The organism is Allobosea sp. R86505 (genome assembly GCF_042466375.1).
Classification (GTDB): domain Bacteria; phylum Pseudomonadota; class Alphaproteobacteria; order Rhizobiales; family Beijerinckiaceae; genus Allobosea.
This window is the reverse complement of sequence record NZ_JAXHPY010000001.1, coordinates 4,250,621-4,304,501: the sequence shown is the minus strand read 5'-3', so window position 1 is coordinate 4,304,501 and position 53,881 is coordinate 4,250,621. Positions and strand designations below refer to the sequence as shown.

The 53,881-nt window shown below is 68.4% G+C and carries 58 protein-coding genes, 2 pseudogenes and 2 riboswitches (2 of these 62 cut by a window edge); of the genes and pseudogenes, 21 read left to right on the top strand and 39 right to left on the bottom strand.

Going from position 1 to position 53,881, the window contains the following annotated elements; all coding sequences use genetic code 11:
• The 3 genes in view from SJY11_RS20815 to SJY11_RS20805 are tightly spaced (at most 18 nt apart) and all read right to left on the bottom strand, a layout consistent with a single transcriptional unit that may run on beyond the window.
• Positions 1-737, bottom strand: partial view of a hypothetical protein gene (locus SJY11_RS20815; RefSeq protein ID WP_376988644.1) — the 5' portion only. Its footprint begins 286 nt before the window's first position; the window shows 737 of its 1,023 coding nt (coding positions 1-737); it begins with the start codon at positions 735-737; its stop codon lies beyond the left edge, outside the window.
• A complete protein-coding gene (gene ubiA / locus SJY11_RS20810) occupies positions 688-1,656 on the bottom strand; it encodes a 4-hydroxybenzoate octaprenyltransferase (RefSeq protein ID WP_376988642.1) in 969 nt (322 codons plus the stop codon). Before ubiA ends, SJY11_RS20815 begins: the two co-directional genes overlap by 50 nt.
• 18 nt (positions 1,657-1,674) lie before the next feature.
• Positions 1,675-2,136, bottom strand: coding sequence for a hypothetical protein (locus SJY11_RS20805; protein WP_376988641.1), 462 nt, complete (start codon positions 2,134-2,136; stop codon positions 1,675-1,677).
• A gap of 233 nt (positions 2,137-2,369) precedes the next feature.
• Here SJY11_RS20805 and SJY11_RS20800 point away from each other — a divergent pair, with 233 nt between their 5' ends.
• The 4 genes from SJY11_RS20800 to SJY11_RS20785 all read left to right on the top strand — a co-directional run bounded on the left by SJY11_RS20800 (position 2,370) and on the right by SJY11_RS20785 (position 6,280).
• Positions 2,370-3,113 carry a 16S rRNA (uracil(1498)-N(3))-methyltransferase gene (locus tag SJY11_RS20800; RefSeq protein ID WP_376988640.1) on the top strand — a complete coding sequence of 248 codons (744 nt, stop codon included), beginning with the start codon at positions 2,370-2,372 and terminating at the stop codon, positions 3,111-3,113.
• 163 nt (positions 3,114-3,276) lie between these two features.
• Positions 3,277-4,425, top strand: coding sequence for a carboxylate-amine ligase (locus SJY11_RS20795; RefSeq protein WP_376988639.1), 1,149 nt, complete (start codon positions 3,277-3,279; stop codon positions 4,423-4,425).
• 191 nt (positions 4,426-4,616) lie between these two features.
• Entirely contained in the window at positions 4,617-6,014 is a 1,398-nt protein-coding gene (locus SJY11_RS20790; RefSeq protein WP_376988638.1) for a glutamate--cysteine ligase, read from the top strand.
• 92 nt (positions 6,015-6,106) lie between these two features.
• Complete coding sequence (locus SJY11_RS20785; RefSeq protein ID WP_376988636.1) at positions 6,107-6,280, top strand: Flp family type IVb pilin; 174 nt, start codon at positions 6,107-6,109, stop codon at positions 6,278-6,280.
• Between the two features lie 14 nt (positions 6,281-6,294).
• Here the strand turns inward: SJY11_RS20785 and SJY11_RS20780 are convergent, their stop codons facing one another.
• On the bottom strand, positions 6,295-7,176 hold the full coding sequence (locus SJY11_RS20780; protein ID WP_069054225.1) for a LysR substrate-binding domain-containing protein: 882 nt from the start codon (positions 7,174-7,176) through the stop codon (positions 6,295-6,297).
• A 169-nt stretch (positions 7,177-7,345) separates the two neighbouring features.
• Between SJY11_RS20780 and SJY11_RS20775 the strand changes: the two genes are divergently transcribed.
• Positions 7,346-7,747: a DUF1127 domain-containing protein gene (locus SJY11_RS20775; protein ID WP_376988635.1), complete on the top strand. Its 402-nt coding sequence runs from the start codon at positions 7,346-7,348 to the stop codon at positions 7,745-7,747.
• A 65-nt stretch (positions 7,748-7,812) separates the two neighbouring features.
• Here the strand turns inward: SJY11_RS20775 and SJY11_RS20770 are convergent, their stop codons facing one another.
• Positions 7,813-8,718, bottom strand: a complete 906-nt coding sequence (locus tag SJY11_RS20770) for a DUF937 domain-containing protein (RefSeq protein WP_376988634.1) — start codon at positions 8,716-8,718, stop codon at positions 7,813-7,815.
• A 91-nt stretch (positions 8,719-8,809) separates the two neighbouring features.
• Complete coding sequence (locus SJY11_RS20765) at positions 8,810-10,171, bottom strand: MATE family efflux transporter (RefSeq protein WP_376988633.1); 1,362 nt, start codon at positions 10,169-10,171, stop codon at positions 8,810-8,812.
• Between the two features lie 179 nt (positions 10,172-10,350).
• Here SJY11_RS20765 and ispH point away from each other — a divergent pair, with 179 nt between their 5' ends.
• The 4 genes from ispH to SJY11_RS20745 all read left to right on the top strand — a co-directional run bounded on the left by ispH (position 10,351) and on the right by SJY11_RS20745 (position 13,454).
• Entirely contained in the window at positions 10,351-11,370 is a 1,020-nt protein-coding gene (gene ispH, locus SJY11_RS20760; protein ID WP_376988632.1) for a 4-hydroxy-3-methylbut-2-enyl diphosphate reductase, read from the top strand.
• A 12-nt stretch (positions 11,371-11,382) separates the two neighbouring features.
• The gene (locus SJY11_RS20755) at positions 11,383-12,348 is read left to right on the top strand and encodes a homoserine kinase (RefSeq protein WP_376988631.1); all 966 of its coding nucleotides are present in this window, start codon (positions 11,383-11,385) and stop codon (positions 12,346-12,348) included.
• A 181-nt stretch (positions 12,349-12,529) separates the two neighbouring features.
• Positions 12,530-12,976, top strand: coding sequence for a ribonuclease HI (rnhA, locus tag SJY11_RS20750; RefSeq protein WP_376988630.1), 447 nt, complete (start codon positions 12,530-12,532; stop codon positions 12,974-12,976).
• Between the two features lie 124 nt (positions 12,977-13,100).
• Positions 13,101-13,454 carry a hypothetical protein gene (locus tag SJY11_RS20745; RefSeq protein WP_376988629.1) on the top strand — a complete coding sequence of 118 codons (354 nt, stop codon included), beginning with the start codon at positions 13,101-13,103 and terminating at the stop codon, positions 13,452-13,454.
• A gap of 50 nt (positions 13,455-13,504) precedes the next feature.
• Here the strand turns inward: SJY11_RS20745 and SJY11_RS20740 are convergent, their stop codons facing one another.
• Positions 13,505-14,521: a sensor histidine kinase gene (locus SJY11_RS20740; protein WP_376988628.1), complete on the bottom strand. Its 1,017-nt coding sequence runs from the start codon at positions 14,519-14,521 to the stop codon at positions 13,505-13,507.
• A gap of 127 nt (positions 14,522-14,648) precedes the next feature.
• Between SJY11_RS20740 and SJY11_RS20735 the strand changes: the two genes are divergently transcribed.
• Positions 14,649-15,011 carry a response regulator gene (locus tag SJY11_RS20735; protein WP_376988627.1) on the top strand — a complete coding sequence of 121 codons (363 nt, stop codon included), beginning with the start codon at positions 14,649-14,651 and terminating at the stop codon, positions 15,009-15,011.
• A gap of 63 nt (positions 15,012-15,074) precedes the next feature.
• On the opposite strand, the gene SJY11_RS20730 is transcribed toward SJY11_RS20735, so the two are convergent.
• Both SJY11_RS20730 and SJY11_RS20725 read right to left on the bottom strand, forming a co-directional pair.
• Positions 15,075-15,569 (bottom strand): YqhA family protein, encoded by a 495-nt coding sequence (locus tag SJY11_RS20730; RefSeq protein WP_376988626.1) that lies wholly within the window; start codon positions 15,567-15,569, stop codon positions 15,075-15,077.
• A gap of 92 nt (positions 15,570-15,661) precedes the next feature.
• A complete protein-coding gene (locus tag SJY11_RS20725; RefSeq protein WP_376988625.1) occupies positions 15,662-16,111 on the bottom strand; it encodes a GNAT family N-acetyltransferase in 450 nt (149 codons plus the stop codon).
• A 167-nt stretch (positions 16,112-16,278) separates the two neighbouring features.
• Between SJY11_RS20725 and SJY11_RS20720 the strand changes: the two genes are divergently transcribed.
• Positions 16,279-16,812 (top strand): GNAT family N-acetyltransferase, encoded by a 534-nt coding sequence (locus SJY11_RS20720; protein ID WP_376988624.1) that lies wholly within the window; start codon positions 16,279-16,281, stop codon positions 16,810-16,812.
• A 135-nt stretch (positions 16,813-16,947) separates the two neighbouring features.
• Here SJY11_RS20720 and SJY11_RS20715 read toward each other — a convergent pair whose 3' ends face one another.
• Together SJY11_RS20715 and SJY11_RS20710 are read right to left on the bottom strand one after the other, a co-directional pair.
• Positions 16,948-17,433 carry a peroxiredoxin gene (locus tag SJY11_RS20715; protein WP_376988623.1) on the bottom strand — a complete coding sequence of 162 codons (486 nt, stop codon included), beginning with the start codon at positions 17,431-17,433 and terminating at the stop codon, positions 16,948-16,950.
• 50 nt (positions 17,434-17,483) lie between these two features.
• Positions 17,484-18,344: a protein-disulfide reductase DsbD domain-containing protein gene (locus SJY11_RS20710; RefSeq protein WP_376988622.1), complete on the bottom strand. Its 861-nt coding sequence runs from the start codon at positions 18,342-18,344 to the stop codon at positions 17,484-17,486.
• A gap of 171 nt (positions 18,345-18,515) precedes the next feature.
• Here SJY11_RS20710 and SJY11_RS20705 point away from each other — a divergent pair, with 171 nt between their 5' ends.
• Entirely contained in the window at positions 18,516-19,127 is a 612-nt protein-coding gene (locus tag SJY11_RS20705) for a YqgE/AlgH family protein (RefSeq protein WP_376988621.1), read from the top strand.
• 13 nt (positions 19,128-19,140) lie between these two features.
• On the opposite strand, the gene SJY11_RS20700 is transcribed toward SJY11_RS20705, so the two are convergent.
• The 14 genes and pseudogenes from SJY11_RS20700 to coxB all read right to left on the bottom strand — a co-directional run bounded on the left by SJY11_RS20700 (position 19,141) and on the right by coxB (position 33,263).
• A complete protein-coding gene (locus tag SJY11_RS20700) occupies positions 19,141-19,731 on the bottom strand; it encodes a Fic/DOC family protein (RefSeq protein ID WP_376988620.1) in 591 nt (196 codons plus the stop codon).
• On the bottom strand, positions 19,728-19,949 hold the full coding sequence (locus SJY11_RS20695; RefSeq protein ID WP_376988619.1) for a hypothetical protein: 222 nt from the start codon (positions 19,947-19,949) through the stop codon (positions 19,728-19,730). Before SJY11_RS20695 ends, SJY11_RS20700 begins: the two co-directional genes overlap by 4 nt.
• Positions 19,950-20,009: 60 nt before the next feature.
• A complete protein-coding gene (locus SJY11_RS20690; protein WP_376988618.1) occupies positions 20,010-22,952 on the bottom strand; it encodes an EAL domain-containing protein in 2,943 nt (980 codons plus the stop codon).
• Positions 22,953-23,038: 86 nt separating this feature from the next.
• Entirely contained in the window at positions 23,039-23,638 is a 600-nt protein-coding gene (locus tag SJY11_RS20685) for a GNAT family N-acetyltransferase (RefSeq protein ID WP_326907854.1), read from the bottom strand.
• Positions 23,639-23,642: 4 nt separating this feature from the next.
• Complete coding sequence (locus tag SJY11_RS20680; RefSeq protein WP_376988617.1) at positions 23,643-24,992, bottom strand: M16 family metallopeptidase; 1,350 nt, start codon at positions 24,990-24,992, stop codon at positions 23,643-23,645.
• A pseudogene (thrC, locus tag SJY11_RS20675) lies at positions 24,989-26,405 on the bottom strand (threonine synthase). The gene SJY11_RS20680 and the pseudogene thrC overlap by 4 nt, the downstream one beginning before the upstream one ends.
• Positions 26,406-26,666: 261 nt before the next feature.
• Complete coding sequence (locus SJY11_RS20670) at positions 26,667-27,443, bottom strand: SURF1 family protein (RefSeq protein ID WP_376988616.1); 777 nt, start codon at positions 27,441-27,443, stop codon at positions 26,667-26,669.
• Complete coding sequence (locus SJY11_RS20665) at positions 27,440-27,814, bottom strand: DUF983 domain-containing protein (protein WP_376988615.1); 375 nt, start codon at positions 27,812-27,814, stop codon at positions 27,440-27,442. The genes SJY11_RS20670 and SJY11_RS20665 overlap by 4 nt, the downstream gene beginning before the upstream one ends.
• A 64-nt stretch (positions 27,815-27,878) precedes the next feature.
• The gene (locus SJY11_RS20660) at positions 27,879-28,736 is read right to left on the bottom strand and encodes a cytochrome c oxidase subunit 3 (RefSeq protein WP_376988614.1); all 858 of its coding nucleotides are present in this window, start codon (positions 28,734-28,736) and stop codon (positions 27,879-27,881) included.
• A gap of 49 nt (positions 28,737-28,785) precedes the next feature.
• The gene (locus tag SJY11_RS20655; RefSeq protein ID WP_376988613.1) at positions 28,786-29,400 is read right to left on the bottom strand and encodes a cytochrome c oxidase assembly protein; all 615 of its coding nucleotides are present in this window, start codon (positions 29,398-29,400) and stop codon (positions 28,786-28,788) included.
• Positions 29,400-29,573 (bottom strand): hypothetical protein, encoded by a 174-nt coding sequence (locus SJY11_RS20650; RefSeq protein ID WP_376988612.1) that lies wholly within the window; start codon positions 29,571-29,573, stop codon positions 29,400-29,402. Before SJY11_RS20650 ends, SJY11_RS20655 begins: the two co-directional genes overlap by 1 nt.
• The gene (locus tag SJY11_RS20645) at positions 29,570-30,517 is read right to left on the bottom strand and encodes a heme o synthase (RefSeq protein WP_376988611.1); all 948 of its coding nucleotides are present in this window, start codon (positions 30,515-30,517) and stop codon (positions 29,570-29,572) included. The genes SJY11_RS20650 and SJY11_RS20645 overlap by 4 nt, the downstream gene beginning before the upstream one ends.
• 142 nt (positions 30,518-30,659) lie before the next feature.
• Positions 30,660-32,291 (bottom strand): cytochrome c oxidase subunit I, encoded by a 1,632-nt coding sequence (gene ctaD, locus SJY11_RS20640; protein ID WP_376988610.1) that lies wholly within the window; start codon positions 32,289-32,291, stop codon positions 30,660-30,662.
• Positions 32,292-32,381: 90 nt separating this feature from the next.
• Positions 32,382-33,263 carry a cytochrome c oxidase subunit II gene (gene coxB, locus SJY11_RS20635; protein WP_376988609.1) on the bottom strand — a complete coding sequence of 294 codons (882 nt, stop codon included), beginning with the start codon at positions 33,261-33,263 and terminating at the stop codon, positions 32,382-32,384.
• 411 nt (positions 33,264-33,674) lie between these two features.
• Between coxB and SJY11_RS20630 the strand changes: the two genes are divergently transcribed.
• From SJY11_RS20630 to gcvPB, 6 genes are all read left to right on the top strand, one after another.
• On the top strand, positions 33,675-34,184 hold the full coding sequence (locus SJY11_RS20630; protein ID WP_305691195.1) for an invasion associated locus B family protein: 510 nt from the start codon (positions 33,675-33,677) through the stop codon (positions 34,182-34,184).
• Positions 34,181-34,792 (top strand): hypothetical protein, encoded by a 612-nt coding sequence (locus SJY11_RS20625; protein WP_376988608.1) that lies wholly within the window; start codon positions 34,181-34,183, stop codon positions 34,790-34,792. The genes SJY11_RS20630 and SJY11_RS20625 overlap by 4 nt, the downstream gene beginning before the upstream one ends.
• Positions 34,793-34,904: 112 nt before the next feature.
• Positions 34,905-35,011: riboswitch (glycine riboswitch) on the top strand.
• A riboswitch (glycine riboswitch) is annotated at positions 35,012-35,122 on the top strand.
• Between the two features lie 51 nt (positions 35,123-35,173).
• On the top strand, positions 35,174-36,331 hold the full coding sequence (gene gcvT / locus SJY11_RS20620) for a glycine cleavage system aminomethyltransferase GcvT (RefSeq protein WP_376988607.1): 1,158 nt from the start codon (positions 35,174-35,176) through the stop codon (positions 36,329-36,331).
• A gap of 36 nt (positions 36,332-36,367) precedes the next feature.
• Positions 36,368-36,742, top strand: coding sequence for a glycine cleavage system protein GcvH (gene gcvH, locus SJY11_RS20615; protein ID WP_192642509.1), 375 nt, complete (start codon positions 36,368-36,370; stop codon positions 36,740-36,742).
• Positions 36,743-36,915: 173 nt separating this feature from the next.
• On the top strand, positions 36,916-38,256 hold the full coding sequence (gene gcvPA / locus SJY11_RS20610; RefSeq protein WP_376988606.1) for an aminomethyl-transferring glycine dehydrogenase subunit GcvPA: 1,341 nt from the start codon (positions 36,916-36,918) through the stop codon (positions 38,254-38,256).
• On the top strand, positions 38,256-39,830 hold the full coding sequence (gene gcvPB, locus SJY11_RS20605) for an aminomethyl-transferring glycine dehydrogenase subunit GcvPB (RefSeq protein WP_376988605.1): 1,575 nt from the start codon (positions 38,256-38,258) through the stop codon (positions 39,828-39,830). The genes gcvPA and gcvPB overlap by 1 nt, the downstream gene beginning before the upstream one ends.
• A gap of 6 nt (positions 39,831-39,836) precedes the next feature.
• Here gcvPB and SJY11_RS20600 read toward each other — a convergent pair whose 3' ends face one another.
• A complete protein-coding gene (locus SJY11_RS20600; RefSeq protein ID WP_376988604.1) occupies positions 39,837-40,262 on the bottom strand; it encodes a type II toxin-antitoxin system VapC family toxin in 426 nt (141 codons plus the stop codon).
• The gene (locus tag SJY11_RS20595) at positions 40,259-40,522 is read right to left on the bottom strand and encodes a type II toxin-antitoxin system Phd/YefM family antitoxin (RefSeq protein WP_376988603.1); all 264 of its coding nucleotides are present in this window, start codon (positions 40,520-40,522) and stop codon (positions 40,259-40,261) included. The genes SJY11_RS20600 and SJY11_RS20595 overlap by 4 nt, the downstream gene beginning before the upstream one ends.
• Positions 40,523-40,697: 175 nt before the next feature.
• On the opposite strand from SJY11_RS20595, the gene SJY11_RS20590 reads away from it, so the two are divergent.
• A complete protein-coding gene (locus SJY11_RS20590) occupies positions 40,698-41,975 on the top strand; it encodes a L,D-transpeptidase family protein (RefSeq protein ID WP_376988602.1) in 1,278 nt (425 codons plus the stop codon).
• A 203-nt stretch (positions 41,976-42,178) separates the two neighbouring features.
• Here SJY11_RS20590 and SJY11_RS20585 read toward each other — a convergent pair whose 3' ends face one another.
• The 9 genes from SJY11_RS20585 to SJY11_RS20545 all read right to left on the bottom strand — a co-directional run bounded on the left by SJY11_RS20585 (position 42,179) and on the right by SJY11_RS20545 (position 50,430).
• Positions 42,179-42,655 (bottom strand): F0F1 ATP synthase subunit B family protein, encoded by a 477-nt coding sequence (locus SJY11_RS20585; protein WP_376988601.1) that lies wholly within the window; start codon positions 42,653-42,655, stop codon positions 42,179-42,181.
• A gap of 12 nt (positions 42,656-42,667) precedes the next feature.
• Positions 42,668-43,210, bottom strand: coding sequence for a F0F1 ATP synthase subunit B family protein (locus SJY11_RS20580; RefSeq protein ID WP_376988600.1), 543 nt, complete (start codon positions 43,208-43,210; stop codon positions 42,668-42,670).
• Between the two features lie 167 nt (positions 43,211-43,377).
• Entirely contained in the window at positions 43,378-43,605 is a 228-nt protein-coding gene (locus tag SJY11_RS20575; protein WP_043231023.1) for a F0F1 ATP synthase subunit C, read from the bottom strand.
• A gap of 61 nt (positions 43,606-43,666) precedes the next feature.
• Positions 43,667-44,428, bottom strand: coding sequence for a F0F1 ATP synthase subunit A (locus tag SJY11_RS20570; RefSeq protein ID WP_376988599.1), 762 nt, complete (start codon positions 44,426-44,428; stop codon positions 43,667-43,669).
• Between the two features lie 46 nt (positions 44,429-44,474).
• The gene (locus SJY11_RS20565) at positions 44,475-44,825 is read right to left on the bottom strand and encodes an AtpZ/AtpI family protein (protein ID WP_305691207.1); all 351 of its coding nucleotides are present in this window, start codon (positions 44,823-44,825) and stop codon (positions 44,475-44,477) included.
• A gap of 229 nt (positions 44,826-45,054) precedes the next feature.
• Positions 45,055-48,510 (bottom strand): chromosome segregation SMC family protein, encoded by a 3,456-nt coding sequence (locus tag SJY11_RS20560; protein WP_376988598.1) that lies wholly within the window; start codon positions 48,508-48,510, stop codon positions 45,055-45,057.
• Between the two features lie 162 nt (positions 48,511-48,672).
• Complete coding sequence (locus tag SJY11_RS20555) at positions 48,673-49,293, bottom strand: DsbA family protein (RefSeq protein ID WP_376988597.1); 621 nt, start codon at positions 49,291-49,293, stop codon at positions 48,673-48,675.
• Between the two features lie 107 nt (positions 49,294-49,400).
• The gene (locus SJY11_RS20550; RefSeq protein ID WP_376988596.1) at positions 49,401-49,898 is read right to left on the bottom strand and encodes a DUF721 domain-containing protein; all 498 of its coding nucleotides are present in this window, start codon (positions 49,896-49,898) and stop codon (positions 49,401-49,403) included.
• A gap of 43 nt (positions 49,899-49,941) precedes the next feature.
• Complete coding sequence (locus SJY11_RS20545) at positions 49,942-50,430, bottom strand: hypothetical protein (protein ID WP_376988595.1); 489 nt, start codon at positions 50,428-50,430, stop codon at positions 49,942-49,944.
• Positions 50,431-50,624: 194 nt separating this feature from the next.
• Between SJY11_RS20545 and SJY11_RS20540 the strand changes: the two genes are divergently transcribed.
• Positions 50,625-51,746 carry a PA0069 family radical SAM protein gene (locus SJY11_RS20540; RefSeq protein WP_376989384.1) on the top strand — a complete coding sequence of 374 codons (1,122 nt, stop codon included), beginning with the start codon at positions 50,625-50,627 and terminating at the stop codon, positions 51,744-51,746.
• 13 nt (positions 51,747-51,759) lie between these two features.
• Here the strand turns inward: SJY11_RS20540 and SJY11_RS20535 are convergent.
• The 3 genes and pseudogenes from SJY11_RS20535 to SJY11_RS20525 all read right to left on the bottom strand — a co-directional run.
• Positions 51,760-52,641, bottom strand: a pseudogene (locus SJY11_RS20535) (translation factor GTPase family protein); the annotation flags it as partial.
• Between the two features lie 164 nt (positions 52,642-52,805).
• On the bottom strand, positions 52,806-53,114 hold the full coding sequence (locus SJY11_RS20530) for a HigA family addiction module antitoxin (protein WP_069054268.1): 309 nt from the start codon (positions 53,112-53,114) through the stop codon (positions 52,806-52,808).
• A 7-nt stretch (positions 53,115-53,121) separates the two neighbouring features.
• Positions 53,122-53,418 carry a type II toxin-antitoxin system RelE/ParE family toxin gene (locus SJY11_RS20525; protein WP_376988594.1) on the bottom strand — a complete coding sequence of 99 codons (297 nt, stop codon included), beginning with the start codon at positions 53,416-53,418 and terminating at the stop codon, positions 53,122-53,124.
• A gap of 111 nt (positions 53,419-53,529) precedes the next feature.
• Here SJY11_RS20525 and SJY11_RS20520 point away from each other — a divergent pair, with 111 nt between their 5' ends.
• A protein-coding gene (locus SJY11_RS20520) for a ribonuclease HII (RefSeq protein ID WP_376988593.1) crosses the window boundary here: on the top strand, positions 53,530-53,881 show its 5' portion. The gene runs 260 nt beyond the window's last position; only the first 352 of its 612 coding nucleotides appear in the window; its start codon is at positions 53,530-53,532; its stop codon lies beyond the right edge, outside the window.

Here is a 53,881-nt window from a genome sequence, read left to right as displayed (position 1 = left end):
AGCTGGTGCGGCGGTCGCGTCAGCCATTGCGACAGCATATAGACGAAACGGTCCGTCGCCGGCTGGCTCGTCGTGTAGATCACGATCAACTCGGGCCGGCGCCATGCTCCGGCTTCTGTGTTGCGCTTCATGCTGTGGATCGCATCGTTCAGCGTCGGCGCTGCCGCCAGCAGCCGCTCGAAGACGATGCGGATGAAGTTCGGGTGAATGTTGAGGTAGATCTTCTTGTACGGATCGTCCCGCGACATGCGGGGGTTCCCGTAGCGCATCGTCGTCGCGGCGTCGGGGCCGATGACCGGAAACTGGTCCCCGTCCTCTGAGCCGGGCGCATAGACCTTTGTGTAGACATCGTCGGCGCTGGCGATCTGGCCGTCGCGGCCATGGTAGTAGACGGCACGCAGGAAATTGACCAAACCCTCTGGGATCGCGAGCGGGCTGCCCCACTCCTGGCAGGCCTCTGCATTCCAGACGGGATTGGCGCGTCCGGGGCCGGGTCGACCTGGGCAGAATTCTGCGAAGCAATGCGACATGGCTGGCAAGCCCCCGATATGAGGCAGTATCGCGGCGGCGCTCGGCGGCGGCAACCCGTCCCCGGGTCGTGTCGAGAAGATCGCATGCGGCCGCGCTCGGCGCTGTTCCACGCAGCAGCGCGCGCCGCCGTCAGAGCCCCGACAGGCCCGCGATGTGCTACGATAGACCGTCCAGCGCGAAGCCCGCCGCCAGGAGCAGGCCGGCATGCCAGTTCGAACGGAACAGCGAAAGCGCGACCGGAGCGCTCGCCCCCTTGAGCTTCGACACCTGCCAGGCGAGATGGCCCGCGAAGGCGGCAAGCCCGGCATAGGCGATCGGGCCGCCGCCGGCACTCCAGGCGGCTGAACCGGCCAGCAGGACCGCCAGCGCAAAGCACAATGCGATCGCCTCTCGGCCATGCGCGCCGAAATAGCGCGCGCTCGATTTGATGCCGGCGATGACGTCGTCCTCGATGTCCTGCATCGCGTAGATCGTGTCGTAGCCGACGGTCCAGACGACCGCGGCCGCATAGATCAGGAAGGCTGGCGCATCGAGCCGCCCGAACACGGCGCTCCAGCCGAGCAGCCCGCCCCAGGAGAAGGCCAGCCCCAGTACGAACTGGGGCATGTTCGTGATCCGCTTCATGAACGGGTAGATCGCGACGATTGCCAGCGAGGCGATGCCGGCGGCGATGGTGAAGCGGTTGAACTGCAGCAGCACCGAAAGCCCGACGAAGGACAGCCCCACCATGAACAGTGCGGCGGCCTTGGGCGTGACCTGGCCCGAGGGCAGGGGGCGTCCGCGCGTCCGCGCCACCTGCGCGTCGAGTTTGCGGTCGACGATGTCGTTGAAGGTGCAGCCCGCGCCGCGCATCACGACCGCACCGATCAGGAAGAGCAGGCAATGCCAGAGGTTCGGGAAGGGCGCTCCCGAGGCGATCGCAGCCAGGCCGGCCGACCACCAGCACGGCAGCAGCAGAAGCTGCCAGCCGATCGGCCGCTCGATTCGGGCGAGCTTGAGAAAGGGCCGCAGCCGACGCGGTGCGCGCGTATCGACCCAGTGCCCGGTCAGGGCATCGGGCAGGGGTGCGTCCGGGGACGGCGTCTCAGGGGGCGTGATGGGTTGCCCAGGCGCCGGAACCGACATGGCGAACGCAGGCCGGGCTCAGAGCGCGCCCTGCGGAATGCGCATGCCGCCGCCGGTGATCGCGTCGCCCCCGGCGAAGGGGTTGCCGGAGCCCTGCGCCTGCTGCTGGGCGCGACGCATCATCTCGGCCTGCTGCTTTACCGCGTTGCAGGCCTGGGTGCGGACAGTCGCCGCCTTCTGGTTGTCGGCCTTCATGCCCTCGATGAAGGAGGGCGGAATCTGGCACCAGTCCTGGTTGTCCGTGGCGAACTTGACCGTGGTCGCGCCGTTGCTGACCAGCTTGGTCATCGTGCTGCAGGCCTGCTGCGGGGTGAGCTTGCGCTTGGATTTCTGCGCGGCGTTGAGCGACGTGATGAGCGTCTGGCGCTCCTGTAGCAGCGTCTGCATCTTCTCGCAGCCCGAGGCCTGGGCGCGGGCGGGCGCGGCATCGATGAGCGCCGCCGCCGCGAGGCCCATGGTCGCGATCAATCCGGAAGCCATCCTGCGCCGCATCTCGTTTCCGCTCCACATCCTGCGCGGGCGACAAGCCCTCGCGGTTTCCTTAACAGCAAGCCCGTGTTAGCGCCAAGGTCCTTTGCGCCCCGTGCCGGCACGGGGCCCTCGCCACGCATTCGTGCCGATACTCCGCGAATGTGGCGGTTTTGGCGTGGGTGCGGCCGGTTCGGCAGCCGCGAGGGGCCAGGACGCCTGTTGCGACGAAAGCGCTCGAACCGATGCCGATTCCCGATTTCGCCCGCCACAGGCTGTTTCTGGAGCCTGCGCTCGCAGACGGTGCCCGCCTTCCGCTCGAGCGCGAGCAGGCCAACTATCTGCTCTCCGTCCTGCGCATGAAACAGGACGACACCGTGCTCGTCTTCAACGGTCGCGACGGCGAGTGGCTGGCCGCGATCACGGTCGAGGGGCGCAAGCAGGCGAGCCTCACCCTCGTCAGGCAGACCCGGCCGCAGCCGCCGACGCCGGACCTGCACTATCTCTTCGCCCCGCTGAAACATGCACGGCTCGACTACATGGCGCAGAAGGCCGTCGAGATGGGCGCCGGCGTGATCCAGCCCGTGCTGACCCGCCGGACGCAGGTGTCGCGGCTCAATCTCGATCGCATGCGCGCCAACGCGGTCGAGGCCGCCGAGCAATGCGGCATCCTCAGCCTTCCCGAGATCCGGGCCGAGTGCCCGCTCGAAGCCGCGCTGCAGGCGCTCGAGCCGGAACGGCTGCTGGTCTTCTGCGACGAGGCGATGGCGCAGGCGAGCCCTGTGGCGGCCTTGGCGCAGGCGAAGCCCGGCCCGCTCGCCGTGCTGATCGGCCCGGAGGGTGGCTTCGACGAGAGCGAGCGGCAACGCATCCTGGCGCGGCCCGGTACGTTGCCGATCTCGCTCGGCCCGCGCATCCTGCGCGCCGATACCGCGGCGGTCGCCGCGCTCGCGCTGGTGCAGGCCATTCGGGGCGACTGGCCGCGCTGATACCGGAACGGTCGCCCGCGTCCTGCGTTCGGTCGGAGCGGGGGACGCATTCTCGACTCAATCGGGGGCAGTCTGGCGCGCCGGTCTTGCCGCTGGCGGGTGCGCGATTCGTCGCTGGCGATCGCCCGGCAAGCGGCGCCCCCTGCGCGACGAGGATGAGAGCATGGACGCGAGCTGCCGCTTCGGCATCGAGGAAGAGTACTTTCTGTCCGATGCGGCGAGCCGTGGGATCGTGCGCAAGGTCTCGCCCGCCTTCCTCGCGGCGGCTCACGAGGCCTTTCCGGATGAAGTGCAGCGCGAGATGCTGCAGTCCCAGATCGAAGTGGCGACACCGGTCTGCAGCTCGATGGCCCAGGCGCGCGAGGCTCTGACGACTCTGCGCACGGGCCTGGCCGGCCTGGCGCTCGAGCACGACATGCTGCTTCTGGCCTGCGGGACCCATCCCAGCGCCGCCTGGTCGCGGCAGCGCGCGACCGACGCCTCCCGCTACGACGCTGTCATGCGCGATCTGCAGATGCTGGGCAGCCGCAACCAGCTTTGCGGGCTGCACGTCCATGTCGAGGTCGCCGACGAGGACGAACGCATCCGGCTGATGGCCCGCATCATGCCGTTCCTGCCGCTGCTGCTGGCGCTCTCAACCTCCTCGCCCTTCTGGCAGGGCAGACGGACCGGGCTGATGGGCTATCGTCTCGCGGCCTATGGCGAGCTGCCGCGGACGGGCCTCCCTGATCTCTTCGCCGAACCGGTGGACTACCGCGCCTATGTCGACACCATGGTCGCGGCGGGTGCGATCAAGGATGCCAGCTATCTCTGGTGGGCGATTCGCCCGTCCGACAAGCATCCCACGCTCGAATTGCGGATCGCCGACAGTTGCACGCGTCTCGACGACACGCTCGCCATCGCCGCGCTCTATCGCTGCCTCGTTTGCCATCTGCTGCGAAACCCCGCGCTGAACCGCGGGCTGACCGCCGCCTCGCGTGCGATCGCGGCGGAGAACCTCTGGCGCGCGCAGCGCTACGGCATTCATGGCGGACTGGTGGACGAGGCCAGCCGCAGCATGCGCAGCGTGCCGAGCCTGCTGGAGGATCTCGTCGCGCGCCTCGCCGAGGACGCGCAGGCGCTGGGCTGTACCGCCGAACTGGAAGCCTGCCGCGCGATTGCGGCGCAGGGCACGAGCGCGGACGTCCAGCTCGCGGTCTATGAGGAGGCACGCGCCCGCGCCGGTGGGCCGGCGGCGGGCCTCGCCGCCGTGATCGACTGGATCGCATCCGAGACCCGGCTCAACCGGACCGGCTGGGGACGGGGAACGTAAGACGGGCGCGGCGCAGCCTGAGGCTGGCGGAGCCCTGCGCCGGAGGGGCGGCGCCCCCGCGCGAATGCGCGGCGTAAGGTCGTTGTCGCGGGTTCGCGGCTCGCCTATGTCTGGCGCACCCGGAGCCTGAGATCCGCCTTGCCAGACCGGCGCGGCGAGCCTGGCCGTCCTGTTGTTCTGCCGGAGCACCCATGGCTCGCGACCTGTCCAATTCGACCCCGATCGGGTCCAAGACCGAACTGATGTCCTGGATCGCGGCCGGGGAGAAACCGCCCTCGGCCTTCCGGCTCGGCACCGAGCACGAAAAATTCCCGTTCTACCGGGATGACCTCTCCCCGGTGCCTTATGAGGGGCGCAAGGCCGCCGGGGGACGTCCCGCCGCGGGCGGCATTTGCCATCTGCTGGAGGGGATGCAGGGCAAGCTCGGCTGGGAGCCGATCGTCGACGCCGGTCATGTGATCGGCCTCGCCGGTCCCGATGGCGGCGGCGCCATCTCGCTGGAGCCGGGCGGCCAGTTCGAGCTGTCGGGCGCCCCGGTCGAGACACTGCACCAGACCGCGGCGGAACTCGCCGGCCATCTCGACGATCTCAAGGCGGTCGCCGAGCCTCATGGCATCGGTTTCGTCTCGCTCGGTCACTCGCCGCTCTGGACCCGGGCCCAGACGCCGATGATGCCGAAGAGCCGCTACAGGATCATGGCCGACTACATGCCGAAGGTCGGCTCGCGCGGCCTCGACATGATGTTCCGCACCTGTACGGTCCAGGTGAACCTCGATTTCGCCACCGAGGCCGACATGGTCAGGAAGCTGCGCGTGGCGCTGGCCCTGCAGCCGCTGGCCACGGCCCTGTTTGCGTCCTCCCCCTTTTCGGAGGGCCAGCTCAACGGCTTCCAGTCGATGCGCTCGGAAATCTGGCGCGACACCGACAAGGCCCGCTCGGGCATGCTCGCCTTCGCCTTCGACGAGGCGATGTCCTACGAGGCCTATGTCGATTGGGCGCTCGACGTGCCGCTGTATTTCGTCAAGCGCGGCGACACCTATCACGACGTCGCGGGCGCCTCCTTCCGCGATCTCATGGCGGGACGCCTGCTCCAGCTTCCCGGCGTGACGGCGACGATTTCGGATTGGGCCAATCATCTCGGCACGCTGTTCCCCGAGGCGCGCCTGAAGCGCTTCCTCGAGATGCGCGGTGCCGATGCCGGCCCGCCGGAACTGCTGAATGCGCTGCCCGCGTTCTGGGTCGGGCTGCTCTACGACCAGGCGTCGCTCGACGCCGCCTGGGATCTCGTCAAGGGCTGGAGCGAGGCCGATCGCCAGGCGCTGCGCGATGCGGTTCCCCGGCAGGGGCTCGCCGCGACCGTCGCTGGCCGCAGCCTGCGCGAGATTGCGCGCGAGGTGCTCGCCCTGTCGCGGTCCGGGCTCGCCCGCCGCGGACGGCGAGACGAGGCCGGGGCCGACGAGACGGGTTTCCTCGATCCGCTCGACGCCATGGTTGCTGCCGACAGGGTCCTCGCGCAGGATCTGGTGGAGCGCTATCGCGGCGCCTGGAAGGGGCGGATCGAGCCGCTTTTCGAGGATCTCAGTCTGTAGCGAGCGGCGTCGGGCGAAAATCCAACTCTTTGTCGGCTTTGAAGCGATCACGTTAACGGTTTGGCTGCGATTATCCGCTAGCGTCCGGTGTCATGAAACGGATCGTCGCCCTTCTTGCCGATTTCGGCCGGGACCAACGCGGTGCCACGGCCATCGAGTATGCCTTCATCGCGGCCTTGATGTCGGTCGCGACGATCGCGACGATCACTCAGATCGGCTTGAATGTCGGCGACCTGACGTCACGGGTGATGGCCGGCCTGAACTGAAGCGCCCCTCGATCCTACTCCGCCGCCGTCTTGAAGCTCGCCAGATTGTCCAGGCTCTGGATGATGTGCTCCGCCAGCGCGTTGGACAGCACCGAGGGGTCGAAGCGCGTCCGCAGCAGACCGATCTTGCAGGAGGGCAGCGTCGCGAAGCCCTCCCCGGGCCCCAGAATTCGCATGCCTGGCCGGACGGCGCTCTCCGGCAGCACGGAGACCGCGAGCCCCGCGACGACGGCGGCGCCGACCGCGGTCGAGTTCCAGCTTGCATAGAGCACGCGGAAGCGCCGCCCCTTGTTTTCCAGCGCGTCGACCGCCGCCTGCCGCCAGTTGCAGTTGGGCCGCCCCAGCGCCAGCGGCAGCGGGTCCTCCTCGTGCACGCCATGCCGGGCCGAAGTGACCCAAAGCAGCGGCTCGATCCGGATGATCTCGCCCTGTCCGCGGCTCTCGACATGGGTGATGATGGCGAGGTCGATATCGCCGGTGGCGATCCGCTCCGCCAGCATCGGCGTCGGCTCGCAGACCACCGTCACCTCGGCGCGCGGATTTGACCGGGCAAATCGCGCCAGGATTTCCGGCAGATAGCGGTCGGCGTAATCATCGGGCACGCCGAGCCTGATGCGGCCCTTGAGGTCGGCATCGGTGAAGCTCGCGACGCATTCGAGGTTCAGCCGCACGATCCGCCGCGCATAATCCAGCAGGCGCTCGCCATCCTCGGTCAGCTTGGCATGGCGCCCGTCGCGCCCGAACAGAGGCCGCCCGACGCGCTCCTCGAGCCGCTTCATCTGCATCGAGACCGCCGACTGCGTCTTGAACACGATCTCGGCCGCGCGGGTGAAGGAGCCGGTATCGGCGATCGCCACGAAGGTCTTGAGCTGGTCGGCGTCGAGCACATGAGCCATCGAAAACCCTCGCGTTCGGTCCATCAATATCCGTGTTGTCAAGGATCATAAGCATTCGTTTGGCTGATGACCAGCGGAAAGCTAACCTCCTGGCATCATCCGCTGCTGCAAAACGGTGCGTCCAGGCCGGAGCGCGATGCCCGCCCTCGTCCGTCCACAGGAGGCCGTCATGCTGCTCATGACATTCGCCACGAAGTCGCTCTCGTCCGTCTCGGCCGGGGCCACGCGTGTCGTGACCCTCACGCTCAAGCCGGTGAATGCCATAGTGAAAGCCCTGATCCATCGCCGAGAGGTGATGCGCCTGGGCGAACTCGACGAGCGCGGCCTCAAGGACATCGGGCTCGTCCGCTCCGATCTCGACGGCGCGCTCTCGGTCTCCTGGCTGTCGGATCCGTCGCTGATCCTGGCCGAGCGCTCCAGCGCCCGTCATGGCGTGGCGTCGCTGCGGCGTCAGGCGGCGCTCCGGCAGGCGGAAACCGCCGCGGCGCCCCGCGCTCCGGCGCGGGGAACCCCGGCCGAGCCGCCCGCCCTGTCGGGCGCCCCCTCTCATTCGGTTGCGTGCAGCGCCTGACCCCTTGGGGCTGCACGTTCCTGCGGGCGGAGGCTTCGTGCCTCCGCCCTTTTTCTGTCCGGCGGTCAGCGCCGGCCCGGCCCGCCGAACATCGTGTCGAAGATCGACTTCATCGCCTGCTGATGGCTGTCCTGCACCTGTCGCCCGGTCTCGAACATCTGGTTGAGCGCGTCGAGACCGATCGCACCCGGCCCCGCGCCGGCGGGAGGTGCCTCATCTTGCGGCTCCGGTTCCGGCGCCGGGCGCGCCGCGCGCCGCTCTGGCTCTGGCGGGGCCTGGGCGCCGCCGAGCATCCCGGTCAGGATCTGGCCGAACATCCCGCCCATCTGGTCCATGCCCATCTGCCCGCCCGGCATCTGGCCGCCGCCGAAGGGCCCGCCGCCCTGGGTCTGCCCGCCGGCGGGCGCCTGGGCGTTCCCGAACAGGTTGCCGAGGATCGCCTCGAAGGGGTTGGCCGGGCTCTGTGGCTGCGGCGCCGGGGCCGGCTGCATCCCCGGCATCTGGCCACGCATCATCTCGGAGAACTGGCCGAGAATGCCGCCGAGCCCGTTGCTTTGCGCGGACTTGGTCAGCCCGCCCATCACCATCGCGGCGATCACCGGCAGCATCTGCTTCAGCACGGCCTGGCCGACGCCACTGGTCGCGGCCGCCTGCGCCGCGACCGCATTGCTGACCTCCTTCGAGCCGAAGAGCTGGCTCAGCACATCCGTGCCGGCGCTGCGGGCATTGTCGGGAATGCCGTCGCCATTCGCATCGAAAATCCGGCCGAAGGGCGAGGCGGTCATCATCTGCGCCAGCGAGCCGAAGGCATAAGGGTCCTGGGTCTGCCGCTGCAGGCCCATCGAGAAGGCGGGCAGCAGCGCCTCGATCGCGGCCTGCGTCTGCATCTGGCTCAGCCCGTATTGCCGCGCGAGGTTCTCCATCGCCTGGCCGTTCTGGGCCTGCTGCATCATCTCGAACAGGTTCATCATGGCGCACCTCCGGCTGCTGCGCGGTCTGTCGCCGCCTGAAGGCTGTGACGATAGCAGTGTCGGGAGGCGAGGCAAGCGAGGCGCCCGCCGCTCAGCGGCCGGCGCCTGCCGCCTGCCGCTCCAGCCGGGCGATTCCGCGATAGGCGAAGACCAGCGCCAGCACGCCGAAGGCGACCGCGCCGAGCGCCGAGCCGACGAGCGCGCCCTTCGGCCCGGCATACTGCGCGCCGAGCCAGGCCAGCGGGATCGTGCCCAGCGTCGCGCGCCCCCAGCTGAACAGCGTCGACAGCAGCGGCATGCCGAGATTGTTGAAGGCGGCGTTGGCGACGAAGAGCAGGCCGACGAACACCCACATCGGCCCGACGACGAGGCAGAAGAAGGTGAGCAGCTCGGCCGTCAGCCCGGTCGCCCCGAAGGCGCCCGCGATCGGCCCGCGCGCCAGCGCCAGCACCACCCCGGCGACGACGACGCAGCCAATCGCGAACTGCACCGAGGCGGTCAGCCCGGCGCGCATCCGGTCGAAGCGCCCGGCGCCCCAGTTCTGCGCCAGGATCGGCCCGACCGCCCCGGTCAGCGCGAACAGCACGCCGAAGGCCACCGGCACGAGCCGGTCCATGATCGCCAGCGCCGCCATCGCGCTGTCGCCGAAGCGGGCGAAGATGCTGGCGAAGACCGCATTGGCGATCGGGTTCGACAGATTGGTCAGGATCGCCGGTCCCGCAATGGCGAAGGTGCTCGCGCCGTCGCGTCTCAAGCCCGCCAGGCTCGGCCGCGCGACCATGTCGTGGACCCGCACCGCCCCATACAGCCCGGTCGCGACGATGACGACGCGCGCGATCACGATCGCGATGGCCGCACCGTCCGGCCCCAGCCCGAGGCCGAAGATCAGCAGCGGATCGAGCCCGGCGGTGACGATGCCGCCTCCCAGCGTCACGAACATGGCACGGCGGGCGTCGCCGACGGCGCGCAGCACGCCCGAGAGCCCCATGCCCAGCGCCATCAGGACGTTCGAGGGCAGCACGATCCACAGAAAGGAGAGCGCGACGCGGTAGGATTCGTCATGGGCGCCGAGCAGGCGCAGAAGCCAGGGCAGGGCGGGCAGCGCGATCGCCGTCAGCGCCAGCGCCGCCAGCGCCATCAGCACCAGCGTCGAGGCGGCGATCCGCCGCGCTCCGGCGCGGTCGCCGGCGCCCAGTGCGCGTGCCGTCAGCGCCGAGACCGCGATCATCAGCCCGATATTGATCGAGATCATCAGGTAGAGGACGATCGTGGCGAAGCCGACGCCGGCGGTCGCCTCCGGCCGTCCCAGCCAGGAGACGTAGAGCAGCGACAGCAGATCGACGACGAAGATCGCCATCAGCCCGACGGCGCCCGTCCCGGTCATGACCGCGACATGGCGCATCAGCGACCCGCTGACGAAGACGGCCGTCGGGGGCGTGGCCCGGAGGTTCACCGGCCAGGCTCGCTGCGGGAGCCGGTGCAGGTGGTCGACGCGGGAGAGCGTTCGGCTGGCATGGCGCGTCGGCGGGCTCCGGCGGGAGGCAGGGTGCGGGGATCCGTCGCCTTCTCTAGGCTGTCGCACGCCGGCAGGCGAGGGGCATCGTCGCCGCCCGGCGATGCGGCCCGCCTTTCTTGACATCGCCCGCGCCACGCCGAAAGAAGACCGCTGTCCAACCGGAGCCCCGCGTGACCAAGCCGCCGCTCGATATCCTGCTCTGTGCCCCGCGCGGCTTCTGCGCGGGCGTCGTGCGCGCAATCGACGCGGTCGAGAAGGCGCTGACGCTGCATGGCGCCCCGGTCTATGTCCGCCACGAGATCGTTCACAACAAATACGTGGTCGAATCGCTGAAGCGGAAGGGCGCCGTCTTCGTCTCCGAACTGGCGCAGGTGCCGGATGCGACGCGGCCGGTGATCTTCTCCGCCCATGGCGTGGCCAAGTCCGTGCCGGCCGAGGCGAATGCCCGCAACCTCTTCGCCATCGACGCGACCTGCCCGCTCGTCACCAAGGTCCATCGCGAGGCCGAGGTCCATCACAAGCGCGGGCGCCACATCCTGCTCGTCGGCCATGCCGGCCACCCCGAGGTGATCGGCACGATGGGCCAGCTGCCGCCGGGCGCGATCACCCTGATCGAGACGCTGGAGGATGTCGCGGCGCTGACGCCGCCCGCGGGCCAGCCGCTCGCCTATGTCACGCAGACCACGCTCTCGGTCGACGACACCCGCGGCATCGTCGAGGCGCTGCAGGCGCGTTTCCCGGAGCTGATCGCGCCGCACAAGGAAGACATCTGCTACGCCACCACCAACCGCCAGGAGGCGGTCAAGCGCGTCGCCCCGCAGGTCGAGGCGCTGATCGTCGTCGGCTCGCCGAACTCCTCGAACTCGCAGCGCCTGCGCGAGGTCGCCGAGCGCGCCGGCTGCCCGGTGGCCCGGCTCGTGCTGCGCACTGACGAGATCGACTGGGAGGCGTTCGGCGCCATCCGCACGCTCGGCATCACCGCCGGCGCCAGCGCGCCGGAGGTGCTGGTCGAGGAGATCATCGACGCCTTCGCTGAACGTTACGAAGTCCGCGTCGAGACGGTCTCCACCGCCGACGAGAACGTCTTCTTCCCGCTGCCGCGCGAATTGCGCGATGCGCCCGCAGCGGCCGAGTGAGCGAGAACCGTTTTGGCCGTCTACACCGAAGTACCCGATGACGAGATGGCGGCGTTCGTCGCCCGCTACGGCATCGGCGACCTCCTCTCCGCCAAGGGCATCGCCGAGGGCGTCGAGAACTCGAACTACCTGCTGCACACGACTGAGGGGTTCTACATCCTCACCCTCTACGAGAAGCGGGTGAACCCGGATGATCTGCCCTTCTTCCTCGGGCTGATGCAGCATCTGGCGGCGCGCGGGCTGATCTGCCCGCAACCGGTCAGCGACAGCCGCGGCGAGATGCTCGGCCGGCTCGCCGGGCGCCCGGCCGCGATCGTCACCTTCCTCGACGGCCTCTCCGTGCGCCGCCCGACCGCGACGCATTGCCAGGAACTCGGCCGCGGGCTGGCGCTGCTGCACCAGGCCGGGGGCGATTTCGGCATGGAGCGGGTGAACGTGCTCTCCGTGCCGGGCTGGCGGCCGCTCGCCGAGCAGGCCGGGCCGGCCGCCGACACGGTGTCGGCTGGCCTCGCGGGCCGCGTCGCGGCCGAGATCGCGGTGCACGAGGCCGGCTGGCCGGAAGGGCTGCCGCGCGGCGTCATCCACGCTGACCTCTTCCCCAACAACGTCTTCTTCCTGAAGAACAGGCTCTCGGGGCTGATCGACTTCTATTTCGCTTGCACCGATGCCTTCGCCTATGATCTCGCGATCTGCCTGAACTCCTGGTGCTTCGAGGCCGACGCCTCATTCAACCTGACCAAGGGCCAGGCCATGCTCGCCGGCTATGAGAGCGTGCGCCCGCTGACGGAACCCGAGATCGAGGCGCTGCCGCAGCTCTGCCGGGGCTCGGCGCTGCGCTTCCTGCTGACCCGGCTGGTCGACTGGCTCAACGTCCCGCCGGGCGCGCTGGTCAAGCCGCATGACCCGCTCGAATACGACCGCAAGCTCGCCTTCCACCAGCGCGTCGCCGATGCCCGCGACTACGGGCTGAGGCGATGAGCGAAACGTCGTCCGAAAGCTTGCCGGCCCAGGCTCCTCCCTTCCCCCTTGTGGGGAAGGGTATGGGGATGGGGGTGGTTCTGCTTGGTGACCGCTCACCGAGCGGCCCGACCCCCACCCCTGCCCCTCCCCACAAGGGGAAGGGGTTCCCCGCGGGTCCCCCTCCAACGGTGACCCTGCCATGACTGACGCCGTGGAAGTCTGGACGGACGGCGCCTGCTCCGGAAACCCCGGCCCCGGCGGCTGGGGCGTCATCCTGTCCTACAAGGGCACGCAGAAGGAGCTTTCCGGCGGCGAGGCGATGACCACCAACAACCGCATGGAGCTGATGGGGGCGATCGCGGCGCTGGAATCGCTGACGCGGCCCTGCACCGTCGCGCTCCACACCGACAGCCAGTATCTGCGCCAGGGCATCACCGCCTGGATCCATGGCTGGAAGAAGAACGGCTGGAAGACCGCCGACCGCAAGCCGGTCAAGAACGAGGAGCTCTGGAAGCGCCTCGACGCCGCGCTCAAGCAGCACAGGATCGAGTGGAAATGGGTCAAGGGCCATGCCGGCGACCCGATGAACGAGCGCGCCGACGAACTGGCCCGCGCCGGCATGGCGCCGTTCAAGCCGGGGCGGTGACGATCGCGGCCTGAGCACCGGGCCCGGACCCATGCCCCATCCCTTCATTCGAATGGGGGATGTGCAGGCGGCGCTGCTGCGCGACCCTGATCCGCTCGAGGCCAGGCGGCATGGGAAGCACGCGATGAAGCACTTTTGCGTTCTGGCTCTGGCTCTCGCGGCTCCGCTTCCGGCCGTCGCGGAAGCCTTGTTCGTCTCCTGCGACAACGGGCGACGCTGCGCACGCGCGCCTTGCCCGTCGCGGGACGTCGTCCTGTTGCCGTCGGGCAAGCGCTATGCGCTGACCGCCCCCCGCCTCGAGGATGTCTCGCCGGCGGATATCCGGCTGCTGAACCAGCGACACGGGCTCTATGAGGGCACGATCGTCCTCGGCGGCATCGTCGAGGACGGGCCTCCGGTCCGGATCGTCGCCAGGCGGGTGGTCCGCGCCGCGACGGCACGGGAGGCGGCGCTTTGTCGCCGGAAGGCGTCGCGCTGACGTCCGATCGCGCCACCGCGTTCGCGAAGAGGTCTTGCGTCGAAGCGGCCTCAGATGGCCAGGCGGTTGGCGTCGATCCGCAGGGTAATGATGGCGCCGTCCTCGCTCCAGTCGCGCGTGACGCTGCCGTTGAGCTGTGACTGCATGCTGCGCGTCAGCATCCGGCTGCCATAGCCGGTCGTTTCGGGCGGCGTGGCGATGCGCGGCCCGCCGCGCTCGGTCCAGACGAGCACGATCTCGTCTCCTTCCGCGACGCAGGAGACGTCGAGTGTCCCCGTCACCGCCGACAGGGCTCCGTATTTCACGGAGTTCGTCGCGAGTTCGTGCAGGACCATGGCGAGCGAGGTCGCGCCGCTCTCCCCCACGGACATGCGCGGAACCGCCACCCTGATGCGCCCGCTGAACGCGGCCTCATCGTCATAGGGCGCGAGCAGGATCGTCAGGAGGTCACCGAGCAGGGCGCCGTTTTCCTTCCGGCCCGCCACTGGGCGGACGAGGTCATGCGCCCGTCCCAGCGCCGAGAGCCGGCTGATCAGTTCGCCCGCCATGTGCTCGGCCGAGGTCGCCGAGCGCGAACTGATCGAGGTCAGCGCCGTGGCCATGCTGAGCAGGTTCTTGACCCGGTGGCTCATCTCGCCGGCCAGCAGTTCATTGGCCTCTTCGGCCTGCTTGCGGCCCGTGACGTCGAGAAAGACGCCGAACATGACCCGGCCTTCGATATCGGCGTCGTCGCCCTGGCCCCGCGCCGAGATCCATTTGATCACCTCGCCGGTCATGATCCGGAAATCGATCTCGTAGGAACCGACGATGCCCCGCGTCGCCGCGAAGGCCTCGCGCACGCGGTCCCGGTCGGCGGGATGGATCTTGGCCGAGAGTTCCTCGAAAACGATCGTGGGCGCCGGCGTCAGGTCCCAGAGCGCGAAGCCGTGCTGGTCCATGGTGAACTGGTCGCTGTCGACGTTCCATGACCACAAGGCGATGCCGGCGGCGTCGATCGCCAGCCTGAGGTGGCGCGGGGGCCACTGCGCGGACCCGGTCGCACCGTTGGGATTATGTAACGTTTTCAATGATCAGCGCCGATTTGAAAAATAACTGCGCTATACTGACATATTTGCAAACAAAAACGCTGAACTATATCGCGATACGATCGTTCTGCTTTCTTAACGAAAGTTTTCGCACATGCCAGAAATTGTCGTGCTGATCGTCGACGACGAGCCGCTGATCCGGATGGACCTGGCCGACATGGTCAGGGATGCCGGCCATGTCGTGCTCGAAGCGGCCGATGCGGACGAGGCGATTGCGCTGCTCGAAGCGCATCCGGCCATCCGCATCCTCGTGACTGACATCGAGATGCCCGGTTCGATGAACGGTTTGAAACTGGCCGCCGCGGTGCGCGATCGCTGGCCGCCCGTCGCGATCATCGTCACCTCGGGGCGGATCCAGCCTGCGGCGCATCAGATGCCTGCGGCGGCCGTGTTCCTGGACAAGCCCTATCGCGCCGCCGCCATGTCGGCGGCGCTCGACGCGGCGGCAGCGTCGCTCCCGCCCGCCCGCTGAAGCGCGCTGTGAACCGGATGACGGCCGGCGCCCCGGTGGTCGCTCTGTCGCGGATCGTCTTCGTCAGCGCGGGGCGCCGTCATGCCCGTGGGCCGTGATGCTGTGCGGCATCAGTCGCAGCGCGCCGGCGATGATCAGGATCGCCGCCGGCAGCACGAGATAGCTCGCGTCGAGCGGAGTCTCGACGCTCGCCAGATCGGTCGCATAGTCGACGATCAGAAACACCAGGATCGCCTGGCAGAAGGTGCTCTTGAGTTCGCCCATCTCGCTGGGCTTGATCCAGCCCGGCAGGCTGCGCGATGCAAAGAAGCTCTCCTGGATGACGAAGGAGGCCAGCACCTTGGTGCCGAGCAGCATCAGGATGATCGCGAACAGGCATTCGTCGATCGTCTTCATCACCAGCGAGATCGTGCTCTGGGCATGATCCTGGACGAGCATGGCGCGTACGGCCGCGACGACGTTGAATCCGGCCTCGCCGAGCAGGACGAGCGCGCCGGCCATCATCCCCAGGGCGGCGAGGGCGATGACCGCCCTTATGGCCACGCTCGCTGCACGCATCGTCGTTCCCCCGCCTGTCCCGTCACCCGCCCGGGACCATCCGGGAATAGGGGCTGGCGCACGCTGCGTCCATGCCCCGCGGGGCCAGGTCCTCAGCCGAGCGGCTGACGATAGACGATGAAGCCGGACCTGTCGGCGACCTTGTCGTAGAGCGCCTGCGCCTGCGCGTTGCTCTCATGCGTCTGCCAGTAGACGCGGAAGCAGCCCTTGGCCTGCGCCATCTGCCGGACAGCCTCGATCAGCCCGCGCCCTGCGCCGGTGCCGCGCGCCTCGGGCGCGGTGAAGAGATCCTGCAGATAGCAGATGTCCCGGCTGTTCCAGGTGGAGCGGTGGATCACCCAGTGGACGATCCCGATCAGAGCGCCCTCGCGCTCCGCCACGAAGCCGCCCATCGGCTCGGTCCCGCCGGTCAGCCGGGCGAAAGTGACGTCGTCTGTCCCGGCCGGCAGCGTCGCCTTGTAGAAGGTGAGGTACCCCTGCCAGAGCGGGTCCCAGCCGGCGCGGTCGGCGGCGGCGAGGGGGCGGATGGTCAGGGCAGTCATGGGATGGCTCCGGCGGTCTCGGAAGAGCCTAGCGCCGGCCCGCCGGGCTGTCTCATGACGAAGCGAGATCGGATCGATCAGTGGGGGGCGGAGTGAAATCGGTTGTCGGTCCGTTCGCAGCCCTCGTTGCCTCAATTTCTGACGATGTCTCGGATAGTGCCCGCTCCATGGCGAACGAACTGATCACTCTGGCCGAATGTCACTCAAGCGACCTGGCAACCTTCAAGAGGGAGCTTCAGGACGCCTTCGCTGTTGCGGTCATCGACGAATTTGGCGATCTGCCCGACGGGCCGATCCCATCGGATGAGGATTTGAACGATGCCTGCACGGCGTCCGGCTCTGTCGTCTTGCGCATCCTGCTTGACGGTCAAAAAATCGGCGGCGCTGTCGTGATGATCAATCAGGAAACGCAGCGAAATCGTCTCGATTTGCTCTTCGTCAAGACGGGCTACCACGGCCGCGGCCTTGGGTTAAAGGCTTGGTTGGCCATCGAGAAACGATATGAGCAGACCAGAATTTGGCAAACGCACACGCCTTACTTTGAGAAAAGAAACATTCACTTCTACGTCAATAAATGCGGTTTCGAGATCATCGAATTCTATAACAAATATCATCCCGATCCGCATCGTCTCGCGGGAGCGGGTGAATTTCCGGGGGACGACGACGCATTTCAGTTCGAGAAGATCATGAGGACTGAATAGGCTGGGCCCCCGGTTAACAGCCTCTTCCGCGACCTTGGGAGCATCTGTCTAGCCAGTCAGCCGCCCCCGCCCACCCAGCAAAAAGCCCGCGCCATCCTTCCGGACGACGCGGGCTCGATCGGGAAACGCCTGCGCTCAGAGCTTTTCGAGCAGCGCCTCGGCGCCGGAGATCTCGGCCTTGCCGGGGCCGTCCTCGACGTTCAGCGCGGCGACGACGCCGTCCTTGACGATCATCGAGTAGCGCTGCGAGCGGGTGCCCAGCCCGAAGCCCGAGCCGTCGAGCGAGAGGCCGATCGCCTTGGCGAAATCGGCATTGCCGTCGGAGAGGAACTCGATCACGCCGGCGCCGCCGGTCGCCTTGGCCCAGGCGTCCATGACGAAGACATCGTTGGTGCTGGTCACCATGATCGCGTCGACGTTCTTGGCCTTGATGTCGGCCGCCTTGGCGAGGAAGCCCGGCAGATGGTTCTTGTGGCAGGTCGGCGTGAAGGCGCCGGGCACGGCGAAGAGCACGACGGTCTTGCCGACGAAGAGCTCGTCGGTCGTCTTGGCCACCGGCCCCTCGGCGCCCATGAGCCGGAACGTCACCTGGGGAAGCTTGTCACCCACCTTGATGGTCATTGGCCTGTTCTCCGTGAAGGGTCGCGGCAGCCTGCCGCCCGGCTCACGGATTAGGGCTTGGCGGCGGGGATGTCGAGGTCGAGCCGGGTCTCGATCGCGGCGGGCTTTCCGCGCACGGTGATGATGAAGGGGATCGGGCCGGCGGCCCCCTTCGGCCGGTCGACGATCCGCAGCAGCGCCACCGTCGTGCCGTCGGGCTGGGCGCTCAGGGTCGGCTTGCCGAAGGCCCACATCCCGGCCCCCTCGATGAAGACGTCTTCGACCTTCCCCTCCGGCGGGGCCTGCAGGACAAGGCGAAGCCCGGGCTCGATCGCGCCGACGTCGAGCTTGGCCTCCAGCACCGAGAGCCTGTTCCGGCCAGGGCCGAGCTTGACCGGAGCCGGCACGCGCGTCTCGAAGCTCTCCAGCCGTGGCGAGCTCACGGAGGTGACACCCGGCTCAAGCCATAGGCTGGCCTCTCCCTTCACGGGTATGCAGATCTTCTCGCAGACGGCGAAGTCGAGCTTCAGAACCAGCATCACCGGCTTGGCCGGGTCGACCGGCTGGACCGAGACGGGGATCACCACCTCGCCGACATAGCCGAGCGAATCGCCGTTGCCGTCCTCGAAGCGCTCCGGCGCCGGCCAGCGCACGTCGAGCCCGCCGATATTGGTCGAGCCGCTCCAGTCGAACACCGGCGGCACGCCGAAATCGCCGGGGCTGCGCCAATAGGTCTTGTAGCCCGGCGCCATCAGGATCTCGATCCCGACGCGCTGCTTTCCGGAGGCGGCGGTCGCACCCGCGATGAGACGCAGCGACGCGTGGTCACCCTTGGACCAGGGCGACATCGCGGCCTCCTGCGCCAGGGCGGCCAGGGGCAGCGCGGCGGACAGCGCCGCGAGGAGAGCGAGAATGCGTTTCACAGCAGACATTTACGAGGCTTAGACGAGAATTGCGACAGAATCCGCGCCGCTCCGTCGAACAATCGCGTGATCGGCATTGCGGCGAGCGTTTCACAGCCCCGCGATCGACCTGTCAGGAGGCTGCGCGGAACGCCGCGTTGGCTGTTTCCAGCGCGATGAAAAGTGATCTAGCATGGCGCCATGAAGATCGGCTCGAACCAGCGCCTCAGCGGCCGCAGCTATCTCGACGGGCAGTGCCTGATCGCCATGCCCGGCATGGCCGATACGCGCTTCAGCCGCAGCGTCGTCTATGTCTGTGCCCATTCCGAGGACGGCGCGATGGGCATCATCGTCAACAAGCCCGCCGCCGATACCCGCTTCCCCGATCTCCTGGTCCAGCTCGATCTCATCCCCTCCGAGGAACTGATCCGCCTGCCGAGCCAGGCCGAGAAGCTCCAGGTGCTGCGCGGCGGCCCGGTCGAGACCAAGCGCGGCTTCGTGCTGCACACCGCCGACTTTTTCCTCGAATCGGCGACGCTGCCGATCGATGACGGCATCTGCCTGACCGCGACACTCGACATCCTCCGCGCCATCGCCATCGGCAGCGGGCCCGAAAATGCCGTTCTGGCGCTGGGCTATGCCGGCTGGGGCGCCGGCCAGCTCGAATCCGAGATCCAGGCCAATGGCTGGCTGCACTGCGCCGCCGACCAGGCCCTGCTCTTCGACGACGGCATCGACACGAAATACACCCGCGCGCTCGGCAAGATCGGCATCGACCCGGCCTTCCTGTCCAGCGAAGCGGGCCACGCCTGAGGCGATTGGCCGTCTACGGCCGCCGTCTGTCGGATTCCGACACAAGCGCCGCGTGGATGCAGTCGGCAAATGGCCCATACCGCCCTGCATGTGCGGCTTTCGACGCCTCCATCCAGCTCTCGCGGACGACACGGGTCAGTTCGATCGGATGGCCGGCCTGTCGGGCGACAGCCTCAAGATAGAGCGCCTGCGTCCGGCCATTCCCCTCGCGAAACGGGTGGACATAGTTGATGTCGCCGATGATTTCGCCGGCCTTGTCGGCGAAGGCGCGCGCCGACAGATTGCGAAGGTACCCCGCCGCGACGATGCGCCTGTGAACATCGGCCATTCCCGTGCCGATGTATTGCCGGAACTGGAAGGGGTTGCCGCCCTTGGCGATCTCGACCGTTCGAAGCTCGCCGGCCCAGTCGTAGACGTCCTGGAAGAGATGCCGGTGGATGGCGCGCAGATGAGCGAGATCGAAATCGCCCCTGGGTGTGCCTTCCTCGATCCGCTGGACGACCGAGCGTCTTTCGTAACGGTCGAGGGCGAAAGGGTCGGTCAGACCAAGCTTGTTCTTCAGCACCCTGTGGTCGGGCGGATAACAGTAAACCGGGTCGCTCATTCCGCCGCGACGGCGGCGTGCGCTTTGGCCGCCTGATCGCGGATATAGGCCCGCCGCCTGTCCGGCGACCAGCCTTCGCGCTCGAACATCTCGAACATCGCCACATCGGCGGAATCGAGTGGATTGTCCTCGATCGCCTGGAGGTGCATCGCGACCAGCCGCCGCTCGCGTGCGCGTTCGGCGTCCGCCTCTGTCAATCGATCCGGTGCGTGATCCATGGTCACCATCTTAGCAGATCAGGCCTTTGAGGGCCATCGGCGACAGGCGTGCGCACCAGTTCAAGCCGCCTCGCTCGAACTCGCCGCCGCCGCGCCCATCAGCCGGCGCGCCTCGGCTGCACTCATCGGCTGGCCGAAGATGTAGCCCTGCGCGTACTGGCAGCCGAGCTGGTAGAGCTCGATGGCATCCGACTCCGTCTCGGCGCCTTCGGCCACCACGTCCATGCGCAGATCGGCGGCGAGTTGCACGATCGAGCGCAGGATCACCGGCGGCTTGCCGTTGCCCATCTGGCGCACGAAGCTCTGGTCGATCTTGATCGTGTCGAAGGGGAAGCGCTGCAGATAGGACAGGGACGAATAGCCCGTGCCGAAATCGTCGAGCGACAGGCCGGCGCCGAGGTCGCGGATGCGCGAGAGCATCTGCGCGGCATATTCCGGGTTCTCCATCACCAGGCTCTCGGTGATCTCGAGCTTGAGCGTTCCGGGCAGGATACGCCGCCGCGACAGCACCGTCTTCACGTCATGCAGAAGATCATGCCGCAGCAACTGCCGGCTCGACACGTTGACGCTGGCGAAAATCGGAGGATCGACGTCGAGCGCCGCCTGCCAGGCCTCGAGTTCGCGCGCCGTGCGGTCCATCACATAGACCCCGAGATCGACGATCAGCCCCGTCTCTTCGGCAATGGCGAGGAAGTCCGCCGGCATCAGCCGCCCCTCGCGCGGATGGTCCCAGCGCACCAGCGCCTCGAAACCGGCGATGGTGCGGTCCTCCAGCCGGACGATCGGCTGGTACATCACCTGAATCTCGCCGCGCTCGATCGCCCGCCTCAGATCGCTCTCCAGCGCCAACCGGTCGTTGCGGTCGGTCCGCATCGCCGGCACGAAGACCTCGATCTTGTTGCCGCCCTGGCGTTTGGCGTGGGCCATAGCGAGTTCGGCGTTCTTCAGCGCGTCGTCCTTGCGCGCCGCCGGCGCCGGATCGAACAAAGCGAGGCCGATCGAAGGCGTCAGCAGGATCTCGCGCTCGGCGAAGGTGATCGGCGTGGAGACGGCCCGGCGCACCAGTTCCGCCAGCGCCAGGATGCGCTCGGGGTCGCGCTCTGAGACCAGGATCATCGCGAAGGTGTCGCCGCCGATCCGCGCCAACGTGTCCTGCGCCCGCAGCAGCCGGCCGAGCCGCCGCGCCAGCGTCAGCAGGATCGAGTCGCCGGCGGAGAAGCCGACCAATTCGTTGACCTGCTTGAAGCGGTCGATGTCGATGACCAGCACCGTCGGCCGGATGCTCTCATCGGCGCGGCAGAAGCCAAAGACAGCCGATAGTCGGTCCTGGAACAGCTTGCGGTTGGGCAGGCCGGTGAGGTTGTCGTGCACGGCGTCGTGCAGCATGCGCTCCTGCGCCGTGCGCTGCTCGGTGACGTCGGCGAGCGTGCCGATGACCCGGACCACTTCGCCGTCGGAGCCGATCACCGGCCGCGCCTTGAGATTGAACCAGTGATAGTTGCCGCCGGCGGCCCGCAGCCGCAGATCGGGATTGAGCTTGCCGCGGCGCTGTTCCAGCACGGCATCGAGCGAGACACGATACCGGTCGCGGTCGGCGACATGCATGTGCTCGAACCAGCGCGAGGCGGAGCCTTCGAGCGCGCCGCGCGGCAGGCCCAGCAGCGTCTCGATCTGCGGCGAGACGAAGATCTTGTCGGCGCTGACATCCCAGTCGAAGACGAGGTCGCCCGAGCCCGACAACGCCAGCGCCCGCCGCTCGGTATCCGAGACCAGCCCCTGCGACAGGCCGCTGCCGGCAAAGGCGTGCTGGATGACGGTGAAGCCGATCAGCAGCACGATCAGCACCAGCCCGCCCAGCAGGGCCGGCGCAACGAGATCGCGCTGGAACTGGCCGGTCACGGTAAAGCCCGCCGCCGTCACCCAGACCGCGAGCAGGAACCAGGTCGGGATCAGCATCACCGCCCGCTCATAGCCATGGGTGGCCAGATGCAGGATCAGCACGAAGCCGACCGCCGCCACGGCGGCAATCGAGATGCGCGCGATGCCCGACGCCATCGGCGCGTCGACGACGGCCAGCCCGACCAGCGCCGCCAGCCCCAGCATCCAGACGATGGTGACGTGGCTGTAGCGCACATGCCAGCGCGCCAGGTTGAGATAGGCGAAGAGGAAGACGAGCAGCGTCGCCGCGAGCACCACCTCGGCACCGGCGCGGTAGATGCGCTCGATCGCCGGCGTCAGCGGGAAGATGCGCTGGAAGAAGCCGAAATCGAGGCCAGCATAGGCCAGAACCGCCCAGGCCAGCGCCGCCGCGGCGGGAAAGATCACCGCACCCTTGACGACGAAGATGATCGTCAGGAACAGCGCCAGCAGGCCGGCGATGCCGATGATGATGCCCTTGTAGAGGGTCAGCCCGTTGGTCTTCTGGCGATAGGCTTCCTGCTCGTAGAGATAGAGCTGCGGCAGGTTCGGGGATTTCAGCTCGGCGACGAAGGTCACCGTCGTACCGGGGTCGAGCGTGATGAGGAAGACGTCGGCATCGGGGCTGGCCTCGCGCTCGGGGCTGAGGCCCTGGCTGGCGGTCACGGCCTCGATGCGCTTGTCGCCGAGATCAGGCCAGATCACGCCCGAGCCGATCAGCCTATGGAAGGGCGCGACCAGCAGCCGGTCGATCTGCTCGTCGGAATCATTGGTCAGCGCGAAGACGATCCAGTCCGGTCGCGCGCCCGATTCGCGGGCGCGCACCGCGATGCGGCGCACGATGCCGTCCGGTCCCGGCGCGGTCGAAATCTGGATGACGTCGCCATCGGACTTGTTGCGCTCGACGATGCTGGTCAGGTCGAGCACCGGCGCATCGACGGGCACGCGCACCGCTTCCACCGCCGCGGCCGGGCTGGCGGCAGCGAGAACGAACCAGAGCGCGAGCCCGGCGACGGCGAGGCCGAAGCGGAGGCATCGGTCGGTGAGGGTCAAGCTGCGCTCGTATCTGGAACGGGGAACGGTCATGCGGCGTCGGGAGCCAGTCCTATCGGCGGCTCGTGGCGAGGGCAAGGCATGGCGGGTGCGGCCTCCCCAGCCTTCGCCGCTCCGGCTCATCGTCCCTCGCCCGGCAGCCGGTCGCTGGCGAGCGCGGCGTAGAGCAGATGGTCGGCCCAGGCGCCGTTGATGCGGAGATAGGAGCGGGCCAGCCCCTCATGTCGGAATCCGACGCGTTCGAGCAGGCGGCGCGAGGGCTCGTTGCTGGGCAGGCAGGCCGCCTCGACGCGGTGAAGCGCCAGGTCCTGGAAGGCGAAGCGCAGCGCGCCGCGCACGGCCTCGCTCATATGGCCCTTGCCGGCATGGCGCGCGCCCATCCAGTAGCCGAGCGTGCAGGCCTGGGCGACGCCGCGCCGCACCAGCCCGAGCGTCAGCCCACCCAGCAGCGCGTCGGTGCGGGCATCGATCACGAACAGCGAATAGGCCTCGTCGGCGGCGATCTCGCGCGCTGCGCGCTTGACCCGCAGGCGGAAGGAGGTCCGCGTCAGGTCGTCCTCGTTCCAGACCGGCTCCCAGGGCGTCAGGAAGTCCCGGCTCTCCATCCGCAGCAGCGACCATGCGGCGTAGTCGCCGGCCTGCGGCGCGCGCAGGATCAGGTTCGAGGTCCGGATCAGCGGGCGTGTCGGCGGCTCGGTCGAGAAGCGGAACAGCGCCATGGTGTCACGCGCCCGCCCGCGCCGCGTGTTTGAGCGCCTTGGCAGGCGGCAGGCCCTTGAGCGGGCCGACCGCGGCTACCGTCGGCTGGTGACCGAGCAGCGAGCGACCCGCCGCCCGCACATCCTCCAGTGTGACCGCATCGAGCCGTGCCGCCAGCTCCTCGCGCGGGATCGCCCGGCCGAAGAGCAGCACCTGCCGCGCCATCTGGTCGAGCTTACCGCCGGGGCTCTCCAGCGAGGCCAAAAGCCCGACCTTCATCTGTGCCCGCGCACGCGCGACCTCGGCTTCCGTCGTGTCCTCCGCCGCCTGCCGCAGGCAGGAAAGCGCAACCTCGATCAGCTCGCCGACATCCTCCGGCGCCGTCCCGGCCCCGATGCCGAAGACGCCGCAATCGGAGAAGGGCCAGTGGAAGGCGTCGATCGCATAGGCGAGGCCGCGCTTCTCGCGCACCTCCTGGAACAGCCGCGAGGACAGCCCGCCGCCCAGCACCGAGGAGAAGATCTGCAGCGGGTAGTGCGCGCCGTCCTTGAAAGCCTGGCCGGGAAAACCGAGCACGAGATGGACCTGCTCCTCGTCGCTGCCGACGCGGGCCTCGCCGCCGCGATAGTGGCCCTCCTCGCGCAAGGGGAGGGTCGCGGGGCTGGCGGGCAGGGCGGCGAGATGTTTCTGCGCCAGTGCCACCAGTTCGTCGTGATCCACCGCGCCCGACGCCGCCAGCACCATGTTGCCGGCATGGTAATGGCGCGCGAGATAGGCGCGAATCGCGTCCGGCGTGAAGCTCTTCACCGTCTTGGCGGTGCCCAGGATCGGCCGGCCCAGTGGCTGGTCGGGAAACGCCGCCTGCAGGAAGCGGTCATAGACGAGATCGTCCGGCGTATCCTGCACGGCGCCGATCTCCTGCAGGATCACGCCCTTCTCGCGCTTCAGCTCCTCCTCGGTGAGCGAGGAGGCGGTGAGGATGTCCGAGAGGATGTCGACCGCCAGCGGCAGGTCGGAGCCGAGCACGCGGGCGGTGTAGCAGGTGTATTCGACCGAGGTCGCGGCGTTGAGATCGCCGCCGACGCTCTCGATCTCCTCGGCGATCTCCAGCGCGCTGCGCCGCGCCGTGCCCTTGAAAGCCATGTGCTCGAGCAGATGGGCGAGGCCGTGCTCATGGGGCAGCTCGTCGCGCGAGCCCGCGCCGATCCAGATGCCGAGCGAGACGGTCGCGGCATGGTCCATGCGCTGCGAGACGATCCGCAGGCCAGACGGCAGCGTGGTCAGGCCGACGGAGGGGTCGTGCGCGCCGCGCGTCCCGCTCGCCACGACCTCTCCGGTCTCGTCCGGGCCCGCCGCGCTCATCTCCGCGCTCATGCCGCGGCGCTCCGCACGGCCCGCGCCTTGGCGCGCACGAAGGCCTCGATCGCGCCCTGATCGTTGGGCAGCAGCGTGAAGCGTTCTTCCCGCTCCATCAGATCGGCAAGATGGGCCGGCAGTGCCGGGGTCTCGCCGCTGGCCTGCTTCACCGCGGCGGGGAACTTGGCGGGATGGGCGGTGCCGAGCACGACCATCGGCGTCGCCGGATCGCGCGCGAGCCCGCCCCGCGCCGCCGCGACGCCGACCGCCGTATGCGGATCGAGCAGATAGCCGGCCTCGCGCCAGGTCCGGCCGATCTCGGCCGAGGTCGCCGCCTCGTCGATGCCGACGGCGTCGAACTCGGCGCGGATGGCGGCCAGTGGCTCGGCTGCGATCTCGAAGCGCCCCGATTGCTGGAGGGACTGCATCAGCCGCCGCACGGCCGCACCGTCCCGGCCATGCACCTCGAACAGCAGCCGCTCGAAATTCGAGGAAATCTGAATGTCCATCGAGGGCGAGGTCGTGGCGTGCACGCCCTTCATCTCATAGGCGCCGCTGGCGAGCGTGCGCGCCAGAATGTCGTTGCTGTTGGTGCCGATCAGCAGCCGCTCGAACCGGCAGCCCCATCCGCTTGGCGACGTAACCCGCCAGCACGTCGCCGAAATTCCCCGTCGGCACAGCGAAAGACACCTTGCGGCCGGGCGCGCCGAGCGAGACGGCCGAGGTGAAGTAATAGACCACCTGTGCCGCGATGCGGGCCCAGTTGATCGAGTTCACGCCCGACAGGCCGATCTCGTCGCGGAAGGCGTGGTGGTTGAACAGCGCCTTCACCAGGTTCTGGCAGTCGTCGAAGGTGCCCTCGACCGCGACCGCATGGACGTTGTCGGCTTCGACCGTCGTCATCTGCCGGCGCTGCACGTCCGAGACGCGGCCCTGCGGATAGAGGATGAAGACGTCGACCCGCTCGAGGCCCTTGAAGGCGTCGATCGCCGCCCCGCCGGTATCGCCCGAGGTCGCGCCGACGATGGTGGCGCGCTCGCCGCGCAGCTTCAGCACATGGTCCATCAGCCGCCCGAGCAGCTGCATCGCCACATCCTTGAAGGCGAGCGTCGGCCCGTGGAACAGCTCCAGAACGAAGAGATTGTCGCCGATCTGGTTGAGCGGGCAGACGGCCGGGTGCCGGAAGGTGGCATAGGCCTCCGTGATCATCGCCGACAGCGCCGACCCCTCGACATCGCCATCGGCCAGCGCGCCGATGATCCGCTCGGCGACGTCGGCATAGCTGCGGCCTGAAAAGCCGGCGATCTCGTCTGGCGTCAGCGTCGGCCAAGCCTTGGGCACATAAAGTCCGCCATCGCGGGCGAGCCCGGCCAGCAGCGCATCGGAGAAGGAGAGGGCGGGAGCCTCCCCGCGGGTGGACACATGCAGCACGGCGTCTTGTCTCGGTGATCTGGCGTGATGTCGGCGTGGGACAGCTATAGGCCCGCCGGGCGGCGAGGGCAAAGCATTGAACACGGCTGAGGCCCATCAGTTCACGCGACGCAGCCTCAACCCACCCCGTCATCCTGGGCGACCGAAGGTCGACCGGGATCCATCATGGGGCGCCGCCGCGGCCTTATGATGGATCCCAGCCTGCGCGCCTTCGCCGTTTGGCCAGAATGACGGCCGAATGGATGACCCGGTCCATTCCCCTCAAACCGCATCGTCCTTCCTGCGCCCCTGCCAGGCAAACGCCGCAAACACCCCGATCAGCGTCAGTGCCAGCCCGAACCAGGTCAGCGCATAGGAGAGGTGGTTGTCGGGAATGCGCGCGATCAGCTCCTTCGCATCGACGCCGGCCGGGGGCGTCAGCCCGTCGCCCTGGCGCTCGGCCTCGAGATAGAACGGCGCGACCGCCCCCAAGCCGAGCGAGGCGGCGATGGCGGCGGGGTCGCGGGTGTAGAATTCGCGATTGGCGGGCAGGTCGGCCGGCGTAAAGGAGCCGCGGCCTTCCGGCGCGCGCAGGAAGCCGGTGACGGTCGCAGGGCCCGAGGCCGGCTTGATCTCGCCGAGTCTGCCTTCCGGGACGAAGCCGCGATTGACCAGGATGACGCCGCCATCATTGAGACGGAACCCCTGGAAGATCCAGCGGCCGAAGCCGGCGAGCTGGCGCGTGCCGCGCTCCCCGGCGGCAATGGTGGTGCGGACCCCGGCGAAGGGCCCGTCGATGAAGCGGCCGCTGGCGCTCACCCGCGTCAGGTCGAGCGCGGCGGGGTCCAGCGATGGCCAGCTCGCGGTGGCCGGCATGGCGGCGGGCGCGCCGGCGGCCTGGGCGGCGAGCCGGTCGATGAAGACGCGCTTCTCGCTCATCCGCGCGATCTGCCAGGAGCCCAGCGTGCACAGGATGGCGACGCCCAGAATTGAGAGCAGCGCCGGCCAGAGCAGGCGCGGGCGGGCCTCCTGCGGGGAGGGGGGAGAGGTTTCGCTCACGTCTCGCGCCTGCCTTCCTGCGCCTTGTGGACATATTGCAGCGAGACGGCGAGCCCCTTCATCGGCCGCAACAGGGCGAGACAGACGATCACCGCCAGCGGCAGCCAGATCATCATGTGAACCCAGATCGGCGGCTCATAGGCGATCTCAATATAGAGCGCCGCGCCCAGCACCGCGAAGCCCGCGATCAGCATGATGAACACCGCCGGCCCGTCGGCCGAATCGGCGAAGCTGTAGTCGAGGCCGCATGCCGCGCAGCGTGGCCGCACCTTGAGGAAGCCCTCGAACAGCTTGCCCTCGCCGCAGCGCGGGCAGCGGCCGGCGAGGCCGGTCGAATAGGGCGAGGGCAGATGGACGTGGTCGTCGGCCATGGCGGCCTCCTGAAAAGCGAAAGGCGGCCGAGGCCGCCTTTCAAGAACTGTCGGCTGCGCGGGCTCAGTGAGCGCCGGGCGTGCCCGCCGCCCAGACATAGATCGCGGCGAAGAGGAACAGCCAGACGACGTCGACGAAGTGCCAGTACCAGGCGGCGAACTCGAAGCCGAGATGCTGCTGCGGCTTGAAGTGGCCAAGATAGGCCCGGTACAGGCAGACCGCCAGGAAGATCGTGCCGATCACCACATGCGCGCCGTGGAAGCCCGTCGCCATGAAGAAGGTCGCGCCATAGATGTGGCCGCTGAAGGCGAAGGCGGCGTGCGAGTACTCGTAGACCTGGCAGATCGTGAACAGGACGCCGAGGATCACAGTCAGCCACAGGCCCTGCTTGAGGCCCTTGCGGTCGTTGTGGATCAGCGCGTGATGCGCCCAGGTCACCGTCGTGCCCGAGGTCAGCAGGATCAGCGTGTTGAGCAGCGGCAGATGCCAGGGGTCGAAGGTCTGGATGCCCGTCGGGGGCCAGACGCCGCCGGTGAACTCCTTGCGGGTGTAGTTGATCGCCTCGCCCGCGAAGAGGCTGGCGTCGAAGAAGGCCCAGAACCAGGCGACGAAGAACATCACCTCGGAGGCGATGAACATCAGCATGCCGTAGCGGTGATGCATCTGCACCACGCGGGTGTGATGCCCCTCCTTCTCCGCCTCGCGGACCACGTCCATCCACCAGGCGAGCATGGTGTAGAGCACGCCGAGCGTGCCGATTCCGAAGACGAGCGGGCCGAGCGTCATGCCGCCCAGCGTCATCGCCTTCATCCACATCACGGCGCCCGTCGCCATGACCGTCGCGCTGGTCGCGCCGACGAGAGGCCACGGGCTCGGATCGACGAGGTGGTAATCGTGGTTCTTGGTATGGGCCCCGGCCATCTAAAATCTCCGCGTCCGGCTTGTGCAGCGCTTGTTTCTGCGCCTGTGTCTACAGATTCGATGTGCCCGCGTCACCCTTGGCGGGCGCGCTCGCGCCCTGGGCGAGCGGCTGTCCCGACTTGGAGGCGAAATAGGTGTAGGACAGCGTGATCGCCTTCAGCCCGTCGAGCTCGCGCTGATCGGCGATCTCCGGGTCGATATAGAACACCACCGGCGCCTCGAGGCTCTCGCCCGGCTGCAGCGTGTGCTCGGTGAAGCAGAAGCACTGGATCTTGACGAAGAACGCTGCGCCCTTGTCGGGGGCGATGTTGTAGCTCGCGATGCCCGTCGTCGGCCGGTCGGTGCGGTTGGTGATCTTGTAGAACACCGTCTTGGTCTCGCCGACCCGAAGCTTGATCTCGGGGCTCTCGGCCTCGAACTTCCAGCCGAGCCCAGGGGCGACATTCGCGTCGAAGCGCACCGACATCGTCCGGTCGAGGATCGTGCCGGCGGCGGCGGTGCCGATCTTCGGCGTCCCGCCGAAGCCGGTCGCGCGGCAGAACATGTCGTAGAGCGGCACGGCCGCGAAGGAGAGGCCCGTCATGCCCATCACCACGCCGGTACAGATCAGCGCGGTGCGGCCGAGGTTCTGGGGGCGTTGCGGAGCGGAGGCGGGCTTGTTCATCACAGCGGCCTGTTGAGAATGGCGGGGCCGGTCTTCACCAGCGTGACGACGAAGAAGAACACGACGAGACCGCCCAGAACCAGCGCCAGCGCGATCGAGCGGCGCCGCCGGCGGGCCATGTCCTCCGGCGAGAAGGCGGCGGGCGCCTCGGGGGATTTCGGCGGCCCGCTCATCCGATCACCTTGGGCAGCGCCCACATCAGGCCGAGCCCGTTTTCCACGAGCAGCACGGCGAACAGGCCGAAGAGATAGAGGATCGAGAAGCCGAACAGCGACCAGCAGGCCTTGGTGGCGGCCTCGCCCTCGGTCCGGCGCCAGACGCGGACCGACAGCACGATCATTGCCAGCCCGCTCGCCACGGAGACGACGAGATAGGCCAGACCCGCGAAGCCCATCAGCGCCGGCAGCACGGCGACGGGCGCCATCAGCAGCGTGTACAGCACGATCTGGCGGCGCGTCGCGGCCGGGCCGGCGACGTTCGGCATCATCGGGATGCCGGCGCGGCCGTAATCGGCCGCCTTGACCAGGGCGAGCGCCCAGAAATGAGGGGGCGTCCACAGGAAGATGATCGCAAACAGCACGATCGAATGGAGGCCGAGATCGCCGGTGACGACGGCCTCGCCGATCATCGGCGGGAAGGCACCGGCCGCACCGCCGATGACGATGTTCTGCGGCGTCCAGCGCTTCAGCCACATCGAATAGACGACGGCGTAGAAGAAGATCGTGAAGGCCAGCATCGCCGCTGCCAGCAGATTGGCGACGAGGCCGAGCACGAGCACCGAGCCGATCGACAGCGTCAGCCCGAAGGCCAGCGCTTCCGAGGGCAGCACCCGGCCGGACGGGATCGGGCGCTTGGCGGTGCGCGACATCAGCTGGTCGATGTCGGCGTCATACCACATGTTGAGGCAGCCCGAGGCGCCGGCGCCGACCGCGATCGCCAGCAGCGAGGCGAACGCGATCACCGGATGCACCGAGCCCGGCGCCGTCGCCATGCCGGCCATGGCGGTGATCACGACGAGCGACATCACCCGCGGCTTCAGCAGCGCGAAGAAATCGCGCGCCTCGCCGGTCGAGGTCAGGGCAACGCCGTCGGTGCGGGTTTCGAAGGCTGCAGACATCGGTTTTGTCGTTTCGGTCCTCGGAAGCGCGGCTGCGCGCTCGGAAAGTTCTGCGGCAGGGGCCGCCCGTCGCCGTAACGCCCTTGAAGGCGCTCGGGGGAAGGGCGGCGGCGGGCTGTGAGAGGCCCGCCGCCTGTTGTCTTTAGTGGTCCGAACCGCTGATGCGCGGCAGCGTCTCGAACTGATGGAAGGGCGGCGGCGAGGACAGGGTCCACTCCAGCGTCGTCGCGCCCTCGCCCCACGGGTTGTCGCCGGCGAGTTCCTTGCGGGTGAATGCGACATACAGACCGTAGAAGAAGATCAGCAGACCGCCGGCAAAGATGTAGGAGCCGATCGACGACCAGAAATGCCATCCCGCGAAGGCGTCCGGATAGTCCACATAGTGACGCGGCATGCCGGCCAGCCCGAGAAAGTGCTGCGGGAAGAACAGCAGGTTCGATCCGAAGAACGCCACCCAGAAATGCAGCTTTCCGATCCAGTCCGGGATGATGTAGCCGCTCATCTTCGGGAACCAGTAATAGAAGCCCGCGAAGATGCCGAACACGGCGCCGAGCGACAGCACGTAGTGGAAATGCGCCACGACGTAGTATGTCGCGTGCAGCGAGCGGTCGACGCCGGCATTGGCCAGCACGACACCAGTGACGCCGCCGACGGTGAACAGGAAGATGAAGCCGATCGCCCAGATCATCGGCGCGGTGAAGCGGATCGAGCCGCCCCACATCGTCGCGATCCAGGAGAAGATCTTGATGCCGGTCGGCACCGCGATGACCATCGTCGCGAACACGAAATAGCGCTGCGTGTTGAGCGAGAGGCCGGCGGTGTACATGTGGTGCGCCCACACGATGAAGCCGACGACGCCGATCGCGACCATGGCGTAGGCCATGCCGAGATAGCCGAAGATCGGCTTCTTCGAGAAGGTCGAGATGATGTGGCTGATGATGCCGAAGGCCGGCAGGATCATGATGTACACCTCGGGGTGCCCGAAGAACCAGAACAGATGCTGGTACAGGATCGGGTCACCGCCGCCGGCGGGATCGTAGAAGGTCGTGCCGAAGTTGCGGTCGGTCAGCAGCATGGTGATCGCGCCCGCCAGAACCGGCAGGGCGAGCAGCAGCAGGAACGCCGTCACCAGCACACCCCAGGCGAAGAGCGGCATCTTGTGCAGCGTCATGCCCGGCGCGCGCATGTTGAGGATGGTGGTGATGAAGTTGATCGCGCCGAGGATCGAGGCGGCACCCGCCAGGTGCAGCGCGAAGATGCCGAAATCGACAGCCGGGCCAGGATGGCCGGTCGAAGAGAACGGCGGGTAGATCGTCCACCCCGTGCCGACGCCATGGGCGCCGGGAGCGCCTTCCATGAACATCGACATGATCAGCAGCACGAAGGCGGCGACCGTCAGCCAGAACGAGATGTTGTTCATGCGTGGGAAGGCCATGTCCGGCGCGCCGATCATCAGCGGCACGAACCAGTTGCCGAAGCCGCCGATGACCGCGGGCATGACCATGAAGAAGATCATGATGAGGCCGTGGCCGGTGACGAAGACGTTGTAGCTCTGGCCGTTGGCGAAGATCTGCAGGCCGGGCTGCTGCAGCTCGATGCGCATCATGATCGAGAGGAAGCCGCCGACCAGGCCCGCCATGATCGAGAAGATCAGGTAGAGCGTGCCGATGTCCTTGTGGTTGGTCGACATCAGCCAGCGGCGCCACCCGGTCGGGTGGGCATGGGCGTCTTCGTGATGTCCGTGGGCGGGAGCGTGCGGAGCCGCTGTTGCCATCGCCTTGGTCTCCTCGTGCGAAATCGCTTCGCGACAGTCGTCAGATCGGGTGGTTCGCGGGCCGTATGGCCCGCGGAAAATGGCGGAGCCTTACTGGCCGGCTGCGGCGACCTTGCTGCCGGCATCGGCGGCATTGGCGAATTTCTGCTTCGATTCGGCGAGCCAGGCCGCATAGCGCTCCTGGCTGACGACGCGGAACGCGATCGGCATGTAGGCGTGGTTCTGGCCGCAGATGAAGGAGCACTGGCCGTAATAGATGCCCTCGCGGTCGGCCTTGAACCAGGTCTCGTTCAGACGACCGGGAATCGCGTCGATCTTCACGCCGAAGGACGGCACGGTGAACTTGTGGATCACATCGGCGGCGGTGACCTGCACGCGCACGATCTTGCCGACCGGCACGACCGCCTCGTTGTCCACGGCGAGCAGACGCGGCGCCTCAGCGGCCGCGATCTTGTTGCCGGCGATCGCCTCGGCGCGCTGCTTCTCGTCGAGCATCAGCGAGTCGAAGCCGAAGGCGCCGCCATCCTGCGGATACTCATAGGACCAGTACCACTGCTTGCCGGTCACCTTCACGGTGATGTCGGAAGGCGGCACCTCGAGCTGCAGCTTCAGCAGCCGGAAGGAGGGAATGGCGATGACCACGAGAATCAGGACGGGAATGACCGTCCACGCCACTTCCAGAAAGGCATTGTGCGTGGTCTTGGAAGGCGTCGGGTTGGCCTTCTCGCTGAAGCGCCAGCAGACGTAAACCAGCAGCCCCAGCACGAAAATCGTGATCGCGAAGATGATCACGTTCAGCCAGTCGCTGAACCAGCGGATATAGGCGGCGACCTCGGTTGCGGAGCCCTGGAGGTTGAGCTGCCAGGGGCTCGGCATGCCGGTTCCCGCCAGAGCGGCCTCCGGAAGCAGCGCCGCCGAGGCGGCGAGGGCCGATGCGGCCACGGTGGCTAGGGTCCTGCTCAGAAATCGCATCGATCCGACGTCGCTCCTCATCATGCCCCGCATCGGAGTCTGCGGCTTGCGTCCCTGAGGGCGCCCGTCGCAGGCCGTGGCCCATGCGTGGCGAGTGCGGCCGCGAGGCCGCCTTGCTCTTCGGGATTGCGATAAATCAAACATCGCGCTTGCGCCAGAGGGGCAATGCAGGCCCCCGGTGCAGGCCGTGCGGCATAATCGCGCGAGCGGGACGGCCGCGCCTCCGGCCATCTCGTCCGCGCGCCTTGACAGGGCCGGGCCTGCATGGTCCCAACGCAGTCGATCGTTAAAGTGCGGCGGACCCGGCCTCGCAGGGGTCGGCATTCCGCCCGAATCCCCGTATTCGACAGGCGCGAACGGGTTTTCGATGGCACAGGCGGCGTCTGCCGCCGGTTTGGAGGTATCGCAGGGATGGGCAAGATCATCGGACCTGTCTGCGCGGCGGCCCTCGCGCTGGCCGGCATCGGTCTGGCCGCCGGCCCCGCCGCGGCGCAGGGCGCGGTCAAGTCGACGCATGGCGACTGGCAGATGCGCTGCGAGGTGCCGCCCGGCGCCAAGACCGAGCAATGCGCCCTCGTCCAGAACGTCGCGGCCGAGGACCGGCCGAATCTGACCCTTCTCGTGATCGTGTTGAAGACTGCCGACCAGAAGAGCCGGCTCCTGCGGGTCGTCGCGCCGCTCGGTGTGTTGCTGCCCTCCGGTCTCGGACTCAAGATCGACGACAAGGATATCGGCCGGGCCGGTTTCGTACGCTGCCTGACCACGGGCTGCGTCGCCGAGGTGGTCATGGACGATACGCTGCTCGGGCAGCTCAAGGGCGGCAAGAGCGCCACCTTCATCGTGTTTCAGACGCCGGAAGAGGGGGTGGGCGTTCCTGTCTCCCTCAACGGCTTTGGCCCCGGCGTGGAGACCCTGCCGTGAGTGATGCGCTTTTCCGTCGGCCGAGCCTGCTGGCCCTGCCGTTCCTTTGCCTCGGCCTCGCCGGCTGCGGTTCGTCAGGATCCTCCTCGGGCCAGCCGAGCGCGATGCAGACGTTCGGCAACGTCGTGATGTTCCAGTCGACGACGCCTCCGCCGGCCGACCAACTGCCGAAGGACGAGGAGGATGAGCGGCTGATCTGCCCGGAGGTGATCATCGCCGATGGCGGGGCGGCCGTTCGGGCCCAGTCCGGCCAGGATAGCGGGAGCCTGCGCCATCAGATCTCGATCCTGAACGTCGCGCGCGAATGCACGCCGACCGGCAATGGCGGCTTCCGGCTCAAGGTCGGCGTCGAGGGGCGAGTGCTGCTCGGCCCCGCCGGCGGCCCCGGCAATTACGGCGCCACGCTGACGACGCTGGTCACCCGCGGCACCACCCAGCTCGCCCGCCGGACCGCCCGCGTCGGCGGCACGGTCGGCGTCGGCCAGGGCGGCACCGACTTCTCCCATGTCGAGGACGGCATCGTCGTTCCCGCCGGCAGCGGCGACGTCGAGATCATCGTCGGCCTCGGCGGCGGCTCGGCAACGCCGGCCCGGTCGCGTCGGCGCTGAGCGGCAAGCCGGGGCGTCCCTGCCGCTGCAAAGAGTCGCGTGGGTTGCCTGTTAAGAAGGCAGCCCCGCGATTGACTAAGCCGCGTCGTCTTGTATCTGTGCCGACAGCCGCAACATCCCCGCGGAAGAGACCGGGTCTGGACGACGTTTAAGTCCAGTTCCGGCGCCGAAGGCGCAACCGCCCCGGAAACGCTCAGGCAAACGGACCGCGTGGGAACTGGCACTCTGGAAAGCGGCGGGGGCAACCCCGTCCACCGACGGGTGTAACCTGTCCGGCGCCTTTAGGCCGGCTCGGGGAAATCTCTCAGGTTCCAAGACAGAGGGGGCGCGTTCCGGACACATCCGTCCGGGGCCTGCGCTCGACTCTGGAAGGGGCCGTCGATGGATGCCGCTGTTGCCGATGCCGGGGCTTCGCCCGAGGCCGTCGTACTCAAGACCCCGCTTCATGCCCGCCATGTGGCGCTCGGCGCCCGCATGGTTCCCTTCGCCGGCTACGACATGCCGGTCCAGTACCCGACAGGCATCCTGACCGAGCACAACTGGACGCGCGAAAAGGCCGGCCTGTTCGACGTCTCGCATATGGGCCAGTGCTTCCTGGTCGGCCCCGACCACGAGACGGTCGCCCGCGCCCTCGAGGCGCTGATTCCCGCCGACATCGTCAATCTCGCGCTGGGCAAGCAGCGCTACTCGCAGCTCCTCAACGAGGAGGGCGGCATCCTCGACGATCTAATGGTGACGCGCTCCATCGATCCCGACGAGGACGGCGCGCTCTATCTCGTCGTCAACGCCGCCTGCAAGACGCAAGACTACGCCCATATCGAGGCGCGCCTGCCCGCCAATGTGAAGCTGATCCGCGCCGAGCATCGCGGCCTGATCGCGATCCAGGGCCCGGCGGCCGAAGCCGCGCTGGCCGCGATTGCCCCCGAGGCCCGCGAGATGGCCTTCATGACCTCGCGCACGATGAAGGTCGCCGGCATCAAGGCCAATGTCAGCCGCTCCGGCTACACCGGCGAGGACGGCTACGAGATTTCGGCCGCCGCCGGCAAGATCGGCGAGATCTGGGACACGCTGCTGCTCGACGCCACGGTGAAGCCGATCGGCCTCGGCGCACGTGATTCGCTGCGTCTGGAAGCCGGCCTCTGCCTCTACGGCCACGACATCGACACCACGACCTCTCCGGTCGAGGCCGCGCTGACCTGGTCGATCCAGAAGCGCCGCCGCGAGGAAGGCGGCTTCCCCGGCGCCGCCCGCATCCAGCGCGAATTCGCCGAGGGCGTCTCGCGCGTCCGCGTCGGCCTGCTGCCGGAAGGCCGGGCCCCGGCGCGCGAGGGGGCGGAGATCGCCACCCCCGAGGGCGAGATCGTCGGCAAGGTCACCTCCGGCGGCTTCGGCCCGACGCTGAACGCCCCCTGCGCCATGGGCTATGTCGCCAAGGCCCACAGCGCGCCGGGCACCCCGCTCCACCTGATCGTGCGCGGCAAGCCGCTGCCGGCCGTCGTGGCGGCGATGCCCTTCGTCCCCAACGGCTACAAGCGCTGACCCTCATCCCGTTTTCTGTTTCCGGAGACTGAACTCATGTCCGAGACCCGCTACACCAAGGACCACGAATACATCCGCATCGAGGGCGATACCGGCATCGTCGGCATCACCGATTTCGCCCAGGGCCAGCTCGGCGACGTCGTCTTCGTCGAGCTTCCCGCGCTCGGCAAGGCTGTCTCCAAGGGTGGCGAGGCGGCCGTGGTCGAGAGCGTCAAGGCGGCCTCCGAGGTCTATGCGCCGGTCTCCGGCGAGGTCGTGGCCGTCAACAGCGAGCTCGAAGGCGCGCCCGGCACGGTCAACGAGGATCCCTCCGGCAAGGGCTGGTTCCTGAAGCTCAAGCTCAAGGACGCAGCCGAGCTGGAGGGCCTGATGAGCGAGGCCGAGTACCAGAACTACCTCAAGACGCTGTGAGCCGAACCTCCCCGTCATCCCGGACAAGCGGCGCAGCCGCGCTGCTCCGGGACCCATCGTAGAGCGCCAATCTCGATCAGGATGGGCCCTTCGATGGATCCCGGGACAAGCCCGGGATGACGGGGAGGGTTGAGCCGACACGGTCGCCCCAAAACCGACAACGGACATTTCCCATGCGCTATCTCCCCCTGACCGACACCGACCGCGAGGACATGCTCGCCCGCATCGGCGTCGCCGATGTCGATGCCCTGTTTTCCGACGTGCCGGCCGACAAGCTGCTGAAGGCGCCCGTCGATCTGCCGCGTGCCAGGGGCGAGCTCGAGGTCGAGCGCATCATGGCGAAGATGTCCGCCCGCAACGTCGCGGCCTCCTCGGTGCCCTTCTTCGTCGGCGCCGGTGCCTACAAGCACCATGTCCCGGCGACGGTGGACCATCTGATCCAGCGCTCGGAATTCCTGACCAGCTACACGCCCTACCAGCCCGAGATCGCCCAAGGCACGCTTCAGTACCTCTTCGAGTTCCAGACGCAGGTCGCGGCGCTGACCGGCATGGAGGTCGCCAACGCCTCGATGTATGACGGCTCGACCGGCACTGGCGAGGCCGTGCTGATGGCGCACCGCGTCACCAAGCGCAAAAAGGCCGTGCTGTCGGGCGGCCTGCATCCGCATTACGCGCAGGTGGTGCGCACCCTCTCCGAGATGGCCAATGACCAGGTCGTCACGATGCCGCCGGACGTCACGGCGGGCGAGGACATCCTCAGCCGGATCGACGAAGAGACCTCCTGCGTCGTCGTCCAGAATCCCGATGTCTTCGGCAATCTGCGCGACCTCAGGCCGATCGCCGCCAAGGCCCATGCCCATGGCGCGCTGCTGATCGCGGTCTTCACCGAGGTCGTATCGCTGGGCGCCATCGAGCCGCCGGGCGCGCAGGACGCCGACATCGTCGTCGGCGAGGGCCAGTCGATCGGCAACGCCCTGAACTTCGGCGGGCCCTATGTCGGGCTCTTCGCGGCCAAGTCGAAATACATCCGCCAGATGCCGGGCCGGCTCTGCGGCGAGACGGTCGATGCCGCCGGCCAGCGCGGCTTCGTGCTGACGCTCTCGACGCGCGAGCAGCATATCCGCCGCGACAAGGCGACCTCGAACATCTGCACCAATTCCGGCCTCTGCTGCCTGGCCTTCACCATCCATATGACGCTGCTCGGCCAGGCGGGGCTCCAGCGCCTCGCCGAGGTCAATCACGCCAACGCCGTGGCGCTCGCCGACGCGCTGGCCGGGGTGAAGGGCGTCACGGTGCTTAACGAGAGCTTCTTCAACGAGTTCACCGTGAAGCTGCCCAGGCCCGCGGCCGCGGTGGTCGAGGCGCTCGCAGCCAAGGGCATTCTCGGCGGCGTGCCGGTCTCGCGCCTGCTGCCGCAGGCGGGGCTCGACGACCTGCTCCTGGTCGCTTCGACCGAAGTCAACACGAACGAGGATCGGGCGGCCTTCGTGGCGGCGCTCGCGGAGGTGCTGTGATGCTGAACCGTCAGGGACGTCCCACCCAGGGCACCGTGTCCGCCCATGAGCCGCACGCCACCTTCACCGGCAACCGCGCGCTGCAGCAGATCGAGCCGCTGATCTTCGAAATCGGCCGCCTCGAGATGACCGGCGTCGACATCGACGCGCCGGCTCCGTTCAAGAGCCGCCTCGGCAGCCACGCCCGCAAGGGCGAGATCGGCCTGCCCGGCCTCTCCGAGCCCGAGGCTATGCGCCACTATGTGCGCCTCAGCCAAAAAAACTACGGCATCGACACCGGGCTCTTTCCGCTCGGCTCCTGCACGATGAAGCACAATGCCCGCCTCAACGAGAAGACGGCGCGCATGCCCGGCTTCTCCGACGTGCATCCCCTCCAGCCGGTCTCGACCGTGCCGGGCGCGCTCGAGGTCATGCTCGAGCTCTCGCACTACCTGATGACGCTGACCGGCATGCCGGCCGTGGCGCTGTCGCCGAAGGCCGGTGCCCATGGCGAGGCCTGCGGCATGATGGCGATCAAGGCCGCCATCGCCGCCAAGGGCGAGGGTGCGACCCGCAATGTCGTGCTCGTCCCCGAATCGGCGCATGGCACCAATCCGGCGACCGCGGCGCTGATCGGTTTCTCGGTGCGCTCGGTCCCGGCGCGGCCCGACGGCACCGTCGCGGTCGAGGACGTCAAGGCCCTGCTTGGCCCCGACATCGCCGCGATCATGCTGACCAACCCTAACACCTGTGGCATCTTCGAGCCGCAGATCGTCGAGATCGCCGCCGCGATGCACGAAGCCGGCGCATATTTCTACTGCGACGGCGCCAATTTCAACGCCATCGTCGGCAAGGCCCGGCCGGGTGATCTTGGTGTCGACGCGATGCACATCAACCTGCACAAGACCTTCTCGACGCCTCATGGCGGTGGCGGCCCGGGCTCGGGCCCGGTCGTGCTGTCGGAGCGGCTGGCGCCCTTCGCGCCGGTGCCCTTCATCCATGTCGAGGGTGGCAAGCCGCGCCTGGTCGAGAACGCTGCTGATGCGCCGGAAGGCAACCAGCCCTTCGGCCGCATGACCGCCTTCCACGGCCAGATGGGGATGTATGTCCGCGCGCTCACCTACATGCTCAGCCATGGTTCGGACGGCATGAAGCAGGCCTCGGAGGATGCGGTCCTCAACGCCAACTACATACGCGCCGGCCTCTCGGACCTGATGTCGCTGCCCTTCCCCGACCATCCCTCGATGCACGAGGCGCTGTTCGACGATGAGTGGCTGAAGGGCACCGGCGTCACCACGTTGGATTTCGCCAAGGCGATGATCGACGAGGGCTATCACCCCATGACGGTGTATTTCCCGCTCGTGGTCCACGGCGCCATGCTGATCGAGCCGACCGAGTCGGAATCCAAGGCCTCGCTCAACCTCTTCATCGCGACGCTGCGCGACCTCGCCATGGCCGCCAAGGGTAACGACAAGGAGCGCTTCACCGGTGCCCCGCACCACGCCCCGCTGCGCCGCCTCGACGAGACCCGGGCCGCGCGTCAGCCGGTGCTGAAGTGGGTCGCCCCGGCGCCGCTGGCGGAGGCGGCCGAGTAGGGGGCGTCAGACGCCCTCCCAGGGGTTTAGTATCGGCAACCCGAGCCGTGCGAAATCCAGGACATTTCGCGTCACGAGGGTCAACCCATGAACCACGGCGGTGGCCGCCAGCATGGCGTCCATCATCTGGAGGTTCAGGCCGTCGCGACGCGACGCGGCCATGATGTCACCCCAAGCTGCCGCCGTTGGCAGGTCGAAGGGAAGCAGTCGTTCGCCGAAGCGGGAGGGCAGTTCCGTTTCGATCCAGTGCGCCAGCCGGTCACGACGGCGGCCGCTGTCCATCAGCGCCAGGCCGCGATGGAGTTCGGCCATGGTGACGACGCTGAGGGAGAGGCTGTCTTCGTTCACCTGCGCCAGGAACTGGATGACCTCGGCATTTGGCGCCGGCTTCTCGCCCTCGGAGATGACGTTCGTATCCAGCAGGAAGGTCACAGATCGATATCGCGCGGTGGCTGATCGTCACGCGTCAAGTCAATTCCGGAACCGCGCAAGGGCGAATTGAGCAGGAAGTCAGCGAAGGTCCCCTTGCGGGTCGTCCTGCGTTCCCACTCCTCGACAGAAACCACAACGGCGGTCGGTCTCCCGTTGCGGGTCACTGTTTGCGGACCCTCATTCGCCGCCTTCTCCATCAACTCGGAGAATCGTGCCTTTGCCGCGGCGACGCTCCAGAGGTGGTTCACAGCTACGGTCACGTGTGCCTCCTACGAGTAAATGACCTAGATGGTCATGGTAGTCACCAGTGGGAGAGGCGACAAGACTCCCCAGCAAGACTCCGAAACCAAATCCCGCCGCGGCCTTAAGCCTTCCTTGACCATGCGCGAGGGATGCTTCCGCTATGCGTCTGTGGCGCTGTGTGGGATCACGTCCATGTCCGTGCGTTTCGTCAAAGCCTCCGTCGCCGCCCTGGCGCTTCTGCTGGGCGGTCTTGGAGCGCGGGCCAACGAGCCCAGCTATGGCCCCAACACCTATGATCGCACCCTCGAGGCGCTGATCGCCCATGAGGACATCGCCATCCGCGGCGGCTGGCCGAAGGTGCCCGCCGGCATCACCGCGCTGAAGCCGGACGCTCAGGGGCCCGAGGTCATGGCGCTGAAGCAGCGCCTGGTGCTGAGCGGCGATCTGCCAGCCGAGGCGTTGTCGGGGGACGTCTACGACGCCAGCGTCGTGGCGGCCGTCAAGCGCTTCCAGATCCGCCACGGCCTGTCGGATCTCGGGACGGTCGGCCGCCTGACGCTGAAAGCGCTGAACACACCGGTCGAGGTCCGCCTCAACCAGCTCACTGCGACGCTGGAGCGGCTCAAGGGCAACGGCTTCTCCTTCGCCGAGCGCTATGTCGTGGTCAACATCCCCGGCGCGAGCGTCGAGGCAGTGGAGAACGGCCTCGTCCAGCGCCGCCATCTCGCCATCGTCGGCCGGCCCGACCGGCCTTCGCCGGTGCTGCAGGCCAACATCACCTCGGTCAATCTCAACCCGACCTGGACGGTGCCGACCTCGATCGTGAAGGCCGACATCATCCCGCATATGCGCAAGGATCCGGGCTTTCTCGCCAAGTCGCACATGAAGCTGCTCGGCGCCGAGAACCGCGAGATCGACCCGGCGACTGTCAACTGGGCGACGCTGTCGTCGCCCTATTTCACCGTGCGGCAGGATCCCGGCCCCGACAACGCGCTCGGGCAGATGAAGATCGACATGCCCAACACGGAGGCCATCTACCTCCACGACACGCCGAAGAAGTCGCTCTTCCGCAACGATGTCCGCTTCAATTCCTCGGGCTGCGCCCGTGTCGAGGGCGTGCGCGATCTCGGCGCCTGGCTGCTCGAGGGCACGGAATGGACGCTGCCGGCGATCGAGGCCGAGATCGCCAAGGGCGAGCGCAAGAACATCCCTCTGAAGAAATCCGTGCCGGTCGCCTGGGTCTATCTGACCGGCTGGCAGGGGGCGGATGGCATGGTCCAGTTCCGCGAGGACATCTACGGGCTGGACACCCCGCAGGGCATCGTCACCTCCACCATCCAGCCGCGCAAGCCCAAGCCGAAGGTGATCGGCGCCGGCGAGCCCCGGGCGACGACGCCCAGGCCGGCGGCGCCGCAGGCTTCGATGCGGGGGCCCGTCCCGAGGCCGCCGACGCGGACAGCTGCGAACTGACGGGCCGCTATGGCCCGTTGAACAAAGAAGTCCCCTGCATTGGCGAAGGGGCGGCAACCGGCGTCTCACACTTCGGAAACGAAGAACGCCGCAGCCTCCCGAGGCTGCGGCGTTCTTTATTGTGCTTGGAAGGGGAAGGGGGCAGAGGCCCGCCCTTTGTCCGCCCGCCTTGATCGCCGGCTGAACCGGACGGTCGTTCAAGCTCAGTTGAGCTTGGCCTTGACCTCGTTCAGCCCGGCGGCGAACAGCGTGTCGCCCGCCTTGCCGCCCACCTGCGAGCGGATGATCAGTTCGGCGGCCTTGGTCGCCGCTTCGGCGGCAGCGGCGCGCACCTCGGCCTCGGCCTGGCTTTCGGCCAGTGCGATCTTCTCCTCGGCCGATTTGGTGCGGCGCGCGACGAAGTCGTTCAGCTTGGCCTCGGCCTCGGCGGCGAGGCGCTTGGCCTCGTCGTTCGCGGCGGCGACGATGCTGGCGGCCTCGGTCTCCGCGGCCTTGCGCTTGGCCTCGTACTCGCCGAGCAGCTTCTCGGCTTCGAGGCGCAGGCGGCGCGCTTCGGCGAGTTCCTGGGCGACCTTCTCGCCACGCGCGTCGAGCGCCGCGACGATCGCCTTCGGCACGCCGAAATAGATCAGGATGGCAAAGAAGATGGCGAAGGCGACGCCGACCCAGACGGTATCCATGACGATGTCTCCTCAGCCGCGTGCCAGAACCTGATCGACCGCCTCGGACGCCTCGGTGGCGCTCGGAGCCTGGCCGGTCAGCTTCTCGACGATCGCGATCGCGACCTCGCTGCCGAGCCCGCGCACATTGCTCATGGCGCTGGTCTTGGTGGCGGCGATGGTGGCCTCGGCCGTAGCGAGCTTGGTCGCAAGCTCGGCCTCGACGGCGTGACGGCGCTCCTCGGAGGCCTTGGCGCCGGCGTCGCGCGAGGCCTGGGCGATGCCCTGGGCGTTCTTGCGGGCCTCGGCCAGCGCCGCCTCATAGGCGAGCGCGGTTTCCTCGGCTTTGGCCTGCATCCTGGCGGCGTTGTCGAGATCGCGCGCGATGGTGCCCGCACGCTCCTCGAGGATCGCGCCGACCCGCGGCAGGGCAATCGTCGACATCAGCCAGTAGAGCGCGCCGAAGGTGATCGCGAGCCAGAACAGCTGACCCGGGAAGGTCGCGACGTCGAAGGGAGGGAAGGCGGCCTTCTCGCCGCTCAGGGGCGGCGTCGCGGCCTGGGCGGCCCCGGCCACGAGCGTGGCGGTCAGCCCGGAGGCTACGAAGCCGGCCCAACCTTGCCTGACGGACCGTGAAGATCGAACCGGCATGGGCTGCCTTTCAGCGAAGGAAATCGAAAAGTCGCGCCCGGTCCCGCAAGGGGACCCGAGGGCGCGACGGGAAGGCGGGCGGTCGAGGCGCGTCAGACCACGAAGAGCAGGACGAGCGCCACGACGAAGGCGAAGATGCCCAGACCTTCGGCGAGCGCCGCGCCGATGAAGGCGCGCGGGAACTGGCCGTCGGCCGCCGAGGGGTTGCGCAGCGCGCCCGAGAGGAAGTTGCCGAAGATGGTGCCGACGCCGATGGCGGCGAGGCCCATGCCGAGCGAGGCGAGGCCAGCGCCGATGTACTTGGCTGCAACGGGATCCATGGTCTTTCTCCAGTGTGAAAAGGTGATGGCGGGTGGGATGGTCTCGCGAACTCTGCCTGGCTCAGTGGCCGGGGTGCAGAGCGTCGTTGAGATAGACGCAGGTCAGGATCGCGAAGACATAGGCCTGCAGGAAGGCGACGAGGAATTCGAGCGCGGTGAGTGCCACGGCCAGCAGCAGCGGCAGCGGTGCGATGATCGTCGCGGCGCCGCCGGCGGCGAGCAGCGCGACGACGAAGCCGCCGAACACCTTCAGCGCGATATGGCCGGCGAGCATGTTGCCGAACAGGCGCAGCGACAGCGAGATTGGCCGCGAGACGAAGGACACCGCCTCGATCAGCACCATGAAGGGCAGCAGCCAGCCCGGCACGCCGGACGGCACGAACAGGCCGAAGAAGTGGCTGCCGTGCTTGACGACGCCGTAGACCAGGACAGTGCCGATCACGAGAAAGGCGAAGGCCGCCGTCACGACGATGTGGCTGGTCACGGTGAAGGAGCCCGGGATCATGCCGAGCATGTTGGCGAAGAGCACGAACATGAACAGCGAGAACACGAGCGGGAAGAACTTCATGCCTTCCTTGCCCATCACGCCGGTGACGGTGGAGGCGACGAATTCGTAGATCATCTCGGCGAACGACTGCAGCCGGCCGGGAACCACCGAGCGCTGGCTCGAGCCGTAGATCATGATCGCCGAGATCACGCCGACGATCGCGACCATCAGCAGCGAGGCGTTGGTGAAGGACAGGTTGAGGCCGAACGGCCGCAAGCCGATGATCGGCTTGATCTCGAATTGGTGGATCGGATCGATTCCGCCGCCAGCCGCCATGTCGCTTCAGTCCCTTGTCGTGCGGCCTTGCGGCCGCCAGCCTCGGTCAGTCTTTCGTCCCGCTGCCCTTCGACCCGGAGGTCGGACGCGAACCGAGCCGATAGACGGAGCGCAGCCCAGCCATGGCCCCGATCACCAGAAAGATGATCAGCAGGAACGGCGAGGTTCCCAGCCACCGGTCTGCCAGCATCCCGATCAGGGCGCCTGCGATGATGCCGCCTGCGAGATCCGTCGCGGCGCGCAAGCCGGAGGACATCGCGCCAGCCATGGCGCCGTCCTCTCCGGCCGGGCTCGCGCCCGGCTTTTCGTTCCCTTCAGCCCGCCCGAGAGCGGCCTTCAGGGAACCCAGTCTTGCGCGCAACTCCGAGTCTGAGGCGTTTTTGTCGGGTTCGGTCACGGCAGCAGCTCCTCCATGATCGTGATGGTCACACGATCCTGCAAAAAGCCACACGATCCCTGTCCGCGCCCCGCGCATCGAGCCGTCGTCAGCACGGCCTCCTTTATTGCCCGCCCCGGATGCTGTCAAGGCAGGCCGAAGCCGCCTAAGGCATTGGAAAGCTTATAAATTCGGAGAAAACCGGCATTCTTGCCGCATTGCGAAGGCGATTGTGGCCTTTTTTCAGCGCTCAGACCGCGTCCCGGATGCGCTCGGCCGTGGCGAGATCGACGGAGACCATCTGGCTGACCCCGCGTTCGGCCATCGTCACGCCGAAGAGCCGGTCCATTCGCGCCATCGTGATGGGATTGTGGGTGATCAGGATGAAGCGCGTGCGCGTCTCGCGCGCCATCTCGTCGAGCAGGTCGCAGTAGCGCTCGACATTGGCGTCGTCGAGCGGCGCATCGACCTCGTCGAGCACGCAGATCGGCGAGGGGTTGGTCAGGAACACCGCGAAGATCAGCGCGGTCGCGGTCAGCGCCTGCTCGCCGCCCGAGAGCAGGGTCATCACCTGCGTCTTCTTGCCGGGCGGGCGGGCGAAGATCTCGAGCCCGGCATCGAGCGGGTCCTCCGCGTCGACCAGCTTGAGCTCGGCCATGCCGCCGCCGAACAGCACGGAAAAAAGCCGCTGGAACTGGCCGTTGACGATCTCGAAGGCGGCGAGCAGGCGCTCGCGCCCCTCCCGGTTGAGCGCGCTGATCGCCTGGCGCAGCCGGCGCACGGCCTCGCTGAGATCGTCGCGCTCGGCGGTCAGACCCTCGCGCTTGCCCCGGATCTCGGTCAGCTCGTCTTCGGCCCGCAGATTGACGGCGCCGAGCCGCTCGCGCTCGGCCTTCAGCCCGGCGAGCCGCCGCTCGACCTCCTCCTGCGCCGGCGGGGTGTCCCCGGCCTTCAGCCCGGCGACGGTCGCCAGCCGGTTGAGGCTGGTCTCCAGCCCCTCCTCGATCTGCCGGGCGACGTCGGCGACGCGCTGGCGCGCCGCTTCCCGCTTGGCCTCGGCCGCCGCCCGTGTCTCGCGCGCGGCAGCCAGCCCCTCCAGCGCGATCCGTGCCTCCCGGTCGGCCTCCGCCAGCGCCGCCTCGCCCTGGGCGAGACGATCGGCCGCGGCGCGGCGCTGCGTCTCCGCCTCCTCGATCTCGGCGACGAGCCGGCGCCGCTCGCTCAGGAAGGTGTCGGGCGCCTCCAGCAGCGTGGCCCGCTCGGCGGTGACCGTCTCGATGCGCCGGCGCGTCTCCTCGGCGGTCTGGCCGCTGCGCGCGGCCCGCTCGCGCCAGGCGCCGGTGTCGGCGGCGATCGCCTGGCGGCGCTGGACGCGCAGCTCCGCCTCGCGCTTCAGCGTCTGCACCCGCGCGCGGGCATCGGACGCCGCGATCCGCCGCTCGCCGAGCGCCACGCGGGCCTCGAGCAGCCGGCTTTCGAGCGCGGCCGAGGCCGGGAGTTCTGCGAGGGCCCGGTCCTGCGTCGCGGCATGGGCCGCAGCCTCGGCCATCGTCTGGCCGAGGCGGCCGATCGCCTCACTCAGCGCCGACCGCCTCGCGGCGACCTCGCCGGCCTTGCGCTCCGCGGCGGCGAGGCTCTCGCGCGCCTGGTCGAGCGCGCGGCGGGCCAGCCGCGCCGCCTCGAGCGTCGCCGCCTCGGCCTGGGTCGCAGCCCGAGCCTCGCTGGTCGCGAACTCCAGGGCCTGCCGGGCGCTGGCCGCCGCCGCCTGGGCCGCCTGGACCGCCTGTTCGAGATCGCCGAGGCGGTTCTTCTCGGCGAGCCGGCGGGCGGCGGGGGAGGGCGCCTCGGCCGCACCGGTCAGGCCGTCCCAGCGCCAGAGATCGCCCTCGCGCGACACCAGCCGCTGGCCCGGCTGCAGCAGCGCTCGCAGGCGCGGCCCGTCGCCGCGTGCGACGACGCCGATCTGGGCGAGGCGCCGCCGCAGCGCCGCCGGCCCGCGCACATGCGCTGCCAGCGGCTCGGCGCCCGCCGGCAGGGCCGGGTCCGTCTCGCCGCCGCCGGTGTCGAGCCAGTGGCTCGGCGCGGCGGCGTCGGTGGCGGCCTCGAGATCGTCGCCGAGCGCGGCGCCGAGCGCGACCTCGTAGCCCTTCGCCACGCTGAGCGCTTCCAGCACAGCCGGCCAGCGGTCGCCGCTCGCGGGGGCCAGCAGCTTCCGCAGCGTGCGAATCTCCGTGTCGAGCCCCTGGGCGGCGCGGTCGGCCTCGGCCAGCGGCGCCCGCAACTGCGTCTCGCGCTCGCGCGACGCAGCCAGCGCCGCCCGCGCCCGTGCGGCCGCGGCATCGGCCTCGCGCAGCGCAACCTCGGCCGCCGCGACGGCGGTCTGCAGCGGCTCCAGCGGCAGCGCGGCGCTGCCGGCGTCGAGCGCGGCCTGGTCGCGCAGGAGCCGGTCGCGTTCCTGCTGCGCCCGCGCCTCGCGCTCACGGCCCTCGCGCAGCGCCCGCTCGAGCGCGCCGCGTCGCGCCGCGAGCTCGGACAGCGCGCCCTGCGCGGCGCCATGGTCCGCCTCCGCCGCCGAAAGCGCGGCCTCCGCCTGCGCCAGCACGGCCGCGGCTGCGTCCGCGCTGCCGGCCGAACCCTCGCCCTCGCGCGCCAGCGCCGCATCCTCCTGCGCCAGCCGCGCCAGGCTCTCGGCGGCGTCGCGCGCCACGCTCTCCTGCCGGCCGAGATCGCCCTGGAGTTCGGCCAGGCGCCGGTCGAGCTCCTCGGCCCGCTGCCGGGCGCGCCGGTTCTCCGCTTCCAGCTCGTCGAGACCGCGCTTCAGCCGCACCAGCGCCGCTGCAGCCGCCGCCTCGCCCTCGCGCAGCCCCGGCAGCCCATGCGCTGCCACGGCCTGGTGCCGGGCGGCTTCCGCCTGCAGGCCGGTGCGCTCGGCGACGAGGCGCACCGCCGCCTCCAGCGCCCGTTCGGCGTCCGCTTCCTGGCCACGTGCCAGATGATGCGCGATCAGCGCCAGCGTCGCCTCGGCCCGGCGGATGTCGGCGGCGAGGCTGCGATAGCGCGAGGCCTGCCGCGCCTGTCGCTGCAGCGAGTCGATCTGCCCGTCGATCTCGCCCAGCACGTCCTCCAGGCGGGTGAGGTTCTCCTCGGCGCCGCGCAGCCGCAGCTCGGCCTCGTGGCGGCGGCTGTGGAGGCCCGCAATGCCGGCCGCATCCTCGAGGATGCGCCGGCGCGACTGCGGCTTGGCGGAGATGATCTCGGAGATCTGGCCCTGCCGCACGAGCGCGGGCGAGCGGGCGCCGGTCGCGGCATCGGCGAAGAGCAGTTGCACGTCGCGCGCGCGCACCTCTTTGCCGTTGACGCGATAGGTCGAGCCTTCCTCGCGCTCGATCCGGCGGGTGACCTCGAGCACGTCGGTCTCGTTGAAGGTGGAGGGGGCCTTGCGGTCGCTGTTGTCCAGCGTCAGCGCCACTTCGGCCATGTTTCGGCCGGGGCGCTCGTTCGAGCCGGCGAAGATGACGTCGTCCATCCCCGAGCCGCGCATGTTCTTGAACGAGCTTTCGCCCATCACCCAGCGCAGGGCTTCGACGAGATTGGATTTGCCGCAGCCATTGGGGCCGACGACGCCGGTCAGGCCGGGCTCGATCAGGAACTCCGTCGGCTCGACGAAGGTCTTGAAGCCGGTGAGCCTGAGGCGCGTCAGCTGCATCGCCGCGCCCCTGCAACATCCGCGCCCGTCATCCCTGACAAGCGGCGCAGCCGCGCCGATCCGGGATCCATCGTAGAGCGCAGTTCTCTATGATGGATCCCGGCGCTCCGCTTCGCTGCGACCGGGATGACGTGGAGGTCGGGTCGGCAAGGGCGAATGCCCTCAGCCCGCCAGGAGCGGCTCGAGGATCTTGTCGAATTCGGCGATCGAGAGCGCACCTGAACGCTTCTGCCCGTTGATGAAGAAGGTCGGCGTGGAGTCGACACCGGCCTTGGCCCCACGATCCTTCACGACCGTGACGGCGTCATAGATATCCTGCCTTTTCAAGCAGGCCTCGAACGAATCCTGTGTGAAACCGGCCTGCTTCACCATCGCCGACAGCGCATCGACCGGCTTGTCGGTGAAGGCCCAGACCTTCTGCTGGGCGAAGAGCAGGTCCGTCATCGCGACATATTTGTCGTTGCCGTTGCAGCGCGCCAGCATGAAACCCGCCGTCGCCAGCGGGTTGAGCGGGAATTCGCGCAGCGTGAAGCGCACCTTGCCGGTGTCGATGTACTTCGCCTTCAGCGCCGGCCAGGTGTCCTTGTGGAAGGTCGCGCAATGGCCGCAGGTCAGCGAGGCGTATTCGATGATGGTGACCTTGGCGTCCGGCGAGCCGATCCAGACATCGCCGAGCGGGCTGGGCGTGGTGAGGTCGGCCTGGGCCTGCGCCGCGGGCGCGCCCAGCATCGCGGCGGCCGCGAGTCCGGCTGTGCCCGTCAGAAGCTGTCGCCTGTTCGTCATCGTCTTGGTTCCTGAAAATGCGCGTGTCGTGGGACGAAGCCCGATTGCCGGTCCTATAGAGGCGCGGATGATTGTGGCAAGATCGTCACCGCGCCGCCGCCCATCCCTCACGAAGCTGTGTCGGAATGCTGCCGCGCTGCGCGCTCCGCGACATGGGCCCCCAGCCGCGCGAGGCAGGCCCGCAGCGCCTCGCCCTCGACGCCGGCGACCTGGCGCTCCATGCGCGCCAGCAGGGCCGGATCGGTCGGGCGGCGTGCGACTGCCGCGACCGGTGCGTCCACCGGTCCCTGCTTCAGCACGAGCTTGCCGACCGCGCGCCAGCCGAGATGGGTGTTGACGCGTTCGATCACGATCGGCGCGAGCTGCTGCATGTCGAGCGCGAAGGCCCCTTCGACCCGCACCACCAGTGTCGCTGGCTCGGATGCCTCGCCCGGGGCCGGCCGGCGGCGCGGCCAGTCGATCTTGAGCGGGCGCGAGCGCGCCGCCAGCCGCTCGCCGACGATCTCCGGCCAGAGCGCCACGACGGCCCGGCCGGCAAAGCCCTGCGCGGCCAGCGCCGGCGCCAGCAGATCGTCGATCAGGTCTGCGAGGGATTTGACGGCCATGCGCGATTGTGCGGGTGCGCGGGCGCTGGCGCAAGCCTCCGGCTCAGCCCGCCGCCCGCTCGCGCCCCACCGCCAGGCGCTGCGGTGTCGCCCCGAGCCGGCCCGACAGCGCGTGGCTCTTCGGCAGGACGAGGCCCGCCCGCAGCCGGTGCGGCCCGAAGGAGACGCCGGCGCGTTCGCGCAGCGATTGCGCGAAACCGCGCAGCGGGATCAGGGCAGGCCGGCCCGGGGCGAGCAGCAGATGGCGCTCCACGGCCTGCGGCCAGTGAGCCTGCGGCACATCGCCTTCCTCGAGCAGCAACAGCCAGTCCCCGCGCGCCTGGGCCGCGCCCGCTGGCCAGCTGTCCGTGCTGCCGGCGCGAAGATAGCTCGCCCCCGTTGCGTCCGCGAGCCGTTCGATCGTGGCCTCGCCCGCGGCGTCGAGAACCACGGCATGGCCGAGGAACCCGTCGGCCACCGCCGGGATCAGGACGGAAAACGTGGCCGCGAGAGCCTCCGACGAGCCGGCGCTGCGTATGACGGCTGTGAGCATGCGCCTCCTTATGTCGCAGCGCAGCATGTCGCAATCCTGTCACTTGCAATTCGTTCCCTTTATGTTCACATTAAACGACGCAGAAATCGCCGATTCCCGGTGATTTTCCAGGGAAGTTCAGCGCCATGCTCCAGAGCAGGCCCTCTTCGAGGCCGATTTCGGCCCAGCCGCTGAAACAGGCCGGTGCCGGCCCGATGTCGGTCTCGGCGCGCGTCGCGCCGGTCGATCCGCTCGCCTATGCCGGCCACCGCATCGATCCCGAGCGCCGCCGCGGCCGTGGCGCCACCATCAATCCCGGCGGCCGCTTCGAGGCCGAGCAGCGCATCAGCGAGGATGACGGCTGGGGTTCGCTCGGCGAACTCCCGGCTTTCAGGACCGAGGTCGCGGTCGAGAAGCCGCGCACCATCATCACGAAGAATGATTCCCCAGATATTTCGTTCGACCGCTCGATCAACCCCTATCGCGGCTGCGAGCATGGTTGCGTCTACTGCTTCGCGCGGCCGAGCCATGCCTATCTCGGCCTCTCGCCGGGGCTCGATTTCGAGAGCAAACTGACCGCCAAGCCCGACGCCGCGCTGCTGCTGGAGAAGGAGTTGTCGGCGCCGTCCTACCAGCCGCGCACCATCGCGATCGGCACCAACACCGATGCCTATCAGCCGATCGAGAAGAAGCTGCGCATCATGCGCCAGATCCTGGAGGTGCTCGCGAGGTTCAACCACCCCGTCGGCATCGTCACCAAATCGGCGCTGGTCCAGCGCGACATCGACATCCTCGCGCCGATGGCGGCCAAGGGGCTGGCCAAGGTCGCGATCTCGATCACCACGCTCGACCCCAAGGTCGCCCGCGGCATGGAGCCGCGCGCCGCCTCGCCGGCCAAGCGGCTGGAGACGGTGAAGGCGCTGTCCGACGCGGGCATCCCGGTGACCGTTCTGGTCGCGCCGATCATCCCGGCTATCAACGAGCACGAGATCGAGCGCATCTTGGATGCCGCGAAGGCGGCCGGTGCGCGCGAGGCGGGCTATGTGCTGCTGCGCCTGCCACTGGAGGTGAAGGACCTCGTGCAGGACTGGCTCCTGACCCATCACCCCGACAAATTGCGCCATGTCGTCTCGCTGATCCGCTCGACGCGCGGCGGCAAGGACTACGACGCCGCCTGGGGTCAGCGCCAGGTCGGCTCCGGCCCCTACGCCTGGATGATCGGCCGGCGCTTCGAGATGGCGGCGGAGCGACTGGGCTTCAACGGCGCCCGCACGCGCCTGCGCAGCGACCTCTTTCTCAAACCGGAGCGGGAGAAGGCGCAACTGAGCCTGTTTTGAGGGGAGCGCTTCGTCAGGCACGCAACGCGGCGGCAACGGCCGGAGGCGGCTCGCCGCCGTCAGGCATCGAAGGAACGATGTCGTAGCGGAAGAAGCACATCGTGAAGGTCGCAAGCCCCTCGGTCAGGGCGCGTAACTGGTTGGCGTAGCCAAACAGGCACGAGAGCGGCACCGTCGCGACGATGACGACGTCGGCTCCCCGGCTCAGCCGGGCTTCGACGCGGCCGCGACGCGAGTTCAGGTCGCCGATGACCGAGCCGGTATAGTCTTCCGGGGTCACGACCTCGACCTTCATGATCGGCTCGAGCAGCACGGAGCCGCCCTTCTGCAGACCTTCGCGAAGGCCGGCACGCGAGGCGATTTCGAAGGCCAGAGCCGACGAGTCGACCTCGTGGAAGGCGCCGTCGACCAGCCAGACCTTGACGTCCACGACCGGGAAGCCGGCGAGCACGCCCGACGAGATGACCGAGTTCACGCCCTTCTCGACGCCCGGGATGTATTCCTGCGGCACCGCGCCGCCGATGATCTTCGACTCGAACGCGAAGCCCTTGCCGGTCTCGTTGGGCTCGACGACCAGCTTGACGCGGGCGAACTGGCCCGTACCGCCGGTCTGCTTCTTGTGGACGTAGTCGATCTCGACGCGCTTCGTCAGCGTCTCGCGATAGGCCACCTGCGGCGCGCCGATGTTGAAGAAGGGGCCGAAGTCGTCCCCCAACGCGTCGATCACGTCGCCCAGATGAGACTCGCTCTGCCCGCCGAGGATGGTTTGTCCCGACTCGGGATCAATCGAGACGTGCAAGGCCGGATCGGCGTTGGCAAGCTTCGCCAGAGCCAGGCCCAGCTTCTCCTGGTCGGCCTTGGACTTCGGCTCGACCGCGATCACGATGATAGGTTCTAGAGGCGAAGCTGAGTGCTGCATTGCCAAGATGCCTCACAAGGCCGTTTCAGCAACAATTCATCGCCGCCCCGACTGAGCTGCGCCGCGACCTGATTCTCAAGTCGGAGAGAAACAAGGTGTGATTGCGATTGTTCGACGACGCTCGCCCACGGTGTCTGTGATCAAGCCGCGACCTCCAGCGGCCGCGCCCGCTCGATGCGCGCCATCTCCTCGGGCGAATGCAGTGTCTCCCAGAGATCGGTCCGTCGCTGCACATTGAGCCAGAACTCGGCGGAGTTGCCGAAGACGCGTGCCAGGATCAGCGCCGTCGCAGCCGTGAGACCCCGGCGATCCCGGCAGAGTTCGTTGACATGCTTGCGGGGCACGCCCATCGCCTGGGCCAGCCGGATCTGCGTCAGCCCCAGCGGCCGCATGAATTCCTCGACCAGGATTTCACCGACTGTGGCGGGCTTGCGTTTCGTCGTCAGCATGGCCCACCTATCGATAGCTGTGGTCGTCGAGATAGACGCCGCGGGCTTCGCCGCGACGGCCGTCCCAGGCGAAGATCAGCCGCCACTGCTGGTTGACGCGGATGCTGTGCAGGCCGTCCAGCGCCCCGCGCAGCTTCTCGAAATGATTGCTCGGCGGCACGCGCAGATCGGAATCGGTGACGGCATCGTCGATCATCTGCAGCTTCCGGAACAGGCGTGTCTCGAGATCGGGCGGAATCTGTTTCGCGTGGACATCCTCGACGAAGAAGGCACGCAGCCAGTCATCCCGAAAGCTGACGATCATGCCTTCCTCCGCCTGAAGATATGTACCATGTGATGGGACAGTCTTCAAGGTTGCGACGATCGGGCCGAAGCCCTTGCTGCGCGCGCCGCCTCTGCGCCATAAGCCCGGCCCATGACCGCCCATTTCTATCGCGAGACGCAGGCCATCTCGAACGGCCTCTGGCCGCTCGCCGGCGTCGACGAGGTCGGGCGCGGGCCGCTGGCCGGGCCCGTCGTGGCGGCGGCCGTGATTCTCGATCCGCAGGCGGTGCCGGACGGGCTCGACGACTCGAAGAACCTGACGCCGGCGCGGCGCGAGGAGCTGTTCGCGCTGATCGCGCAATCGGCGCTCGCCATCGGCATCGCCAGCGCCACCGCCGTCGAGATCGACGCCATCAACATTCGCCAGGCGACGCTGCTGGCGATGCGGCGCGCGGTGGCGGCGCTGGCGCTGCAGCCGGCCTGCGTGCTGGTCGACGGCAACG

Excerpts from the sequence above, each read along its gene's own strand:
- ubiA (WP_376988642.1), bottom strand. The coding sequence starts at position 1,656 with ATGTCGGTTCCGGCGCCTGGGCAACCCATCACGCCCCCTGAGACGCCG.
- SJY11_RS20805 (WP_376988641.1), bottom strand. The coding sequence starts at position 2,136 with ATGGCTTCCGGATTGATCGCGACCATGGGCCTCGCGGCGGCGGCGCTC.
- SJY11_RS20800 (WP_376988640.1), top strand. The coding sequence starts at position 2,370 with ATGCCGATTCCCGATTTCGCCCGCCACAGGCTGTTTCTGGAGCCTGCG.
- SJY11_RS20795 (WP_376988639.1), top strand. The coding sequence starts at position 3,277 with ATGGACGCGAGCTGCCGCTTCGGCATCGAGGAAGAGTACTTTCTGTCC.
- SJY11_RS20790 (WP_376988638.1), top strand. The coding sequence starts at position 4,617 with ATGGCTCGCGACCTGTCCAATTCGACCCCGATCGGGTCCAAGACCGAA.
- SJY11_RS20785 (WP_376988636.1), top strand. The coding sequence starts at position 6,107 with ATGAAACGGATCGTCGCCCTTCTTGCCGATTTCGGCCGGGACCAACGC.
- SJY11_RS20780 (WP_069054225.1), bottom strand. The coding sequence starts at position 7,176 with ATGGCTCATGTGCTCGACGCCGACCAGCTCAAGACCTTCGTGGCGATC.
- SJY11_RS20775 (WP_376988635.1), top strand. The coding sequence starts at position 7,346 with ATGCTGCTCATGACATTCGCCACGAAGTCGCTCTCGTCCGTCTCGGCC.
- SJY11_RS20770 (WP_376988634.1), bottom strand. The coding sequence starts at position 8,718 with ATGATGAACCTGTTCGAGATGATGCAGCAGGCCCAGAACGGCCAGGCG.
- rnhA (WP_376988630.1), top strand. The coding sequence starts at position 12,530 with ATGACTGACGCCGTGGAAGTCTGGACGGACGGCGCCTGCTCCGGAAAC.
- SJY11_RS20745 (WP_376988629.1), top strand. The coding sequence starts at position 13,101 with ATGAAGCACTTTTGCGTTCTGGCTCTGGCTCTCGCGGCTCCGCTTCCG.
- SJY11_RS20730 (WP_376988626.1), bottom strand. The coding sequence starts at position 15,569 with ATGCGTGCAGCGAGCGTGGCCATAAGGGCGGTCATCGCCCTCGCCGCC.
- SJY11_RS20725 (WP_376988625.1), bottom strand. The coding sequence starts at position 16,111 with ATGACTGCCCTGACCATCCGCCCCCTCGCCGCCGCCGACCGCGCCGGC.
- SJY11_RS20720 (WP_376988624.1), top strand. The coding sequence starts at position 16,279 with ATGGCGAACGAACTGATCACTCTGGCCGAATGTCACTCAAGCGACCTG.
- SJY11_RS20715 (WP_376988623.1), bottom strand. The coding sequence starts at position 17,433 with ATGACCATCAAGGTGGGTGACAAGCTTCCCCAGGTGACGTTCCGGCTC.
- SJY11_RS20710 (WP_376988622.1), bottom strand. The coding sequence starts at position 18,344 with ATGTCTGCTGTGAAACGCATTCTCGCTCTCCTCGCGGCGCTGTCCGCC.
- SJY11_RS20705 (WP_376988621.1), top strand. The coding sequence starts at position 18,516 with ATGAAGATCGGCTCGAACCAGCGCCTCAGCGGCCGCAGCTATCTCGAC.
- SJY11_RS20700 (WP_376988620.1), bottom strand. The coding sequence starts at position 19,731 with ATGAGCGACCCGGTTTACTGTTATCCGCCCGACCACAGGGTGCTGAAG.
- SJY11_RS20695 (WP_376988619.1), bottom strand. The coding sequence starts at position 19,949 with ATGGATCACGCACCGGATCGATTGACAGAGGCGGACGCCGAACGCGCA.
- SJY11_RS20690 (WP_376988618.1), bottom strand. The coding sequence starts at position 22,952 with ATGACCGTTCCCCGTTCCAGATACGAGCGCAGCTTGACCCTCACCGAC.
- SJY11_RS20685 (WP_326907854.1), bottom strand. The coding sequence starts at position 23,638 with ATGGCGCTGTTCCGCTTCTCGACCGAGCCGCCGACACGCCCGCTGATC.
- SJY11_RS20680 (WP_376988617.1), bottom strand. The coding sequence starts at position 24,992 with ATGAGCGCGGAGATGAGCGCGGCGGGCCCGGACGAGACCGGAGAGGTC.
- SJY11_RS20665 (WP_376988615.1), bottom strand. The coding sequence starts at position 27,814 with ATGGCCGACGACCACGTCCATCTGCCCTCGCCCTATTCGACCGGCCTC.
- SJY11_RS20660 (WP_376988614.1), bottom strand. The coding sequence starts at position 28,736 with ATGGCCGGGGCCCATACCAAGAACCACGATTACCACCTCGTCGATCCG.
- SJY11_RS20655 (WP_376988613.1), bottom strand. The coding sequence starts at position 29,400 with ATGAACAAGCCCGCCTCCGCTCCGCAACGCCCCCAGAACCTCGGCCGC.
- SJY11_RS20650 (WP_376988612.1), bottom strand. The coding sequence starts at position 29,573 with ATGAGCGGGCCGCCGAAATCCCCCGAGGCGCCCGCCGCCTTCTCGCCG.
- SJY11_RS20645 (WP_376988611.1), bottom strand. The coding sequence starts at position 30,517 with ATGTCTGCAGCCTTCGAAACCCGCACCGACGGCGTTGCCCTGACCTCG.
- ctaD (WP_376988610.1), bottom strand. The coding sequence starts at position 32,291 with ATGGCAACAGCGGCTCCGCACGCTCCCGCCCACGGACATCACGAAGAC.
- coxB (WP_376988609.1), bottom strand. The coding sequence starts at position 33,263 with ATGCGATTTCTGAGCAGGACCCTAGCCACCGTGGCCGCATCGGCCCTC.
- SJY11_RS20630 (WP_305691195.1), top strand. The coding sequence starts at position 33,675 with ATGGGCAAGATCATCGGACCTGTCTGCGCGGCGGCCCTCGCGCTGGCC.
- gcvT (WP_376988607.1), top strand. The coding sequence starts at position 35,174 with ATGGATGCCGCTGTTGCCGATGCCGGGGCTTCGCCCGAGGCCGTCGTA.
- gcvH (WP_192642509.1), top strand. The coding sequence starts at position 36,368 with ATGTCCGAGACCCGCTACACCAAGGACCACGAATACATCCGCATCGAG.
- gcvPA (WP_376988606.1), top strand. The coding sequence starts at position 36,916 with ATGCGCTATCTCCCCCTGACCGACACCGACCGCGAGGACATGCTCGCC.
- gcvPB (WP_376988605.1), top strand. The coding sequence starts at position 38,256 with ATGCTGAACCGTCAGGGACGTCCCACCCAGGGCACCGTGTCCGCCCAT.
- SJY11_RS20590 (WP_376988602.1), top strand. The coding sequence starts at position 40,698 with ATGTCCGTGCGTTTCGTCAAAGCCTCCGTCGCCGCCCTGGCGCTTCTG.
- SJY11_RS20585 (WP_376988601.1), bottom strand. The coding sequence starts at position 42,655 with ATGGATACCGTCTGGGTCGGCGTCGCCTTCGCCATCTTCTTTGCCATC.
- SJY11_RS20575 (WP_043231023.1), bottom strand. The coding sequence starts at position 43,605 with ATGGATCCCGTTGCAGCCAAGTACATCGGCGCTGGCCTCGCCTCGCTC.
- SJY11_RS20570 (WP_376988599.1), bottom strand. The coding sequence starts at position 44,428 with ATGGCGGCTGGCGGCGGAATCGATCCGATCCACCAATTCGAGATCAAG.
- SJY11_RS20560 (WP_376988598.1), bottom strand. The coding sequence starts at position 48,510 with ATGCAGCTGACGCGCCTCAGGCTCACCGGCTTCAAGACCTTCGTCGAG.
- SJY11_RS20555 (WP_376988597.1), bottom strand. The coding sequence starts at position 49,293 with ATGACGAACAGGCGACAGCTTCTGACGGGCACAGCCGGACTCGCGGCC.
- SJY11_RS20550 (WP_376988596.1), bottom strand. The coding sequence starts at position 49,898 with ATGGCCGTCAAATCCCTCGCAGACCTGATCGACGATCTGCTGGCGCCG.
- SJY11_RS20545 (WP_376988595.1), bottom strand. The coding sequence starts at position 50,430 with ATGCTCACAGCCGTCATACGCAGCGCCGGCTCGTCGGAGGCTCTCGCG.
- SJY11_RS20540 (WP_376989384.1), top strand. The coding sequence starts at position 50,625 with ATGTCGGTCTCGGCGCGCGTCGCGCCGGTCGATCCGCTCGCCTATGCC.
- SJY11_RS20530 (WP_069054268.1), bottom strand. The coding sequence starts at position 53,114 with ATGCTGACGACGAAACGCAAGCCCGCCACAGTCGGTGAAATCCTGGTC.
- SJY11_RS20525 (WP_376988594.1), bottom strand. The coding sequence starts at position 53,418 with ATGATCGTCAGCTTTCGGGATGACTGGCTGCGTGCCTTCTTCGTCGAG.